This window comes from Parvularcula maris (assembly GCF_024505085.1).
GTDB lineage: Bacteria > Pseudomonadota > Alphaproteobacteria > Caulobacterales > Parvularculaceae > Parvularcula > Parvularcula maris.
The window spans coordinates 57,252-114,016 of sequence record NZ_JANIBC010000006.1; the positions used below are offsets into that span (position 1 = coordinate 57,252).

General features: G+C 66.3%; 47 protein-coding genes (2 of these 47 cut by a window edge). 29 read left to right on the forward strand and 18 right to left on the reverse strand.

The genetic code is table 11. The annotated features are described in order from the left end of the window. Positions 1-446 carry the 3' portion of an excinuclease ABC subunit UvrC gene (gene uvrC, locus NOG11_RS09280; RefSeq protein WP_256619478.1) on the forward strand. It extends 1,474 nt beyond the left edge of the window, so 446 of the gene's 1,920 nt are visible here — the last part of the coding sequence; its start codon lies beyond the left edge, outside the window; its stop codon occupies positions 444-446. Positions 447-580: 134 nt separating this feature from the next. On the opposite strand, the gene NOG11_RS09285 is transcribed toward uvrC, so the two are convergent. Next, entirely contained in the window at positions 581-910 is a 330-nt protein-coding gene (locus NOG11_RS09285) for a hypothetical protein (RefSeq protein ID WP_256619479.1), read from the reverse strand. 113 nt (positions 911-1,023) lie between these two features. Here NOG11_RS09285 and NOG11_RS09290 point away from each other — a divergent pair, with 113 nt between their 5' ends. Then, a complete protein-coding gene (locus tag NOG11_RS09290; RefSeq protein ID WP_256619480.1) occupies positions 1,024-1,494 on the forward strand; it encodes a GlcG/HbpS family heme-binding protein in 471 nt (156 codons plus the stop codon). A gap of 5 nt (positions 1,495-1,499) precedes the next feature. On the opposite strand, the gene NOG11_RS09295 is transcribed toward NOG11_RS09290, so the two are convergent. Beyond that, positions 1,500-2,951, reverse strand: a complete 1,452-nt coding sequence (locus NOG11_RS09295; protein WP_256619481.1) for a leucyl aminopeptidase — start codon at positions 2,949-2,951, stop codon at positions 1,500-1,502. Positions 2,952-3,058: 107 nt separating this feature from the next. Between NOG11_RS09295 and NOG11_RS09300 the strand changes: the two genes are divergently transcribed. The 6 genes from NOG11_RS09300 (at position 3,059) to NOG11_RS09325 (ending at position 10,471) form a co-directional block, all read left to right on the forward strand. After that, the gene (locus NOG11_RS09300; protein ID WP_256619482.1) at positions 3,059-4,207 is read left to right on the forward strand and encodes an LptF/LptG family permease; all 1,149 of its coding nucleotides are present in this window, start codon (positions 3,059-3,061) and stop codon (positions 4,205-4,207) included. After that, positions 4,204-5,307: an LptF/LptG family permease gene (locus NOG11_RS09305; protein WP_256619483.1), complete on the forward strand. Its 1,104-nt coding sequence runs from the start codon at positions 4,204-4,206 to the stop codon at positions 5,305-5,307. The genes NOG11_RS09300 and NOG11_RS09305 overlap by 4 nt, the downstream gene beginning before the upstream one ends. A 90-nt stretch (positions 5,308-5,397) precedes the next feature. Further along, positions 5,398-7,611 carry an LPS-assembly protein LptD gene (locus tag NOG11_RS09310; RefSeq protein ID WP_256619484.1) on the forward strand — a complete coding sequence of 738 codons (2,214 nt, stop codon included), beginning with the start codon at positions 5,398-5,400 and terminating at the stop codon, positions 7,609-7,611. Between the two features lie 35 nt (positions 7,612-7,646). Beyond that, the gene (locus tag NOG11_RS09315; RefSeq protein ID WP_256619485.1) at positions 7,647-8,195 is read left to right on the forward strand and encodes a 2'-5' RNA ligase family protein; all 549 of its coding nucleotides are present in this window, start codon (positions 7,647-7,649) and stop codon (positions 8,193-8,195) included. Continuing rightward, a complete protein-coding gene (locus tag NOG11_RS09320; RefSeq protein WP_256619486.1) occupies positions 8,188-10,026 on the forward strand; it encodes an ABCB family ABC transporter ATP-binding protein/permease in 1,839 nt (612 codons plus the stop codon). Before NOG11_RS09315 ends, NOG11_RS09320 begins: the two co-directional genes overlap by 8 nt. A gap of 127 nt (positions 10,027-10,153) precedes the next feature. Continuing rightward, positions 10,154-10,471, forward strand: a complete 318-nt coding sequence (locus NOG11_RS09325) for a hypothetical protein (protein WP_256619487.1) — start codon at positions 10,154-10,156, stop codon at positions 10,469-10,471. An 865-nt stretch (positions 10,472-11,336) separates the two neighbouring features. On the opposite strand, the gene NOG11_RS09330 is transcribed toward NOG11_RS09325, so the two are convergent. The 4 genes from NOG11_RS09330 to NOG11_RS09345 all read right to left on the reverse strand — a co-directional run bounded on the left by NOG11_RS09330 (position 11,337) and on the right by NOG11_RS09345 (position 17,182). Further along, the gene (locus NOG11_RS09330; protein ID WP_256619488.1) at positions 11,337-12,959 is read right to left on the reverse strand and encodes a long-chain-fatty-acid--CoA ligase; all 1,623 of its coding nucleotides are present in this window, start codon (positions 12,957-12,959) and stop codon (positions 11,337-11,339) included. A gap of 234 nt (positions 12,960-13,193) precedes the next feature. Next, positions 13,194-15,617 (reverse strand): M56 family metallopeptidase, encoded by a 2,424-nt coding sequence (locus tag NOG11_RS09335; protein ID WP_256619489.1) that lies wholly within the window; start codon positions 15,615-15,617, stop codon positions 13,194-13,196. Continuing rightward, entirely contained in the window at positions 15,607-15,972 is a 366-nt protein-coding gene (locus NOG11_RS09340) for a BlaI/MecI/CopY family transcriptional regulator (RefSeq protein WP_256619490.1), read from the reverse strand. Before NOG11_RS09340 ends, NOG11_RS09335 begins: the two co-directional genes overlap by 11 nt. Positions 15,973-16,069: 97 nt before the next feature. Beyond that, the gene (locus tag NOG11_RS09345) at positions 16,070-17,182 is read right to left on the reverse strand and encodes an AI-2E family transporter (RefSeq protein WP_256619491.1); all 1,113 of its coding nucleotides are present in this window, start codon (positions 17,180-17,182) and stop codon (positions 16,070-16,072) included. 149 nt (positions 17,183-17,331) lie between these two features. On the opposite strand from NOG11_RS09345, the gene NOG11_RS09350 reads away from it, so the two are divergent. From NOG11_RS09350 to NOG11_RS09360, 3 genes are all read left to right on the forward strand, one after another. Next, positions 17,332-19,215, forward strand: coding sequence for an ABC-F family ATP-binding cassette domain-containing protein (locus tag NOG11_RS09350; protein WP_256619492.1), 1,884 nt, complete (start codon positions 17,332-17,334; stop codon positions 19,213-19,215). Positions 19,216-19,301: 86 nt separating this feature from the next. Then, positions 19,302-19,583: a hypothetical protein gene (locus NOG11_RS09355; RefSeq protein WP_256619493.1), complete on the forward strand. Its 282-nt coding sequence runs from the start codon at positions 19,302-19,304 to the stop codon at positions 19,581-19,583. A gap of 106 nt (positions 19,584-19,689) precedes the next feature. Then, positions 19,690-19,956, forward strand: a complete 267-nt coding sequence (locus NOG11_RS09360; protein ID WP_256619494.1) for a hypothetical protein — start codon at positions 19,690-19,692, stop codon at positions 19,954-19,956. Between the two features lie 231 nt (positions 19,957-20,187). Here NOG11_RS09360 and NOG11_RS09365 read toward each other — a convergent pair whose 3' ends face one another. From NOG11_RS09365 to NOG11_RS09375, 3 genes are all read right to left on the reverse strand, one after another. After that, the gene (locus NOG11_RS09365) at positions 20,188-20,820 is read right to left on the reverse strand and encodes a DUF2799 domain-containing protein (protein ID WP_256619495.1); all 633 of its coding nucleotides are present in this window, start codon (positions 20,818-20,820) and stop codon (positions 20,188-20,190) included. A 212-nt stretch (positions 20,821-21,032) separates the two neighbouring features. Next, complete coding sequence (locus NOG11_RS09370) at positions 21,033-21,695, reverse strand: ABC transporter ATP-binding protein (RefSeq protein ID WP_256619496.1); 663 nt, start codon at positions 21,693-21,695, stop codon at positions 21,033-21,035. Beyond that, complete coding sequence (locus NOG11_RS09375) at positions 21,688-23,004, reverse strand: lipoprotein-releasing ABC transporter permease subunit (RefSeq protein ID WP_256619497.1); 1,317 nt, start codon at positions 23,002-23,004, stop codon at positions 21,688-21,690. Before NOG11_RS09375 ends, NOG11_RS09370 begins: the two co-directional genes overlap by 8 nt. 38 nt (positions 23,005-23,042) lie before the next feature. Here NOG11_RS09375 and NOG11_RS09380 point away from each other — a divergent pair, with 38 nt between their 5' ends. Continuing rightward, positions 23,043-23,720, forward strand: a complete 678-nt coding sequence (locus NOG11_RS09380) for a GNAT family N-acetyltransferase (protein WP_256619498.1) — start codon at positions 23,043-23,045, stop codon at positions 23,718-23,720. Between the two features lie 227 nt (positions 23,721-23,947). On the opposite strand, the gene NOG11_RS09385 is transcribed toward NOG11_RS09380, so the two are convergent. Continuing rightward, positions 23,948-25,726 carry an acyl-CoA dehydrogenase family protein gene (locus NOG11_RS09385; protein WP_256619499.1) on the reverse strand — a complete coding sequence of 593 codons (1,779 nt, stop codon included), beginning with the start codon at positions 25,724-25,726 and terminating at the stop codon, positions 23,948-23,950. 126 nt (positions 25,727-25,852) lie between these two features. Here NOG11_RS09385 and vapB point away from each other — a divergent pair, with 126 nt between their 5' ends. The 7 genes from vapB to NOG11_RS09420 all read left to right on the forward strand — a co-directional run bounded on the left by vapB (position 25,853) and on the right by NOG11_RS09420 (position 32,244). Next, complete coding sequence (gene vapB / locus NOG11_RS09390; protein WP_256619500.1) at positions 25,853-26,113, forward strand: type II toxin-antitoxin system VapB family antitoxin; 261 nt, start codon at positions 25,853-25,855, stop codon at positions 26,111-26,113. A gap of 17 nt (positions 26,114-26,130) precedes the next feature. After that, positions 26,131-26,514, forward strand: a complete 384-nt coding sequence (locus NOG11_RS09395; RefSeq protein ID WP_256619501.1) for a type II toxin-antitoxin system VapC family toxin — start codon at positions 26,131-26,133, stop codon at positions 26,512-26,514. Continuing rightward, the gene (locus NOG11_RS09400) at positions 26,511-27,434 is read left to right on the forward strand and encodes an L-threonylcarbamoyladenylate synthase (protein WP_256619502.1); all 924 of its coding nucleotides are present in this window, start codon (positions 26,511-26,513) and stop codon (positions 27,432-27,434) included. The genes NOG11_RS09395 and NOG11_RS09400 overlap by 4 nt, the downstream gene beginning before the upstream one ends. A 206-nt stretch (positions 27,435-27,640) precedes the next feature. Beyond that, a complete protein-coding gene (locus NOG11_RS09405; RefSeq protein ID WP_256619503.1) occupies positions 27,641-29,074 on the forward strand; it encodes an MATE family efflux transporter in 1,434 nt (477 codons plus the stop codon). Between the two features lie 67 nt (positions 29,075-29,141). After that, on the forward strand, positions 29,142-30,227 hold the full coding sequence (locus tag NOG11_RS09410; protein WP_256619504.1) for a PA0069 family radical SAM protein: 1,086 nt from the start codon (positions 29,142-29,144) through the stop codon (positions 30,225-30,227). A gap of 227 nt (positions 30,228-30,454) precedes the next feature. Further along, positions 30,455-31,069: a ribonuclease HII gene (gene rnhB, locus NOG11_RS09415; protein ID WP_256619505.1), complete on the forward strand. Its 615-nt coding sequence runs from the start codon at positions 30,455-30,457 to the stop codon at positions 31,067-31,069. Between the two features lie 146 nt (positions 31,070-31,215). Then, the gene (locus tag NOG11_RS09420; protein ID WP_256619538.1) at positions 31,216-32,244 is read left to right on the forward strand and encodes a site-specific DNA-methyltransferase; all 1,029 of its coding nucleotides are present in this window, start codon (positions 31,216-31,218) and stop codon (positions 32,242-32,244) included. Between the two features lie 193 nt (positions 32,245-32,437). Here the strand turns inward: NOG11_RS09420 and NOG11_RS09425 are convergent, their stop codons facing one another. Continuing rightward, entirely contained in the window at positions 32,438-33,475 is a 1,038-nt protein-coding gene (locus NOG11_RS09425; protein WP_256619506.1) for an A/G-specific adenine glycosylase, read from the reverse strand. Positions 33,476-33,484: 9 nt separating this feature from the next. Here NOG11_RS09425 and NOG11_RS09430 point away from each other — a divergent pair, with 9 nt between their 5' ends. The 3 genes from NOG11_RS09430 to NOG11_RS09440 all read left to right on the forward strand — a co-directional run bounded on the left by NOG11_RS09430 (position 33,485) and on the right by NOG11_RS09440 (position 38,523). Then, entirely contained in the window at positions 33,485-33,973 is a 489-nt protein-coding gene (locus tag NOG11_RS09430; RefSeq protein ID WP_256619507.1) for a DciA family protein, read from the forward strand. Positions 33,974-34,072: 99 nt separating this feature from the next. Next, positions 34,073-34,795, forward strand: coding sequence for a DsbA family protein (locus NOG11_RS09435; RefSeq protein WP_256619508.1), 723 nt, complete (start codon positions 34,073-34,075; stop codon positions 34,793-34,795). A 296-nt stretch (positions 34,796-35,091) separates the two neighbouring features. Next, positions 35,092-38,523: a chromosome segregation SMC family protein gene (locus NOG11_RS09440; RefSeq protein ID WP_256619509.1), complete on the forward strand. Its 3,432-nt coding sequence runs from the start codon at positions 35,092-35,094 to the stop codon at positions 38,521-38,523. 75 nt (positions 38,524-38,598) lie between these two features. Here the strand turns inward: NOG11_RS09440 and NOG11_RS09445 are convergent, their stop codons facing one another. From NOG11_RS09445 to sppA, 4 genes are all read right to left on the reverse strand, one after another. Further along, positions 38,599-39,792, reverse strand: coding sequence for a CCA tRNA nucleotidyltransferase (locus NOG11_RS09445; protein ID WP_256619510.1), 1,194 nt, complete (start codon positions 39,790-39,792; stop codon positions 38,599-38,601). After that, entirely contained in the window at positions 39,779-40,420 is a 642-nt protein-coding gene (locus NOG11_RS09450) for an NUDIX hydrolase (RefSeq protein ID WP_256619511.1), read from the reverse strand. The genes NOG11_RS09445 and NOG11_RS09450 overlap by 14 nt, the downstream gene beginning before the upstream one ends. Then, a complete protein-coding gene (locus NOG11_RS09455; protein ID WP_256619512.1) occupies positions 40,417-40,953 on the reverse strand; it encodes a DUF1285 domain-containing protein in 537 nt (178 codons plus the stop codon). Before NOG11_RS09455 ends, NOG11_RS09450 begins: the two co-directional genes overlap by 4 nt. A 347-nt stretch (positions 40,954-41,300) precedes the next feature. Continuing rightward, the gene (sppA, locus tag NOG11_RS09460) at positions 41,301-43,238 is read right to left on the reverse strand and encodes a signal peptide peptidase SppA (protein ID WP_256619513.1); all 1,938 of its coding nucleotides are present in this window, start codon (positions 43,236-43,238) and stop codon (positions 41,301-41,303) included. Positions 43,239-43,429: 191 nt separating this feature from the next. On the opposite strand from sppA, the gene NOG11_RS09465 reads away from it, so the two are divergent. From NOG11_RS09465 to NOG11_RS09485, 5 genes are all read left to right on the forward strand, one after another. Then, entirely contained in the window at positions 43,430-44,404 is a 975-nt protein-coding gene (locus tag NOG11_RS09465; RefSeq protein ID WP_256619514.1) for an AAA family ATPase, read from the forward strand. A 127-nt stretch (positions 44,405-44,531) separates the two neighbouring features. After that, on the forward strand, positions 44,532-45,413 hold the full coding sequence (locus NOG11_RS09470) for a DUF58 domain-containing protein (protein WP_256619515.1): 882 nt from the start codon (positions 44,532-44,534) through the stop codon (positions 45,411-45,413). Next, positions 45,410-48,031: a DUF4159 domain-containing protein gene (locus NOG11_RS15175; protein ID WP_256619516.1), complete on the forward strand. Its 2,622-nt coding sequence runs from the start codon at positions 45,410-45,412 to the stop codon at positions 48,029-48,031. Before NOG11_RS09470 ends, NOG11_RS15175 begins: the two co-directional genes overlap by 4 nt. Next, complete coding sequence (locus NOG11_RS09480) at positions 48,028-50,118, forward strand: hypothetical protein (RefSeq protein ID WP_256619517.1); 2,091 nt, start codon at positions 48,028-48,030, stop codon at positions 50,116-50,118. Before NOG11_RS15175 ends, NOG11_RS09480 begins: the two co-directional genes overlap by 4 nt. Before the next feature lie 71 nt (positions 50,119-50,189). After that, positions 50,190-50,396 (forward strand): hypothetical protein, encoded by a 207-nt coding sequence (locus NOG11_RS09485; protein ID WP_256619518.1) that lies wholly within the window; start codon positions 50,190-50,192, stop codon positions 50,394-50,396. A gap of 129 nt (positions 50,397-50,525) precedes the next feature. Here the strand turns inward: NOG11_RS09485 and NOG11_RS09490 are convergent, their stop codons facing one another. Together NOG11_RS09490 and NOG11_RS09495 are read right to left on the reverse strand one after the other, a co-directional pair. Next, positions 50,526-51,800: a M1 family aminopeptidase gene (locus NOG11_RS09490; RefSeq protein WP_256619519.1), complete on the reverse strand. Its 1,275-nt coding sequence runs from the start codon at positions 51,798-51,800 to the stop codon at positions 50,526-50,528. Positions 51,801-51,912: 112 nt separating this feature from the next. Further along, a complete protein-coding gene (locus NOG11_RS09495; RefSeq protein ID WP_256619520.1) occupies positions 51,913-52,194 on the reverse strand; it encodes a hypothetical protein in 282 nt (93 codons plus the stop codon). A 148-nt stretch (positions 52,195-52,342) separates the two neighbouring features. Here NOG11_RS09495 and topA point away from each other — a divergent pair, with 148 nt between their 5' ends. Beyond that, positions 52,343-54,925, forward strand: coding sequence for a type I DNA topoisomerase (gene topA / locus NOG11_RS09500; protein WP_256619521.1), 2,583 nt, complete (start codon positions 52,343-52,345; stop codon positions 54,923-54,925). Between the two features lie 374 nt (positions 54,926-55,299). Here topA and NOG11_RS09505 read toward each other — a convergent pair whose 3' ends face one another. After that, entirely contained in the window at positions 55,300-56,304 is a 1,005-nt protein-coding gene (locus NOG11_RS09505; protein ID WP_256619522.1) for a fumarylacetoacetate hydrolase family protein, read from the reverse strand. Between the two features lie 80 nt (positions 56,305-56,384). Between NOG11_RS09505 and maiA the strand changes: the two genes are divergently transcribed. After that, positions 56,385-56,765, forward strand: the 5' portion of a protein-coding gene (gene maiA, locus NOG11_RS09510) for a maleylacetoacetate isomerase (RefSeq protein WP_256619524.1). 264 nt of this gene lie beyond the right edge of the window; 381 of the gene's 645 nt are visible here — the first part of the coding sequence; the start codon lies at positions 56,385-56,387; the stop codon falls past the right edge of the window.

Sequence of the window (56,765 nt, forward strand, 5' to 3'; positions counted from 1 at the left end):
TGGAGGACCAGGGCATTCGCGTCGGCCCGGACATTGAGGGCGGCGAGATCATGCTGCTCTCTATCGCGAAGGCCCGGCGAGAGAACACGCGCGGCGAGCGCCTGGCCGACCGCTCCGCCTCGGCCATCGACCAGTTCTTCGCGCCGGGCCGCCAGCCCTTCATGCTGCCGCCCCGCTCGCCGGTGCTCTACTATTTGCAGCGTTTGCGCGATGAAGCCCACCGCTTCGTCATTGGTGCTCAGCGTGCGAAGCGAACCAAGCAGATGGTGCAGAACCCGCTGGATGCCATCGAAGGCGTCGGGGCCAGCCGCAAAAAGGCCCTCCTCCACCATTTCGGCTCGGCCAAGGGGGTCAGCCGCGCGAAGGCTGCGGACCTGATGGCGGTGGAGGGTATTTCGGAAAGCCTGGCGGAGAGGATCTATGATCACTTTCATCCGGGCGGGTGAAGCCTCTCAAACCGCTTTCCCACGGCGTAGGCGAAGCCGTAGACCGTGGGACCCATCTCTTGAGGTCAATCCTCATCGAACCGGCGGGAGATGGGTGCCACGGTCAAGCCGTGGCAAAGCGTCGAAGGGGCAACCTAACCCCCAACTACCTGCCGCGGGTTCGGGAACACCTCATAATGAGCGCAGCGCTCGTCCCAGTGCTCCAGCACCGGCTTCACCACGTCGGGGATATGCGCCGCCTCGTAGTCCTCGCCCATGAAGGCTTTCACCGCGTCCCAGCTCTCGAACCAGATGATGGTCGCGAACTCCGTCTCGGTGCCGAGCTCTCGGCGCATGGTGTCGATGCCGAGAAAGCCCGCATCGGTCCGTGCCTCGATCATCGGGATCACCTCTTCGGCGAGAAGCCGCTGATAGGTGTCGGCGTTCTCCTTGCTCGTCCAACCGCGCCAGTGCCTGCAGATCATCCGCTTCTCCTCTTTTCCGGCTCAGCCCTACGCCGGAACAGTGGCGGCAGGCCAGCCGGCTTGACCGCCGAGCTGCGATCCGGCGTCATCAGGGGCGAAGGGGAGAGACAACCATGATCCTACCGGCAATGACCGCCGCTCTGCTGCTCACCCAGCAGCCCGCCATGCGCCTCAGCGAGGAGTCCGCGCAGGAGATCCTGACGGGCTGCCGCGCTTTTGCGGAGGAGAACGAGCTGACCATCGCTATCGCCGTACTCGACGACCGGCTCTCCATGCTCGCCTACCGCCGCATGGACAGCCTGCGCGAGGGACCGGCGAAACTGGCCGTGCGCAAGGCGGAGTACGCCGCCGAGTGGGGTTCGGAGACCAGGAGACTAGCCGACGCTGTCGGGGAAGGACGCCTCGGCTGGGCCTTCACCTCGGGCGGCCCGCCGATCGAGGGCGGGGTGCCGGTCTATACTTCCGAGGGTGTGCTGCTCGGCGGGGTGGGCGTCTCCGGCGCCTCCGCCGCCGACGATGCGCTCTGCGCCAAGGCAGGCATCGAGCGGGCAGGGCTCAAACCCGCCCGTCCGCCTGCTGACTAAAGGCCTCAGCCCTCGTTCTGGCGCACCCAGGCGTCGAGGAGCTGGACGCCGAAGCCGGTGGCACCCTTTGGGCTCATATCGGTGTCCTTCTTGAGCCAGGCCGTGCCTGCGATGTCGAGATGCGCCCAGGGCATGTCCTTCTCCACGAAGCGCGACAGGAACGCCGCCGCCGAGGACGAGCCGCCGTCCCTTCCGCCGATATTCTTCATGTCGGCCACGTCGGACTTGATCATCTCGCGGTGCGCGTCGGCCAGCGGCATGCGCCACAGGCTGTCGCCGGTGTCCTTGGCGGCGGCCATGAGGTCCTCCGCCAGGCCGTCATGCTCGGTGAAGAGGCCCGCATGCTCGTTGGCGAGCGCGATCAGGATGGCGCCCGTCAGCGTGGCGAGGTCCACCATCGCCTTGGGCTTCACCCGCTCCTGCGCGTAGGTCAGCACGTCGCCGAGGACGAGGCGCCCCTCGGCGTCCGTGTTGAGGATCTCTACCGTCTGGCCGGACATGGAGGTGACGATATCGCCGGGGCGCTGCGCCTTGCCGTCGGGCATGTTCTCGACGAGACCGACGAGGCCCACCACGTTGCACTTGGCCTTGCGCCCGGCCACCGCCTTCATGGCGCCGACGACGGCCGCCGAGCCGCCCATGTCCATCTTCATCTCGTCCATGTTCGCGCCGGGCTTCAGCGAGATGCCGCCGGTGTCGAAGGTCACGCCCTTGCCGATCAGCGCCAGGGGCTTGTCGCCGTCCTTGCCGCCGTTCCAGCGCATGACCACCATCTGGCTCTCGCGCACCGAGCCCAGACCGACGCCGAGCAGCATGTGCATGCCGAGCTGCTCCATGGCCTTCTCGCCGAGCACCTCGACCTCGACGCCGAGGCCTTCGAGTTCGTCGCGGCAGATGGCGGCGTAGCTCTCCGGGTAGAGAACGTTCGGCGGCTCGGAGACGAGGTCACGGGCGAGGGCCACCCCCTCGTTGAGGGCCTTGAGGTCACCGTAGCCCGCTTCCGCGCCCGCCTCGTCCGTTAGGATGGTGATCTTGCGGAGCTTGGCGAGGTCCCCCTCTTCAGCGCGTCGCCGGTACTTGTCGAAAGTGTAGGAGCGCATGGCCGCGCCATAGGCGACCTCCTTGGCCGCACCATCCGGCGCCGCGATGGCGATCTCCTCGAAGCGCTTGCCCGCGAGCGCCGCCGCCTTGCCGCCGAGCTTGCGCATCGCGGTGGTGTCGGAAGCCGCGCTCTCGCCCTGGCCGATCAGCATGATCGTCACCGCTTCCATCGCCGCCGGTCCGGCGAGGCTCACCGTCTGGCCCGCCTTGCCGGTGAAGTCCGAAGCCTTCGCCGCGCGCTTGATATCGTCCGCGGCCCCCTCCAAACCTGCCGGGAGCTTGGGCTCGGCGTCCTTGGCGACGGGAACGACGATCAGGCCCGTCTGCGGAACCTTGTTGGTGAAGTTTAATTGCATTTCGTTACTCTCCCGTCCGTGAAGGCTCGTCTCTTCTTGTGTGGCCGTGCTAGGCCGCTCGGGCCTCCGTGGGAACACCCTGCGGCACTAACGAGTAGGGGAGCCCGTTGAGCCGTCTCGACCGCTATCTGTTCAAAGCGTCCCTGATGCCGTTCCTGCTCATCCTGGTCTGCACCACCGCCGTGGCCTGGCTGACCCAAGTGCTGCAGCGCATGGACGTGATCGTGGACGATGGCGGAACGATCCTCGCCTTCGCCAAGATCACCCTGCTTCTGGTGCCGAGCCTGGTGGGCATCGTGATCCCGGTCGCGCTCCTCGCCGCCTGTCTCTACGTTCTCAACGTGCTGATGGTGGACAGCGAGATCCCCGTCATGCGCGCGGCGGGGGCGAGCCGCTTTCGAATCACCCGCGCGCTTCTCCTCTTGGGCGTGCTCGCGGCGGGAGCCGTCGCGCTGATCAATCTCGATCTAGGACCGAAGAGCCACCGCTCCTTGCGGACCACGCTTTGGGACGTGCGCTCCAACATCGCGTCGAGCCTCGTGCGCGACCAGGTCTTCGCACCGGTCGCGGGAGGGATCACCTTCTACGCCGAAGACGTACGCCCCGGCGATCAGTATGTGGGCATCCACATCCACGACGCCCGCGACGACAAGGTGCTGACCACCTACACGGCGGAGAACGGGCTGTTCACCGTGATCGGCCTCGATCCGCAGCTCTTCCTCCTGCGCGGCACGATCCAGCGCGAGAACCTCGAGACGGGCAAGATCGACATCGTCCGCTTCACCGAGACCTCGGTCGATCTCGCCGATTTCGGCGGCAGGGACCCTGGTGACCGGCCCTGGCAGAGCGAGGAGCGGTTCCTTTCCGAGCTCATGAACCCCGATCTCAACCGCCCCTACAATCAGCGCTACCAGGGCCTGTTCCTGGCCGAGGCCCATGCCCGCCTCGCCACGCCGCTCTACTGTGTCGCCTTCGTGCTGATCGCGGGCTCGTTCATGCTGTCGGCCACCACCAGCAGGCGGGGCTACGGCAAGCGGATCGCCATGGCGGCGGGGGCCGCCGGCCTCATCCGTATCTTAGGGTTCCTGGTGCAGAGCGCAGCGGCCGACGCCGCCGTCCTGAACCCGCTTCAGTACGCCATTCCGGCCCTCGCCATCGTCGTGGCCAGCGTCTCCTTGTCGAACAGGGTGGGGATCGGCCCTTCCCGGCCCAGTGCCGCCCGCCGCGAGTTCGGTCCGGTGGAGAGCCCGGCATGATCGGCCTCACCATGCCCGAGCGCTATCTCATGCGCCGCACCTTTCGCGGGATCATGGTGCTGGGCCTCGCTTCCTACGCCCTCACCGTCTCCATCGACTTCCTGGAGGCCCTGCGCCAGGTGAGCGATGCGGAGGGGGCGGGCACAGGCGACGCTCTGGCTCTCACCTTCCTGCGCACGCCTCAGCTTCTGATGGTGCTGTCCCCCTTCGTCATCCTCTTCGGCACGCTCCTGGCCTTCGCGCAGCTCGCTCGCTCCCTCGAAGTGGCCGTCTTCAGGGCGGCGGGCTTTTCCGTCTGGCGGATCGTCGGTGCGCCCGTGCTGCTCGCCTTGGCCATCGGCCTCTTCCTCATCACGATCGTCGACCCGGTCACCACGGAGATGGCGAAGGAGGCCGACCAGCGTCTCACCGAGTATAAGGGCCGCGCCAGCCTCGAAGAGCGCGCCTTCGGCGAGGGCCTGTGGCTGCGCCAGGACATCGTGGGGGGCGACATCCTCTTGATCAGAGCCGGTGGGGTTGATTTACCGAACGAACGGTTCACCGATGTGACGCTCTGGCGGAAATCCCCTGATGGCCGCTTGATCGACCGGTTCGACGGCCCCGTGGCCGAGCTGACCGAGCGGGAGCTGTTTTTGACCGAAGCGTCGAGAATGGCGCCCGGCGAGGACCGCTCGGAGCTTGCCGGCGGGGTGCGCTTTCCCACCACCTTCAGCCTCGCCGACATCCGCCGGACCAGCCAGCGGCCGGAGGTCCTGAACCTCTGGAACCTGCCCGGCCTCATGCAGAGGATCGACGGTGCCGGCATCCCCACCGAGCCCTATGCCCAGCGCCTTCACGAGATCTATGCCGTCCCGCTCAAGCTCGCGGCGATGGCGGTGATCGCCTGCGTCTTCGCCCTTCCCATCCACGCACGAAGCGGCGGGATCGGCAGGCTCGTGGTCTCGGGCATCGCAGCCGGGTTCCTGTCCTTCATCCTCATCCAGTTCAGCCAGGCGCTCGGCGAGGCGGGGCTGATCCCCGTCATCATCGCCGCCTGGACGCCGCCCCTCATTACCCTCCTCGCCGGGCTCAGCCTGCTTCTCTTCCGCGAAGACGGGTAGCGCCGGGCCTTTGGGACTTCCCTGTGTGGTGAAGGACGGTTAACGCTTGAACCGTTAACCACCTAACATCTGTATCGGAGCGCGTTGGTCATGGTCCTCAGTCTGTTGTTCGCCGTGGGCGCAGCGCTGAGCGTGCAGGACACGCCGCCTCCCGCGGCGGTGTCCGAGGACGATCTTCTCTTCACGGCCGCGAACGTGGACCGCACCGAGGACGGCCTGATCGTTGCCGAGGGCGACGTCCGCGCCTCGGCGGAAGGCCGCTTCATCAGGGCCGACCGCGTCATATACGACCCGGAGCTGGGCCTGGTGACGGCCGAAGGGAACGTCGTCGTCACCGACGAGACGGGGCAGATGTACTTCGCCGACAAGGCCGAGCTCACCTCGGACCTCGCCAACGGCATCGCCGAGATGTTCGAGGCCGAGCTGGCGCCGAACGGCACCCTCGCCGCCGCCACCGTCGTGCGCCGCGACGACGGCACCAACACCCTGCGCAAGGCGACTTTCACCCTGTGCCAGGTCTGCGAGACGGGGCTCCGTAAGGACCGTCCCGTCTGGCAGCTCAAGGCGCGCCGGGTCATCCAGGACGAGGACGCGAAGGTCCTGCGCTTCCGCAACGCCTTCATCGAGGTGCTCGGCATACCAACGGTCTGGGTTCCCTACGCCCAGCTTCCCGACCCCTCGGTAGATAGGGCCACCGGCTTCCTGCCGCCCGACTACCGAAACTCCACCCGGCGCGGCAACGAGTTCGAGGTGCCCTTCTACGTGGCGATCTCGGACTATCAGGACTTCACCTTCTCGCCCCGCTACTACGACATCCTCGGCCTGATGTTCAAAGGCGAGTACCGGCGCAACACCTACAACTCCGCCGCCGTGGTCCAGGCGGGGATCATCAACCCGACCAACGACCTCTCCGAAGAGGCTGGCAGCCCCGACCCCATCCGCTGGCACTGGTTCAGCCGCTACACCCGCGATCTGCCGGCGGACTGGACCTTCGAGGCGGACATCGACGGGGTCTCCGACAGGGGCTACCTCCTCACCTACGACATCGAGCCGAGGGGCGAGCTGCGCGACCGGATCTCGATCCTCCGGCCCGACCGTCTGGACAGCAATGTCAGCTTCCGGCGCAAGACCGACCGTTCGTTCACGGACGTCTCCAACTACGTCTTCCAGACCCTGCGCTTCAACGAGGACCAGGAGTTCGTCGGCCAGGCCCTTCCCCGCCTCCGCCACGAGCAGTACTTCCAGGTGCCCGGCGGCGAGGTCACCTTGGGCGGCAGCTTCCTCAGCCTCTTCCGCGAGGACGGCGTGGACAGCATGAGGGGCTCCGCCCACGCCCGCTACCGCAGCAGCTACACGACGAAGTCCGGGCACCGTTTCGAAGGCTTCGCCGAGCTTCGCGGCGACACCTACCACTACCAGAACGCCGATCAGGGCATTCAGGTCTGCAACGTGCAGGACGGTTTCTTCGAGACTTGCCGGTTGGGTTTGCCCAGGGACGGGCTGGAGGAGGATTTCAGCTTCCAGCGCTTCCTGCCCACCGTCGGCGCCGAATGGTCCTTCCCCCTCGCCCGCCTCGGCGAGAACACGAGCCTCATCATCACCCCGCGGGTCCAAGCGGTGGCGGCCCCCGACCGCAGCTTCCGCGACGACGTCTTCAACGAGGACAGCCAGTTCTTCCAGTTCGATACGGTGACGCTGTTCGACTACAACAAGAGCGCGGGCCTCGACCTCTGGGAGGACGGCAGGCGCGTCAATGTGGGGGTCGAGACCGCCGCCACCGTCGGCAACTGGCTCACCGTGGATACCCTCGTCGGCACCCAGTTCCGAAGCGAGGCCACCGACGCCTTCGAGCCCAACACCGGCATCGGCGAGGTGCAGTCGGACTTCGTCGGCGCCGTGGACGTGCGGCTCTTCAACAACCTCGCCTTCGACAACCGCTTCCGCATCGACGACGACACGGGCTCCTTCCGCAGGCTGGAGAGCAGCGTCGGCGGCAGGCTCGGACGTCTCTCGGGCGGGCTCAACTATCTGCGCATCGAGGACGACAATTTCGAGACCAACGGCATTCTCGACGAGTTCCTGATCGTCAACGCAGCGCTCAAAGTGACGAGGCATATCTCCATCGCCGCCGTCCAGGCCCAGAACCTCGACAGCGGCGACAGCACCAACACCGAGGTGGCCCTAAGGCTCGCCAACCGGTGCAGCGCGCTCTCCATCCGCTACCGCTTCGACGACAGCAACGTGGAGGGCTTCGAGCAGGACAGGGAGATCTTCATCCGGTTCGACATTCTCGGCTTCAACTAAAGCCGGAACGCCCTTGCGGGCTAACTGGCCTTCCTATGACCAGACCGATCATCGCCGCCCTTCTGTTCCGCGAAGAAGACCAGAAGCTCTTCCAAGAAGCGCGGGACCGGTGGTTTCCGCCGCGTCTGAACCAGGTGCCCGCTCATCTCACCCTTTTCCATCACCTGCCGGGAAGGGAGCCGGACGCCGTTGAGCAGGCTGTCCGAGGCGTCTGTAGCAGCACAGAACCCTTCGACCTGATGGCGGAGAAGCTCGTCCCGCTGGGCGGCGGTTTCGCCTACCTTCTTCCCTCCCAGAAGCTGTCCAGGCTGCGCGCGGACCTTGCCGAGTGTTTCGAGGGCCAGCTCACGAAGCAGGACGCCTCGGGCTTCCGCGCCCATGTCACCGTGCAGAACAAGGTCACACCGGACACGGCCAAGCTCTGCCTCGAAGAGCACACCAAGACCTTCGAGGCCTTCACCGTGCGCGCCGAGGGCGTGAAGCTCTGGTTCTACGACGGCGGCCCGTGGGAAGCTTTCGCCAGCATCCCCTTCGGCAGCGATAGCGCGGGGGAGGAGGCTCCGCTAGGCGGACCCGATGCGTAGCGCGACACCAGCCGACCTCGAGAAGTCCCGCGAGACCAAGCTCTCCGAACAGCTCGCCAATCTCAGGCGCCTCTGGCCCTATATGTGGCGGAAGGAGCGGCCGTGGGACAAGGTGCGCATCGGCCTCTCCCTCGCCGTCATCCTCATCGGCACCGGCATCACCGTGCAGGCCCCCCTCCTCCTCGCCGACGGCATCAACCGCATCGCCGAGGATGATCCTGCCGCCGGTCTGGCCGCGGGGATCGCAGGCTTCATCCTGGGCTACGGGGTCTTGCGCTTCCTTTCCGTCGCCATCCCCAACCTGCGCGAGTTTCTCTTCTCTCCCGTAGGCCAGCGGGCACAGCGCGAGGTCGGCGTCGATGTCTTCCGCCACCTGCAGCGTCTCTCCCTACGCTTCCACCTCGAGCGCAAGACAGGCTCGCTGTCGCGGATCATGGAGCGCGGCAACCGCTCCATCGATTTCCTCTTCCGCTTCCTCCTCTTCAACATCGGCCCGACGCTCCTCCTCCTCGCCTATATCTGCGTGGTCTTCGCCCTTCGCTACGAGGTCGCTCTTTCCCTCATCGCGCTGGTCACCGTGGTCAGCTATTTCTGGTTCACCGCCGCCTCGACCGAGTGGAGGCTGAAGTTCCGTAGGCGCATGAACGAGAAGGACCAGCTCGCCTCCTCCCGGTCCGTGGACGCCCTCCTCAACTACGAGACGGTCAAGCTCTTCGGCGCCGAGGCCCGCGAGACGAAGCGCTTCTCCCGCGCCATGGAGGACTACCAGGAGGCCTCCGTCCGCTCGGCCCGCTCCCTGGCCTGGGTCAATATCGGCCAGGCGGCGATCGTCAATCTCGGCCTCGTCCTCGCCCTGGGTCTGACGGCGCAAGGGGTGGCGGCGGGGCGCTACGGCATTGGCGAGCTGACCGCGGTGAGCCTCGTGATGATGCAGCTCTACCAGCCCCTCAACATTCTCGGCTTCGCCTACCGCGAGATCAAACAGTCCCTCATCGACATGGAGAAGATGTTCGACCTCCTCGCCATCCGGCCTGAAATCGCCGACCGGGAGGGTGCATCCGTGCTCGACGCGAAGGGGGCGGCCGTCAACTTCGACGACGTTCGCTTCGGCTACGGCCCTGACCGCGAGGTGCTGAAGGGTCTGAGCTTCACCGCCGAGGCTGGACAGAAGACCGCCATCGTGGGCCCTTCCGGCGCGGGCAAGTCTACCATCGCGCGGCTTATCCTGCGCTTCTACGACCCGACCGGCGGCGCGGTCAGGATAGGCGCCGCTGACATTCGCAGCGTCACCCAGGAGAGCCTCCGCGCCAGCCTTGGCGTGGTCCCCCAGGACACGGTGCTGTTCAACGACACGATCGGCTACAATATCGGCTACCCCAAGCCCGACGCCACCCAGGACGAGATCGAGCGCGCGGGCCAGCTCGCCCAGATCCACGCCTTCATTGAAGGCCTGCCCAAGGGCTACGAGACGCTGGTGGGCGAGCGCGGCCTCAAGCTCTCCGGCGGTGAGAAGCAGCGCGTCGCCATCGCTCGGACGGTCATCAAGAACCCGCCCATCCTGCTCCTCGACGAAGCGACCTCGGCCCTGGACAGCGAGACAGAGGCGGGCATCCTCGCCTCTCTCAACGAGGTGGCGTCGGGGCGGACATGTATCGTCATCGCGCACCGCCTCTCCACCGTGGTGGACGCCGACAAGATCATCGTGATCGAGGACGGGCGCCTCGTGGAGTCGGGCAACCACCGCGACCTCTTGCGCGAGAACGGTCTCTACGCCAGACTCTGGCTCCAGCAGTCCATGGCCCGCGAGAAGGGCACCTTGGAGACTGCCTGAGCGCTCTTTTGTTACGAATCTCACAAGCCTTCGCACCTGCAAAGAGTCGCGTCCTAGAGGATGGATGGAACGAACCGTCTCTAGACTTCGGTGTTAGCAACCCCAGACAACACGAAAGGGTATTGTCATGGGTAAGATTGTTGCAGCCGTCGTCGTCGTGGTCTTGGCTTTCCTTGGCTACACTTGGCTTTTCGATACGGATGTCGAAGGCGGCGAAGTTCCTAACGTCGAAGTCGAAGGTGATCTTCGCGCACCGGACGTCGAAGTCCGCGGCCCGGAAGTCAGCACCGGCGAGAAAGAAGTCGACTTCACCGTCCCGACCGTAGACGTCGAGCCGGCTGACGACGACGCCGACGGCGAAGAAGACGAGTTCATGGACGAAGAAGGCATCGACGATCAGGAAGATCCCGACGGTGTCGACGAAGACGAAGAGCCCTACCGCTAAGCGTCGCTCAGTCCTGAACTAGACTAACCGAAACCGGCCCTCGAAAGAGGGCCGGTTTTCGTTTGCGCGGAAGGTTGTTTATCGGATCCGCCCTTGCGCGGGCGTCCATTCACAGATCATGTGAAGACCCAACGTATCCGACAGTAGCGCCCCGGCCCTGGCCGCCCCCTCAGCCTGCCGGCAGCTCCCCCACGGGGTGGGGGAGCGACATAGCGAGCAACGCTGAGTTCTACTTCCCTCCCCCACCCCGTGGGGGAGGTGCCCGAAGGGCGGAGGGGGCAGCAGCGCCAGCAACTTATCCCCGCCCTCTCAGCTTCGCGTACAACCCTTCTCATCCGGCCTTGCGGGGAAGAGACGTCACTTCTCTTGGGTCCGGGCGGGTCTTCGCGCCTAGTGTAGTGACAGGCGGATGGCGAGAGCTGCGGATCGGCCGCCAGAAGAAGAAGACCTAGCGAGCGGGCGGTGGTTTGGTCACTTCAGGCCACGGCCGACCCCAGTTTTGTTCTCACCCAGCCGTGGCCACGCCCACGCGCTCCCCGCTTCCGGTGAACTGCCTACGGGCAGCTACGGGTGCTGGTCGCTACCCAACCCCTCCGCCCCTCAAGCCCGCTTCCCACGGCGCAGCGCAGCGAAGACCGTGGCACCCATCACCTGAACGATGAACGAGAACGCACCCATAGGAGTTGGGCACCACGGTCTTCGCCGTGGTGGGCGCCAGTAAACAGACATTCGGAAGAAAGACCCAACCCGTAGGGCGGTCAGCCAAAGGCTGGCCGCGTTCGGTGCGATAACGCTGTAAACGGGGCCAACGGCTTTGCCGCTGATGGCCCTACGGTGAAGCGCTACCTTCAGCTTCCCCAATAAACTACGCAGCCGTGGGCAGCTTGTAGTCCTTGAAGTGCTCGCGCAGCTTGGTCTTCAGCACCTTGCCGGTGGCGCCCAGGGGGATCTCTTCTACGGCCTGCACGTCGTCCACCGCGGAGATCTTCGGCAGCTTCTCGTTGACGAAGCTCTGGATCGCTGAAAGGTCCGTGCTCGAACCAGGCTTGAGCTGCACCACGAGAAGCGGCCGCTCGTCCCACTTCGGATGGTGCATGCCGAGGGCCGCCGCCTGGACCACGTCGGGGTGGTTAAGGGCGGCGTTCTCGATGTCGATGGAGCTTATCCACTCGCCGCCGGACTTGATGACGTCCTTGGCCCGGTCGGTGATCTGCATCTGGCCGTCGGGGTGGATCACCGCCACGTCGCCGGTGTCGAACCAGCCGTCCTCGGTCAGCGCGTTCTCCTCGAAGCCGTAATAAGTGTCGATGATCCAGGGGCCGCGGACCTGAAGGTGACCCTCGCTCTCGCCGTCATGGGGCTGACGATCGCCGTTGGGCGTCACGACCCTCATATCGACGAAGGGCACGGCCTTGCCCTGCTTCACCTGCTCGGGGATGCGCTCGTCGATCGGACGGTCGTAGAAGCCCGGCTCCTCGACGTTGACCGTGCCCAGAGGAGACATCTCCGTCATGCCCCAGCCCTGGCGGCAGCGTACGCCGTAGGCGTCGTAGCCGCGTATGATCTTCTCGGGCAGGGCCGAGCCGCCGATCAGCGAGTATTTCAGCTTGCCGAAATCGAGGTTGTTCTCCGCCACATAGGCGAGAAGCCCCAGCCACACCGTCGGCACACCGAGGGCGTAGGTGACATCCTCCTCGACGATCATCTCGTGCAGGTTCTTGCCGTCGAGACCGGGGCCAGGCAGCACGAGCTTCATGCCGAGAAGAAGCGCCGTATAGGGAACGCCCCAGGCGTTGACGTGGAACATCGGCACCACGGGCAGGCAGACATCGTCCGGACCGCAGCCGAGCGACGAGGGAAGCGAGGCGACCAGGGTCTGCAGCACCAGCGCCCGGTGGGAGTAGAGGACGCCCTTCGGCTTGCCCGTGGTCCCGGAGGTGTAGCACATGGCGCAGGCGGTGTTCTCATCGAGGCCCGGCCATTCGTACTCGGACGGCTTGCCTGCGATCAGCGCCTCGTAGCTCTTCGCGTCAAGGCCGTTCTGGGTCTGCGCGCCTTCGGGGCAGAGCTCCACGTAGTTTTCCACCTGGGGAAGATGCGGCGCCAGACCGGCGGCCAGCGGCGCGAAGGTCGCGTCGTAGAAGACCGCCTTGTTGCCTGCATGGTTCATCACATAGCCCGCGTTCTCAGGCCCGAGGCGCGGGTTGATCGTGTGGCAGACCGCGCCAATCCCAGCGAGGGCGTAGTAGAGCTCGAGCTGGCGGTGGGTGTTCCAGCCGATCACGGCGACCCGGTCGCCCTCGCCGATCCCCATCTCGACCAGCGCATGGGCGAGCTGGGCGATGCGCTCCCCAGCCTCGCGGTAGGTGTAGCGGTGGATGCCTCCCTCGACGAGGCGGGTGACGATCTCCTGGTTGGCCGAGTTCCTCAGCGCGTGGCGCAGAATATCGGTGAGCAGCAGCGGGGCCTGTTGCATCTGTCCGAGCATATGTTCCTCCCTGGCGGTGTTCTCTTGCACTCTTCCGCCATGGTAGGGGGCGCCCGCCCGCCCTTGCAAGCGCGATGGGCGGGGACCGTTTGTCTCCTATCCCGCGCCGTGCCTGTTCCTATCGCCTCCCCCAAAAGCGAAGGTGACCGCGGCGCAAGCGGGCCGGATCACCTTCTGAGGACGCTCCAGTCGCACCTAGGGGCAGGCGGTACGACCTTTTCAGGCAGGGGAGCGTCAGTCCTTGATCGTCTCGCGGTAGGCGCGGCGCTCCTCGCTCGAGAGGTTCGAGCGCTGGACGAAGCGCTGGAGCTCCTCGGAGCGCAGACGCTCCTTGCCGCCGCTGGCGCAGACCGCCCTCACATAGTCGCGGCTGCCGGGGATGCGGGCTCTCAGGATGGTCGGCTCGTCGCTGTCGTCGATATGGTCCTCGCAGTCGTCCGCGAGGTCCTCGACGAGCTCGCCGCGCTCCTCCATCTCCTCGCCCCACTCTTCCATCTTCTCACCCCAGGCTTCCATCTCCTCGCCCCAGGCCTCCATGGTCTCCTCGAAGGAGGACATGTCGGGCGCCTCGGGGATGAGGATCCACGTCCCCTCCTCCGTCTTGCGCTCCTTCAGCTTGGGAGCCTTCGGCGCTTTCGGCGCCGGGGGCGTCGGCGGGGCCATGTCGGGAGCCTTCACCGAAGCGAAGGGGTTGGAGAGAAGGATCATCGAGGGCTCGTCTCCGTGGGAGCTGACCCAGCCGAAGGGTTTGCCCTTGCCCTCCTCACTGGAGCTCCCGAAGAAGCCCTCCGACGAACCGCGGGGCGCGAAGCGGATCACCTTGTCCTCGTCGAGGGCCAGCTTGGTGTCGCCGTCGATGATCAGTCCGCGAACCTCGCCAGGCTCGCCCAGAAAGCCGAGGCGGACGGGGCCGTCGCCGAGCAGTTCGAGCTTCTCCAACTCTTTGAGACCTTCCAGACCCTGCAGGCCGCGCAGCTCCAGACGGCGAAGCTTGCCGTCTTCGTCGTCCTCGTGCTCGAACTCGAAGTGGAAGCGATGAAGCTTCTCCTGCTTGCCTTCGAGTTCGGCACGGCGCTCTTCGACTTCCTTGCGGAGCATCCTGACGCGGGCCTTACGCTCGTCGGCGTCGGCGTCTTCGTCCATCAGACTACGGATGAAGACGTCGCGCAGCTCACGCTGTTCGGCTTGGCGGTGCAGAACGTTCTTCTCAGCTTCGAGGGCGGCGCGTTTCGAGGCGCTCAGACGCTCGATCTGAATGCTCTTGCCTCGGGTCTCGAACTGGAAGCGCGGCTCGCCGTCTTTGGCACCGGTGACATTGAACTCGATTCCCGTCTCATCGGTGAAGGCATCGAGCTGGTCCTCGTTGAGGAGCTTGCCGTTCTCGTCGAACTCGAGGATCAGTACCTTGGTATCGCCGCGTCCGGTATCGACCATCAGAACGCGGTCGTTCTCGCCGCGGCTCTTCGTCTCGGACCTGTCCTCGCCTTCCTCGAGCCCGGCGGCAAAGCGCTCCCAGGGAGGCTGATCTTCCTCTTCCTGCACGAAGGTGATGCTGGTGGTGGAGCTGGCGGTGAAGCCCGCCACACCGAGGGCGGCTGCACAGGAAGCGGTGATGAAGAGGGCGCGCTTGAGCGGTCCTTGGGTGGGGTTTTGCATACGGACGATCCTTTCCTTGAGGTGGCTGTCCAGCGTCAGGGCGGGCACGGGTCTTGCGCCGCGTGCGGATTTCAAAAGGAGCTCGGCATAGCTCTTGGTGCTGACGCCCAGGGAGCGGACCGCCTCGTCGCAGGCGGCTTCCTGATCGGCCCGAAGCGCCTTCCGGGCACGCGGGGTCAGCGGGTTGAACCACTGCAGCGAGAAGGCGAACTCGGAGGCGGCCAGCACCACGAGGTCGAACCGCTTCAGATGGGTCAGCTCGTGCAAGAGTGCCATCTCCTGCTCCGCCGGGGTGTAGCGGTCCTCGAAATCGGTGGGCAGGGCGAGGATGGGCTCGCGGAGCCCCAGAAGCTGAGGGGTCGTGACCGCCCCGGAGCTGACCAGGGTGAAGGACTTGGTGGTCCGTGCCCGGACGGCCGCGTCCTCGGCCATCGTCGTGACGGCAGCCGGTGTCTCCCGCGTCTCGGCCAGGACCGTGCGCCGCCACTCCCTCGACCGCATGAAGCAGAGCGACACCGCCAGCGCCGCACCGGCGAACCACAGGCAGAGAACGAGGCCGGCCACCATCTCGGTGCTGACGGCTGCGAGCACGCTGTCGAGAAGAGGCGCGCTCTCCTCCACCGGAGCCGGCTCCTCCGTCAGAAGAACGGCAGGCACGACCATATCGTGGGCGGACGGCGTGTTCGCTGTGGCCGCCGGTACCATCTCGGCGAACCGGATCGGCAGCTCGGCTGCGGGCACGGGATCGGCAGCCGGAAGGGCTACGGGTTCCGGCGGCACCGCGTTCTTCACCCAGTGCTCTTCAGGGGGCAGCACGACCGTCTCGGTCTTTCGCAGGGTCGGCGCGACGAGCCGCAGGCCGGGCAGCGCCCAGAGCAGCATGGCCGCGCGGGGGCCGAACCTCTTAGCGACCTCGCTGCGAAGAAGCAGCACCAGGAGGACGAGCAGGCTGAACCAGAAAGTGGCTTCGAGCCCGTGGGTCAGGACTTCGCTAGCGGTCATCTTTCAGCCTCCGCACCAGGGCCTCGAGCTCGTCGATATCATCGTCGGAGAGGTCGCGGGCATCGGCGAGATGGGCCACGAGGGTCGAGGCTTTGCCGCCGAAAAGGTTGTCGACGAAGCTGCCGACTGCGGACTGGCGGTGCTCGGCGCGCTTGACCAGCGGGTGGTAGAGATAGCGCCTGCCGTCGCGCTCGACGCTCAGTGCGCCCTTGTCGACCAGCCTGGCGAGCAGGGTCTTGACGGTCTTGTCGGACCAGTCCTTGCCCTCGATCTTGGCGGCGATGTCGGCGGCGGCAAGGCCCGGTGCGGACCAGACCACATCCATGACGGACAGTTCGGCTTCGGAGATGCGCATGGCCCCTCCTCCATGACTACATCTGTAGGTCTAACACGACTACAAGCGTGGTCAATACCAAAATGTCGCGCATGACCGCGGAGTCATGAACCGGTCGCTACTCCGCCGGTACCATATCGCCCGTGGCGGGTGCCGAGTCCTGCTCTTTCTCCTCAGCCTTGTCGTCCCGCTCGGCGTGGCGGGCGGAGAGAAAGTCGCCGAGCCCCCTTAGGGGAGGGACGTGCTCGGAGAAGACGCGAAGGGCGATCAGAAGCGGCATCGCCACGATCATGCCGATCACCGACCAGAGCCAGCCCCAGAAGGCGACGGCGAGGAACACGACAACGGTGTTGAGCTTCAGCCGCTTGCCCACGGCGTAGGGGGTGACGAACTGGCCTTCGAAGGAGGTCAGGAAGAAGTAGATGAACCCGGCCAGCGCCGCCTGGGTAACGGTGTCGAAGGTTAGAAGGCCTACCGCAAAGCTGATGAAGACCCCGGAGATGGCACCGACATAGGGCACGAAGTTGAAGATGAAGGCGATCACCCCGAAGAGAAGCGGGTTGGGCATCCCCAGAAGCCACATGGCGGTGCCGATGGCGACGCCGAGCCCCGCATTGATGACGGTGATGATGAAGAAGTAGCGGCTGAGCTTCGCCTCGATGTCGCGGAAGATCTGCACCGCCCGGCGCTTGTCCTTGAACGTGCCGATGGAGTGGACGATCTTCTCGTAGAACATGTCCCCCGACGCCAGGATGAAGAAGAGAAGCACCAGCACCAGCACCACCTGAGCCATCACCCTCGGCGCCGTAGTGGCGAGCTTGGTGATCGGGTTCGGCTCCTTGATGACGACGGTCTGGGTCTCCTCGGCGGCGCCGTTGGTGACCTCCTCGATCTCCTCCCCGGCCTCGGCCACGCTCTCCATGGTCGAGCTGACGGCGGAGAGCTTGTCCTGGGCTTCCTGAAGAAGCTGCGGCGCCTCGGTCATGTAGCTGCGCACCGGTTGGGACAGGGTGACGATCAGCGCCACCACCAGCGCGAAGAGGCCGGTCACGATGAGGGCCGCCGTGATGCCGGAGGGGATGCCCACCTTCTCCGCCGCACGCCGCACCGGCGAGAAGGTCAGCGCCAGCATGAAAGAGAGCACGACCGGCATGAGGATGGCTTGGGCGTAGATCAGGGCAGCGGTGGCTGCGATCAGGAATAGCCCGATCACCGCCCACCATGCGGACATCTGCATCACGCCAGGGGATGCCTCGCCGCTAAAACCTTCAGTCTTCTCAGTCGGAACGGTGGTACTCATTGCGAGTTGGGAACACCGCCGGTGCGGCTTCGTCTCGCACTCTTGGCGGGACGGTGGCGGGGCGCTATCCGCCCCCTTCCATGCTGCACATCAACGACCTCACCTACCGCATCGAAGGCCGGACCCTGTTCGAGCAGGCGACCGCCATGGTCTCGGACGGCTGGAAGGTCGGCTTCACCGGGCCGAACGGGACAGGCAAATCCACGCTCTTCCGCCTCATCCGCGACGAGATCAGCGCCGATGGCGGCAGCGTCTCGGTTCGCCCCGGCGCGCGGGTCGGCGGGGTGGCGCAGGAGGCTCCTGCCACTGAGGAGAGCCTTCTCGCCACGGTGCTCGCCTTCGACAAGGAAAGGGAGAGCCTGCTCGCCCGAGCGGAGGTCGAGACCGACCCGATGAAGATCGCCGAGGTGCAGACGAGGCTCGCCGATATCGAGGCCCACTCTGCCGAGGCGCGCGCCGCCTCGGTGCTGTCGGGGCTAGGCTTCTCGACCGAAGAGCAGCTTCGTCCCTGCGCGGAGTTCTCCGGCGGGTGGCGGATGCGGGTGGCGCTGGCGGGCGTGCTCTTCTCTCGCCCCGACCTTCTCCTCCTCGACGAGCCGACCAACTATCTCGACCTCGAAGGCGCGGCATGGCTGGAGAGCTACCTCGCTAAGTACCCCTACACGGCGATCATCATCAGCCACGACCGGGGGCTCCTCAACCGCTCGGTCACGCATATCCTGGCGCTGGACCACCTGAAGCTGTCCGTGCACGCAGGCGGCTACGATACCTATGCCAGGCGCCGTGCGGAGCAGGCGCGCCTAGCCTCCATGCAGGCGGAGAAGATCGAGGCCCAGCGCGCCCATATGCAGGCCTTCGTGGACCGGTTCAAAGCGAAGGCCTCCAAGGCCAAGCAGGCGCAGAGCCGGGTGAAGGCCATCGAGAAGCTGGCCAGCGTCGACCTGCCCGTGGCGGCTCGCACGACGCCTTTCACCTTCCCCTCCCCCAAACCGCCCATGGCCCCGCCCATCGTGCGGCTGGAGCAGGCGGACCTTGGCTATGAGGAGGGCTCGCCGGTCCTCAGAAAGATCACCCTGCGGATCGATAATGACGACCGGGTGGCGATCCTCGGCGCCAACGGCCAGGGCAAATCCACCCTGGTGAAGTCCGTGGCCGGACGGCTACCGGTGCTGGACGGCAACCTCTACAAACACAAGAAGCTGAAAGTCGCCTATTTCGCCCAGCACCAGCTCGACGAGCTGCGACCCAAGGAGAGCCCCTACGAACACGTCCGTAAGCTGATGCCCGACGGCACGGAGGCGGAGGTGCGCTCCAAGACCGCGCAGCTCGGCTTCGGCCCGCAAAAGGCGGACACCAAGGTGGAGAAGCTCTCCGGCGGCGAGAAGGCGCGGCTTCTCTTCGGGCTGATCACCTTCGACCACCCGCACATGATGATCCTCGACGAGCCGACCAACCACCTCGACATCGACAGCCGCGACGCGCTGATCGAGGCGCTGAACGATTACGAGGGCGCGGTCCTCCTCATCACCCACGACGCGCACCTCGCCGAGGCGGTGGCCGACCGTCTGTGGGAAGTGAAGGACGGGCAGGTTGCCCGTCTCGACGACAGCTTGGACGACTACCGCGCGCGGGTTCTAGCCGCCGAACGCACGCAAGGCAGGAAAGAGAAGCCCCAGACCGAAACCTCCGCCGACCGCAGGCGCGAGGCGGCCGAGAAGCGTAAGGCGCTGCAGCCCCTGCGCAACGAGATCAAGAAGTGCGAGAAGGAGATGGACCGCCTCTCCGCCCTCATCGCCAAGCTCGACGGGGAACTGGCGGACCCCGCCCTCTACGACGCCGATCCGGCCAAGGCGGCGGGCCTCAACAAGAAGCGCTCCGACGCGGCCAGAGACCTCGCCGCCGCGGAGGAAAGCTGGCTCGAAGCCAGCGACGCCTTCGAGGCCGCCGGCGAAGAGGCGATTTGACTTCTCCGCGAGGACGCTACTTCGGACTCGCCGACGGAACCAACTCTGCTTACCTCACGTACAGAAAACCGTCACGGGAGACGATGATGAGAAAACTAACCATTCTTGCAAGCGCAGTGAGCCTTCTGGCCGTGGCCGCCTGCAGCGACAGCGAGAGCGACCTCGAGGACGATCTCGACGACGCCGCTCAGGAAATGGAGGACGCCGGCGACGATCTGGGTGACGACCTGGAGGATGCCGGCGACGACATGCGCGACGGGGCCGAAGACCTCGGCGACGACATGGAAGACATGGGCGAGGACATGTCCGACGACCTCGAAGACACCATGGACCCCGAGGCCGACGACGACGAGCCGCCGATGCGCTAAGCGCCTCGTGGTGAGGGCTGCGCCGAGCGCCGCCCTCGAAGGCTAGTGGAAGGACCCGCCTGCCCCTGGCATGGTGGGTCTTTCTGCGTCTGGGAGGGGAGAAACCATGCGAGCGATCCTGGGACTGCTACTGATACTCGGCAGTGATTTTCTGCTTCTGCAGGGAGTGCTGGGTCCTCTCACCCCTAGCGACGGCGGGCTTCCCTCGGCCAGCGACGCTGCGCTCTACGGCGCCTTGCCCTTGATCGGCCTAGGGCTTGCGGCGAGCATCGGCAGGCAGTTCGTCCGGCTCCTGGCCGTGCTCGATCTGATCGGTGCCGTGGCCATCCTCGGCTATATCGCCCTGACGGCTACGAACGTGCTGGCTGGCTAGAGCATTAGTAGTGCGTCGGTTCGCCATTCCAGCAGAAAGCCAGCGCCGCACTCACCTCTCCCTCCGGAAGAGGTCGAGCTACTGCTCACCCTCACTCGACATCGAAGATGTCGATCTCTCCCGAAGGGAGAGATGAGCGAATACGCACCTTTGGTGAGAAGTACTGCCGCCTTCTTATGTAACTGGTCCAGTAGTAGAGCGTCGGACTGATCCCGTGAAGCAGTCGGCGCTCTAAAGGCCGAAGTCCAGCTCCACCTCGCGCAGCTCCCGCCTGGCCCAGTCGAACTCCTGCTGGCGCTGAAGCAGGTTGAAGCGGGCGCGGCGGAGGTCCTGGCGGACATCGTCGCGGCGGCGGCGGCGCTTCTTTAGCTCGGCGCGCAGCTCGTTGCGCTCCTCGGCGGTCAGGTCGTCATCGTTGATGAGCCTGTCCTCGATCCGCTCCATGTCGCGCTCCCGCCGGAAGGTGCTGTCGATCAGCCGGTCGATGGTCAGCTCCGCCGAGCGCAGCAGGCTCTCAGCGCCCGCAAAGTTCGACGCCGCCCGGTGGATGCGGAAGAGATCGGGGTCGCCGCCGCAGGCCGAGGGCGAGCCGCGCCTGCGCAGCCCCGCCTGGTAGACCCCTTGCGGGGTGCAGAAGCTCTCTAGGCCGCGGTCGTAGCCGCGCTGCCACGAGACGCGGTCAGGGGCGATGCCGTGGCGTCCGCAGTCTTCCACGTAGCGGTTGTAGCGGGCGACGGTCTGCCCGTTCTGGCCGTCCTCGACGCCCAGCATCTCCCAGTCGGCCACATTGCACTGGTTCTCGCTCAGCGTCGCGCAGGACGCCGCGATCAAGCCGAACACCACAACCAGAAGAAACCGCCACATCGCCCCGATGCCCCCTCTTTTCGTTTCACACTAGCGTGACAGTGTTAACGATCGGAGACAAGGGGAGGGAAGGAGCACCTCTCCCTCCGGGAGAGGTCGAAGGCTGCGTAGCAGGCTTCGGGTGAGGGCCTTCGAGGAACCAGACTCATCCCATCACTCGCCCTCACTCGACATCGAAGATGTCGATCTCTCCCGAAGGGAGAGATGAGTAGCTACCCGATCAGATGCTTGTCCTCGATCCGCAAGGTCCGTGGAAGCCGCGCCGCCAGTTCCTGGTCGTGGGTGGCCATCATCAGCGCCACCCCCTCTTCGCGGGTCAGGCCGAGGAAGAGCTCGAACACCCTCGCCGAGGTCTCCTGGTCGAGATTGCCGGTGGGCTCGTCGGCCAGAAGCAGGGCAGGCTTGTTGATCAGTGCCCTTGCGATGGCGACGCGCTGCTTCTCGCCGCCCGAAAGCTGGGCGGGCTGGTGCCCCAGCCGCTCGCCGAGGCCTAGCCGAACGAGCAGCTCCTTCGCCCGCTCCTCGGCGGCACCCTTGCCCGACCCGGCGATCAGTGCGGGGATCATCACGTTGCGCAGCGCCGAGAACTCGGGCAGCAGATGGTGGAACTGGTAGACGAAGCCGATCTTGACGCGCCTGAGCGCCGTACGTCCGCCGTCACCCAGCGCCGCCGTGTCCTGCCCCTCGATGAGCACGCGCCCGCCCGAGGGCTTCTCGAGCAGCCCGGCGATGTGCAGCAGCGACGACTTGCCCGATCCCGACGAGCCGAGAAGCGCCGTCGCCCCTCCCCGCTCCAACGTCAGGTCGAGCCCCTCGAAGATCGTCAGCTCGCCGTAGCGGCGATCGACGCCGATCAGCTCCAGCACCTTACTCATAGCGGAGCGCCTCCACCGGATCGAGGCGCGAGGCGCGCCAGGCGGGGATGAGGGAGCAGATGAGCGTCACCGCCAGGGTGAAGAGAAGAACGCCCGCGATCTCCTCGGGGTCGATCCGTACCGGGATCTGCGCCAGATAGTAGATGTCGGCGGCGAAGAGGTCGATGCCGAGCGCGCCCGACAGGAAGGTCTCGATGGCCGGGATGTTGCTGGCGATCAGGGAACCGAGCACCACGCCCGATACCGCGCCGCTCACCCCGATCATGGCGCCGGTCATCAGGAAGATACGCAGGACGCTCCCCCCCGGTGCGCCGATGGTGCGCAGGATCGCAATGTCCGCCTTCTTGTCCTTCACCAGCATGACGAGGCCCATCAGGATGAGGAGCGTCGCCATGGCGATGATCATGAAGAGGATGATCCTGACCGCGAAGCGCTCGACTTCGAGCGCGTTGAAGAAGCTCGAGAAGCGGCTGCGCCAGTCGATGACGAAGACCGAGTTCCCCGCCGCCTCCTCAATGCCTGCGAGGTAGCTGTCGATCTGCAGCGGCTCCTCGACCCGGACCTCGACCTCGGTCACCTGCCCCTTCTTGCCGGAGAAGAGCTGCGCCTGCTCCAGCGGCATATAGGCGAGGATGCCGTCATATTCGGAGTTGCCCACCTGGAAGACGGCATCGACGCGGTAGGTCTTCTCCGTGGTCGGCAACGTGCCGAAGGGGGTCTGGCGCTGCCGCCCGGTGACGAGGGTGACGTAGTCCCCCGCCCCCGCCCGCAGCTTGGCGGCCACGCCGGAGGCGATGATGATGCCGTCCTCCTCGGTCTCTCCGTAGCCCTCGAAACTGCCGCTGCGTAGGGAGCGTGGGCCGGTCACCTCTTCCAGGGTGAACAGGTCCTCTCTCGACACCCCTTGAATGAAGACCGGCGCCTGGCCGAGCTGTCCGTTCACGGCGTAGGCCTCGACCTTGAGGACCGGCACGGCGCGCGTCACGCCGGGGGCGGCGGTGAGCCTCGAGATATAGTCCTCATCGTCAGGGAGAAGACCGTCCGACGGCTGAACATAGACATGGCCGTTCACGCCGAGGAGCTGGTCAAGCAGCGTGACGCGGAAGCCCTGCATCACCGACATGACGACGATCAGCGTGGCAACGGACAGCATGATGCCGAGGAACGCCACCACGGTGATGAAGCTGACGCCCGCCCCCTTGCGCGTGGCCCTGAGGTAGCGAAGCGCGAGCATCCGCTCGAAGAGCCCGAAGGGCTTTTGCGCCGAAGCGTCGTTCATGGAGGTTCCGCCCTCTGCTAGCAGCACCATGTGGCAAGGATCGCCGAAGACCTCAAGGAGGGGAACCGATGGACTGGAAGCCGAAAGGGTCCGAACGCCCAGGCGAAACGGTGCTCGAGGGGCGACTCGTGCGCGTCGAGCCGGTGGCTTGGCCGGAACCCGGCGAGGAGTTGGCCCGCGCGCTGGCTGAGGAGGACGATCAGCTCTGGCACTACATGAAGATCGGACCTTTCGCGGGCGCCGACGAGGCTGCGAACTGCGTGCGGGTGATGAGGTCAGGGGACCAGGCGCCCATGGCGATCCGCTCGCTCGCGACCGGCGAGGTCATAGGCATGGCGAGCTTTCTTCGTATCAGGCCGGACGACGGCAGCGCCGAGCTGGGCTCCATCGCCTATGGCCGGGCCATGCAGCGCAGCCCCATGGGCACCGAAGCTATGCTGCTGATGATGAGCCATCTCTTCGATGACCTCGGCTGGCGCCGATGCGAGTGGCGTTGCAACGCGCAGAACGAGCGCTCCTACCGCGCGGCGGAGCGGCTGGGCTTCGTCTTCGAAGGGGTCTTCCGCCAGGACCACTGGATCAAGGGCCGCAACCGGGATACGGCCTGGTTCTCGGTGATCGACGGCGAGTGGCCTGCGGTGCGGGGCGCGCTGGAGAAATGGCTGGCGCCGGAGAACTTCGACACGGATGGGCGGCAGATAAGGACGTTGGAGGAGGTTCGAAGCCAATTCCCTGAGGCAACGTAGTCGTCATCCCGGAAAGCCGAAGGCTTATCCGGGACCCATGGACCGTCCCGTTGTTATAAATGGATTCAGTCCGTCCATGGATCCCGGCTCTTCGCTACGCTTCGGCCGGGATGACGTGTCTAACTGTGGGCGGTGCGAGCAGCGTAGGGCGGCTCGCGCAGCGTGCCGCCACTTCAGAACCATACGTCGCAAGGCGGCACGCTACGTGAGCCGCCCTACGGATACGCTCAAGCCGACAGCAGCTCCACATCTAGCTCTTCCACGCTGTCCTCGCCCGCCATCACCGCCGGGGCGAAGCCGCCTGCGCGAGGCAGGAGGTTCTCGCAGTAGAAGGTTGCGATGTGCTTCCGGCCGCCGAGATACTTGTCCTCGCTGCCTGCCGCGAGGGCGCCTTTGAGGAGGTAGTGCCCGCCCGCGACATAGCCGAACTGGTCGAGATAGGGGGTGGCGCCGGCGAGGCCCGCCTCGTGGTTGGTGCTCATGGCACTGACCATATAGGCGGTGGTCTCCTTCAGGCGCTCAGCCTCGCGCTTGAGATGCCCACCAGCGGTCTTGAGGTCGTCGTCGCCCGACGCGATGGCGGCCTCGGCGTTTGCCAGTGCCTCCTCGATGAAGTCGTAGGCGAGCTTGCCCTTGCCCATGCCGAGCTTGCGGCCCGCAAGGTCGATGCCCTGGATGCCGTTGGTGCCTTCATAGATGGTGCAGATCCTCACGTCACGGAAGAACTGCGCCGCGCCGGTCTCCTCGACGAAGCCCATGCCGCCGTGGATCTGGATGCCGATATTGGTGGTCTCGAGCGCCCGGTCCGAGGAGAAGGCTTTGGAGAGCGGCGTCAAGAGCTCCTCGCGCTCCTTGGCAGCAGCCGCGACCTCCGGGTCCGGAGCGTTACGAGCGAGGTCGTAGGCGACCATGTTGGCGAAGCAGATCGCCTTGGACGCATCGGTCAGCGCCTTCATGGTGTAGAGGTTGCGGCGCACATCGGGGTGCTCGAAGATGTTGACTGCGGGGCCTGACTTGACGCCGAACTTGCGGCCCTGGGGGCGGTCATTGGCGTATTCGAGCGCCTTCTGGAAGGCCGCTTCGCCGACAGATGCCGCCTGCATGCCGACATCGATCCGGGCCGCGTTCATCATGACGAACATGTTGCGCAGGCCCTCGTTCTCCTTGCCGACCAGGGTGCCCAGGCACTCATCATTGTCGCCGTAAGCCATGACGCAGGTGGGCGAGCCGTGCTGGCCCAGCTTCTCCTCGATGGAGACGATCTTGACATCGTTGGCCTGGCCGATGGAGCCGTCCTCACCCACACGGAACTTCGGCACCAGGAACATCGAGATGCCGCGCGTGCCCTCTGGCGCATCGGGCAGGCGGGCGAGGACGAGGTGGGCGATGTTCGGCGCCATGTCGTGGTCACCGTAGGAGATCCAGATCTTCTGGCCCTTGATGTTGTATGTGCCGTCGCCGTTCGGGGTGGCCTTGGTCTTGATGTTGGCGAGGTCGGAGCCTGCCTGGGGCTCGGAGAGGTTCATGGTGCCGGACCACTCCGCCGAGACCAGCTTTTCGAGATAGAGGCGCTTCTGCTCTTCGCTGCCGAACGCCAGCAGCGCCTTGACGGCGGCGGTGGTCAGCATGGTGCCCATAGCGAAGCTGATGCATGCCCCCTGCATGGCATCGACCACGGCAAGGGCGACCGTGTTGGGCAGGCCTTGGCCACCATACTCCTCAGGGAAGGCGACCGAGTTCCACCCAGCCTCGACATACTGGCTGTAGGCTTCCTTGAAGCCCGGCGTGGTGAAGACCTTTCCGTTCTCCAGCCGCGCGCCGTTCTGGTCGCTCTCCCAATTGAGCGGCGCCAGCACGTTGTCGGCGAACTTGCCCGCCTCGCCGAGCACCGCTTCGAGGAACTCATCGGAGAGATCCTCCCAGACGCCAGTATCGCGCAGCCGGTCGAGACCGGCGGCATGGTTCAGAAGGTACTGCACATCGCGGACAGGGAAGTTATAGGCCATGGGGTGTCTCCTTAGGAGAAGGTTTCATCTCGTTGGCGCCCTTTTGGGCCGCCCGGCCCAGGAAAGCAAAGCGGCGATGCGTTGCACTGGGATAGACGGCGGGATATACTCACAGCGGAGGTCACCATGACCAAGGAAGACATCGGCATCCGCCGCACCAAACTCTACCGCAACGGCGCCAGCCAAGCCGTACGCATACCCAAGGACCTCGCCTTCGAGGAGGATATCGAAGTCGAGATCCTGCGCCGAGGCGACGAGGTGATCGTGCGGCCCGTCAGGCGCAAGCTGACCGGGCTTGGCGATGCCCTGAAGGCCATGGGCAAAGCGCTGGAAGGGTTCGAGCGCGACCAAGGTGAGGACCAGGAACGCGACTGGGACCCTCGGTGACGGCAAGCCCTAGCTACATGCTCGATACCAACATTCTCATCTACGCGGCCGCTGGCTTTGATGAGGATTTGATCGATCGACTGGAAAGCTTCGCGCATGGCGAACTGGTGCTTTCGGCCGTCAGCATGGCCGAGCTCGAACGGGGCTGGGCGGGAGGTCATTCGGACCGAGCCGAAGCGACGAGATTTCTTAAATTCATCCCCATCCTTCCGTTCGGAGAAGAAGCCGCAGCGGGCTACGCGGCCATCATGTCCGACAAGGCACGCGCGCCTAAGGGCGCTTTCGACCGCCTGATCGCCGGGCACGCGCTGAGCCTCGGCATCCCGCTCGTGACCAGCAACCAGAAGGACTTCCGGCGCCTGGAGAAGGTGCAGGTCGAGGACTGGAGTTCTTCGGCGTGACCGTGGCTACCCATCCGAAGACCGCCGAAGAAGCGGCTGCGATTCTTGCTAGAGGTCAGGTCTGCGCTCTGCCTACCGAAACCGTCTATGGGCTAGCCGCAGACGCGACCAACTGGGCAGCCGTTGGTCAGATCTTCAGTACAAAGAAGCGGCCACGCTTCAACCCACTTATCGTCCACGTCCTCGATGCAGCGAAGGCGGTCGATGTCGTTCAACTCGATAACTGCGCCGCCCGTCTGATGGAAGCCTTTTGGCCGGGTCCGCTGACAATCGTTCTTCCTTCTGCGGCCCATAGCCGTGTCGCGAAAAACGCCAGCGGGGGTCTTTCCACCCTAGCGGTTCGTAGCCCAGCCCATCCGTTGTTCAGGGCGGTTCTGGAGGACTGGAACAGTCCCATCGTCGCCCCCTCCGCCAACCGCTCGGGCAGGCTCAGCCCTACAACGGCTGCCCACGTGATCGAGGAGTTCGGCGGCGGAGTCCCCGTTCTCGACGGAGGTCCCTGCGAGGCAGGGGTCGAGAGCACCATCGTCAGCCTGACGAACAGCCGCCCCACCCTCTTGCGTCCGGGCGCCATCCCAGCAGAGAAGATCGAGGCGGCGCTGGGCCACCCTCTCCTAGCGCCGGGCGGCGGCATCGAAGCGCCCGGAATGATGACGAGCCACTATGCGCCCACGGCCAGGGTCAGGCTGAACGCCAAGGAAGCGCAAGAGAACGAAGTGCTGCTTGGCTTCGGCGGAACGCCGGAAGCCACGCTCGACCTCTCCCCAGATGGAGACCTTAGCGAGGCGGCGGCCAACCTCTTCGCCTACCTACGTCGGCTCGATGCGCTGGGCCGACCCATCGCCGTCGCGCCCATCCCCGACAAAGGACTAGGACGGGCGATCAACGACAGGCTGCGGCGGGCGGCAGCGGAGCGTTAGGTCCGGACCTAGCTCGACATCGCCGCTCTTCTACAGCGTAGGGCCAGCACGTCGTCACGTGAAAAGGTAGCTGCGGAACCGAGCGAGGGCCTGCTGCCAACACGGCCTCCTTCGGCATGTCGTCACAGGCGGGAAACGAGCTTGCAACTCGCCATGCCGCGCTGGCCTTGCTTGCCAATCGTCCCGGCCCGGTCCACACCCGGCCCATGGCCCGCGGTTCCTTCGATCTTGGTGAGCGCCGCGAGCGGCTTCTGACGGCTCCTGTGGCGAGGGTGCTCTACGACCTTTCCTGGCCGATGACCCTCGGCCTCTTCGCCGTCATCGCCATCAATGTCACCGACACCTTCTATATCGGCAGGCTGGGCTCGACGGAGCTGTCGGCCATCGGCTTCTGCTTCCCGGTCATCTTCGGCATGAGCGCCATCGCCATCGGCATGGGCAATGGCGGCGCCGCCGTCGTCTCCCGAGCCATCGGCGCGGGAAGAGAAGAGCAGGCGCGGGCGCTGATCAGCTCCACACTGATCTTCGTGACGCTGTTCGCAGCCGCCCTCGCCGTCATCATGCTGCGCATCTCGGACAATGTGTTCCTGGCGCTCGGCGCGCCGGAGGACCTGCTGCCCTACATCAATCAATTCATGACGATCTGGTACTGGGGGTTACCCTTGCTGGTGGCGCCGATCGTGCTGAACGGCCTGATCAGGGCGGGCGGGGAGGCCAAATACCCCAGCATGCTGATGGTCATCGCCGCACTGATCAACGCGGTGGTGTCGCCCTTCATCATCTTCGGCCTGTTCGGCTTTCCGGCCCTGGGGATGGCGGGGGCGGCCACCGCCACCATCATTGCGAGGCTGGTCATCACGGCCATGGCCATCGCCTGGCTGCTGCGCAACGAGCTTCTGACCTTCAGCGCCGAGACCATGCGGCGCTTCCTGCCTTGCATCGGCCAAGTGCTGCGCTACGGCGCGCCCGCCTTCTTCGCGCAGCTCGTGGCGCCGATCAGCTCGGCGATCGTTACCAGGCTCCTCGCCAGCGCGGGGCCGGAGACCGTGGCGGGCTTCGCCGTTGGCGCGCGGATCGAGAGCCTCGCCCTCATCCCCTTCTTCGCGCTTCAGACCGGTATCACGCCTTTCGTCGGCCAGAATGTCGGCGCGGGGAACGACGCAAGGCTGAGGGGCGCCGAGCGCAATGTGTGGATCTTCGCAGGCCTCTGGGGCGGTATCGGCGCACTGATCCTGTTCTGCTTCGGCGGAGCCTTGGGCGGCCTCTTCACCGAGCAGGCCGAGATCGCGGCGATCTCCGACGCCTATCTCGAGACCATCGCCTTCGGCCTCTGGGGCGCGGGGCTTCTGGCCGTGGGAATCGGCATCTTCAACCCGCTCGGCTATCCCAACCTCGCCATGGCCACCAATGTGCTTCGGTATCTCGGCCTCTACGCAGGGCTTGCGCTTTTGGGCGTACTGGTCCTGGGTCGCGAGCCGCAAGAGAGCGTCTTCGCCGCCGCCTCGGCCAGCTACGTGATTGCAGGGCTGGCGTCCGCCGCGCTCTTCCACTTCCTGCTGACGAGACCCAACCGTAAGGATCTCGCGCCTGCCCCGAGGCCCCACTCGAACACGGCCGTCACCGGGCGTAGCGCGAGCTAGGCACTCGTTTTCCACAAGGCTGCGCCCTCTATTTGCCCTGGCAACATGTTCGCTTTATGTTCCGGCCATGGCCAGACCCGCCCCTCGCTCCTTCCAGCCTACCGAAAAAGCCCGAGGGCGCGGCGCGGGGCTCAACATGGCCGGGCGCTACGAGAAGGAGAGCCGTCAGGCAGAAAACGACGGCTGGGCGGAGGAGCCGCCCCCACCCCTCAAGACCCACATTACTGAGGAAGCCGCGAAGAGCATCGTCACCTTCAACGACAGCCCGTTCGTCGGCTTCGACCGCTCCATCAACCCCTACAGAGGCTGTGAGCATGGCTGCGTCTACTGCTTCGCCCGCCCCACCCACGCCTATATGGGCCTCTCGCCAGGCCTCGATTTCGAGAGCCGCCTGTTCGTCAAACCGGAAGCGGCAGCGCTACTGCGCCGCGAGCTATCGGCGCCGAGCTATAGGGTGCGCACCATCGCCATCGGCACCAACACCGACCCCTATCAGCCCGCCGAGCGACGATACGGGCTGATGCGGCGGATCCTGGAGGTGCTGCTGGAGTTCAGGCACCCGGTCAGCCTGCTGACCAAATCAGACCTGATCCTACGCGACCTCGACCTGCTCGAGGAGATGAACAAGCTCGACCTCGTCCGCGCCATGGTCTCGATCACCACCCAAGACCGCGCCCTAGCCCGCACCATGGAGCCCCGCGCGCCGACGCCGTCCAAGCGCTTCGCGGCGGTGAAGGCGCTGAGCGAGGCGGGCATTCCCACCGGCACCGTGCACGGCCCCATGATCCCCGGCCTCACAGACCACGAGCTCGAAAGCCTGATGGAGGAGGCGAAGGAAGCGGGCGCCGGCTTCGCCGCCTACACCCTCCTCCGCTTGCCCCAGGAGGTCGGCCCCCTCTTCGAAGAGTGGCTTGACAGCGCCGCCCCGAACCACAAGCAGAAGGTGCTGCGCCATATCCGCGACATCAACGGCGGCAGGCTCTACGACGTGGGAAGGTCCAGGGGCGGCGGGCCGAGGGGCGTCTATGCGGACCTGATAGGTGCGAGGTTCAAGAAGGCCGAGCGGCGGCTCGGCCTCACCGGCAAGCCTGTACCGAGCACGGAGCATTTTCGCGTGCCGCCCAAAGCAGGTGACCAGCGGGAGCTGTTTTGATGTAGCTGCCCTGTCATCCCGGAAAGCCGAAGGCTTATCCGGGACCCATGGACTACACGGTTCGTGCAAATGGATAGGTTCGTCCATGGGTCCGTCGATCCGCTCCGCGGCTCAACCTCCGCTGACGCTACGGCGGGGATCACGTTTTGAACGGTTCAGTACTCATCCCAGGCATTTCTTGAAAGGTAGCTCTTGGCGGAAGTAGCGGCACCCTGCACCCTCCCGCCATGCACACCGCCCCCTGCCCCGCCTACGAAGCCGAGATCGCCCGGAACCGCCCTGTCCTAGGCATCGATGAAGTCGGGCGAGGCCCCTTGGCCGGGCCGGTGGTCGCCGCCGCCGCTTTCTTCCCCAGCGGCTTCCCCGAAGGCCTCAACGACAGCAAGAAGCTCACCGAGAAGCGCCGCGAGACGCTCCTCCCCGAAGTCCTGGCCACAGCCGTCATCGGCGTCGGCGGCGTCTCGGCGAGGCTGATCGACGAGATCGGCATCGGCCCCGCCACCCTTCTCGCCATGCACCGCGCGGCGGAGGCGGCCCTCGCGCAGGCCGCCTTGCCGAAAGACACCCTCGCACTCATCGACGGCAACCGACCTCCAAAGGACTTCCCCCTCCCCGTTCAGACCGAGGTGAAGGCCGACGGCTCCTGTCCCTCCGTGGCGGGGGCGTCCATCGTCGCCAAGGTCCTGCGAGATAGGGCCATGGCTCGTCTTGCCGTTCGCCACGACGCCTATGGTTGGCACACGAATAAAGGTTACGGATCGAAAGCGCACCAGGAAGCGATCCTGACGGCCGGGGTAACGGCCCACCACCGGCGCAGCTTCTTGACGAAGCTGCTCGGTTAAGGCTTCGTTCATCAAACTTAACAGCCTACGGATTAAGCGGTCCTTTACCTTGAAGACTCACACCTGAAACGAGAGCGTTTCAGGAGCGGTTCAGCGTGGCGAAGTTACCTTCCGACATCATCCTCAACGGTTGCTGCATCGAGGAGATGAAGAAGCTCCCCGATGAGTGCGTCGATGTGGTCTTCGCCGATCCGCCCTACAACCTTCAGCTCAAGGATGACCTGACCCGCCCCGACCAGTCCCGCGTCGACGGCGTCACCAATGACTGGGACCAGTTCGAGAGCTTCCGCGCCTATGACGAGTTCACTCGCGCTTGGCTGAGCGAGGCCCAGCGCGTTCTCAAGAAGAACGGCTCGCTCTGGGTGATCGGCTCCTACCACAATATCTTCCGTCTCGGGACGGCCGTTCAGGATCTGGGCTTTTGGATCCAGAACGATGTCGTCTGGGTTAAGAGTAATCCCATGCCGAACTTCCGCGGCACCCGCTTCACCAACGCCCATGAGACGCTGATCTGGGCGGCGAAGAGCCCCAAGGGCCGGCCCACCTTCAACTACCACTCCCTCAAGGCCGCCAATGAGGACGTGCAGATGCGCTCCGACTGGACGCTGCCGCTCTGCACGGGTGCGGAGCGCCTGAAGAAGTTGGGTGCCAAGGTACACCCGACGCAGAAGCCAGAGGCGCTTCTTCACCGCATCCTCACCGCTACCAGCGAGCCGGGTGACGTCGTCCTCGACCCCTTCTTCGGTACGGGAACCACCGGCGCCGTGGCCAAGCGCCTGGGTCGCCGCTATATCGGCATTGAGCGCGACGGCACCTATATTCAGGCCGCCGCTGAGCGCATCGCGGCAGTCAACAGACCGAAGAACGAGAAGGACCTCGCCCCCATCCCTGCCCCGCGCAAGGCGCCCCGCGTCGGGTTCGGCCAGGTGGTCGAGGCAGGCATGCTCCGTCCGGGAACCACCCTGCGCTGCGCCAAGGGCAAGCACCGTGCAAGGGTGAAGGCCGACGGCTCGCTAGCGGCCGAGCTGATCGAGGGCTCGATCCACAAGGTAGGCGCCACCTTGCAGAACGCGCCGAGCTGCAACGGCTGGACCTTCTGGCACTACGAGCGCGCCAAGGGCAGCTACGCCCCCATCGACGAGCTGCGCCAGGCGATCAGAGCACGGCCCAGTTGAGCGCCGTTTCCCGTCCTCAACGTGACGTTCCGCACCGTCATCCTGGCCGTAGCGAAGCGGAGAGCCGGGACCCATGGACTGAACCGATCAAGCTGTTGCAACGGTTCGGTCGATGGATCCCGGATAAGCCTTTGGGCTTTCCGGTGTGACGGCGGTAGCGTTCTCCGTACACGACAGTCTTGATGGTTGAAGATCAAATCCCTGAACCCAACGCTTTTACAAAAAGCGTCGGCATGGAGTTGCGAGCGCCTTCTACCGAAACAGCGCGGTAGCCAGCAGGCAGTTCACTGACCTTGCCCGTTATCACCGTAATATTCAGCTCACGGTGGGTGAGCACATGCCTCACCGCACCTGCCTCCTCGAACCCTTCGAGCCAGGAAGGCACTTCGCGTCCGTCCCAACCACCGCCGGGCAGGCCTAGCATCCCAGCGAAGAGGCCCTTGCCGGGACGGTCTTCGGCAACGATCTCCCCGCTAGGCAAGGTCACCACACCCATCACCCCCTCGACCTGCTTCCGCGTCTTCTTCGGCGGTTTGATCGGTAGCCGGACGGCATCCTCCGTCCCCGCCGAAGCGCAGAAGGGCCGTACAGGACATAAGAGACAGTCAGGCGCCTTCGGCCGACAGATGGTCGCGCCATGGTCCATGAGCGCCTGGGCATAGTCGCCGTAGCGGTCCTCCGGCATCAGCTTCTCGGCCTCGCCCGCAATCAGCTTCCGTGCTTTCGGCAGAGGTTCCGTGATCCGCCTCACCCTCGCGACGATGCGCTCGACATTGGTGTCCACCACCACGGCGCGCTGACCGAACGCGATCGAGGTGATGGCCGCTGCCGTATACGCACCGATGCCAGGTAGCTTGCGCAGGCTGCCTTCGTCCGCCGGAAAGACGCCCCCGTGCACTTCCGCTACAGCCTTCGCACAGGCATGCAGCGACCTCGCCCGGCGGTAGTAGCCGAGCCCCGCCCAAGCCGCGAGCACTTCTTCCTCCTTAGCCGAGGCTAGCGCTTCGACGCTCGGAAAAGTCTCGATAAACGCACCAAACCGCCCCTTCACGGTGGCCACGGTGGTCTGCTGCAGCATGGTCTCGGAGATCAGCACGAGGTAGGGGTCCTGCCGCACCCCCTCACCCGGCGGAACGCGCCAGGGAAGCCGTCTCGCCGACCGGTCGTACCAGGATAAAAGGGTCTCGGCGAAGCGCTCTTCGTCCTTGCCCAGCTCACTCGCCTTCGCCATGCTGCCCTCATGCGAGAACCCGGCCCCAAGACGCAAGGCTTCAGGACGCGGCCCGCGCGAAGGGCAGCGCCCAAACTGGCGCAGTCGCTAGCCCCGCACCTTTCGCGGCTGGCGAAGGCCTCAGGCGCCATGGACCCGCGCCTCGCCGCCGAATGGGCCGAGATCGCAGGACCGGAACTCGCCAGCCTCGCCCGCCCCATCCGCATCGTGCAGCAGGGCCGCGTGCAGGCGCTGGAGCTCTCGGTGAAGAGCGGCGCAGCCGCGACCCGCTTGCGCTACGCCCAGGACGCCCTTCTCGGCCGCATCCGCCAGAAGCTGGGCCTGCCGCGGCTGAGCAAGATCACCTTCCGCGAGGGCGCCGACGCTAGCCGCTGGAACAGCCGACGCATGGCCGCTCCGAAGCCGGACACCCAGGCGCCGCGCGGAAAAGAAGAGCCGAAGAGCGAGAGCCTGCGCTCGGCCCTCGACGCGATGCAGAAGGCGCTGGTCGACAAGTAGGGCGGAACGCGAAGCTCCCCGCGGCACGCACACGCGCATCGCGGCTCAATCCGCCCTACCCTCTAGCGCCGGGCGCTACGGCGTTTTAGGAGGGGTTCCATGACGAACAACGACACGCTCCGCCTCGCCCTTCTGGCCGCCGCCTCCAGCCTTCTCGTTGCCTGCGGCGGCGGTGACGCGGCGGAGGAAGAAGCCGAAACCCCTGAAGTCGCCGAAGAGACGGCGGCGGCGGAGACCGAACCCGCCGAGCCGGACAGCATCCCCGCCCCCGAAGGTTCGCTGGCCGCCGGGCCGATGATCATCGGCGCCGAGGACGCGCCGTTGACGATCATCGAGTACGCCTCGGTCACCTGCCCCGGCTGCCGTCTGTTTCACCAGCGGGTCTACCCCACGGTGAAGGAGCAGTTCATCGACACCGGCAAGGTCCGCTTCGAGTACCGCGAGCTGCCCACTTCGCCGCAGCGCCTCGCCGTGGCCGGCTTCATCGTCGCCCGCTGCGCCGCTACGGAAGGCGGCCCGGAGGCCTATATGGGCGTTGTCGACGCGCTCTATCAGCGCCAGAACGACTGGGTCCGCGGCCCCAACCCCGCGCAGGAGTTCAACAACATCGCCGCTCAGGTCGGCCTGTCCGGCAAGGCCTTCGAGGACTGCTTCAAGCGCGAGGACATCCGCGAAGCCATCGCCGAGTCCGTGGAGGAAGCAGGCGAGGACGGCGCCACCGGCACCCCCTCCTTCTTCATCGACGGTCGCACCTTCTCCATGCCAAGCGACCCCGAAGCCGCCGCCGAAGCCCTTCAGGCCGAAGTCGACAAGCGTAGCTAAGATTCCTCCCCCTCAGCCTACCGGCAGCTCCCCCTCGGGGAGGGGGAGCGACATAGAAGGCAGCGTTGGTTCTGCTTCCCTCCCCTACGAAGTGGGGGAGGTGCCCGAAGGGCGAAGGGGGCTCTTTCCTCACCCTTAACCTCAGCGAATCGGTCGAAGCTCAGTCTCCATCTGTAGGGGATGGGCTTCGGGTCCGCCGCCCAGCTTGCCAAGTGGTAAGCTGCCGGCTCACTTCTCCCGTCGGCAGCCATGGTGTAGATTCTCGCAAGGGCATCTCACCGAAACTGGGGTAGGTCATGCGTTTCGAACGACTGCGTCTTTGCGGATTCAAATCCTTCGTCGAGCCGGTCGAGATCGACATCCGCCCCGGCCTGACCGGCGTGGTCGGCCCCAATGGCTGCGGCAAATCGAACCTGGTCGAGGGCCTGCGCTGGCTGATGGGCGCGAACTCGGCGAAGGCGATGCGCGCCTCCGGCATGGACGAGGTGATCTTCGCCGGCACCGCGCAGGGCCGACCGGCACGGTCCTGGGCCGAGGTGACGCTGGAGATCGACAACTCCTCCCGTAGAGCCCCCGCCCAGTTCAACGATGCCGACCAGCTCACCGTCACCCGCCGGGTGGTGCGCCGGGCTGACGGCTCGGTCTCGCAGTACTCGATCAACGGCAAGGAAGTCCGCGCGAGGGACGTGCAGATGCTGTTCGCGGACGCCTCCACCGGCTCGACCTCCCCCGCGCTCGTCCGTCAGGGCCAGATCGCCGAGCTGATCGCCGCCAAGCCCACCGAGCGCCGCCGCTTCCTCGAGGAGGCGGCCGGCGTCACAGGCCTCGCCGCCCGCCGCCACGAGGCGCAGCTTCGCCTCAACGCCGCCGCCGACAATCTCGAGCGCCTCGACGATGTGATCGGCGAGCTCGACGTGCAGTCCGAGCAGCTCGCCCGCCAGGCCCGCAAGGCGCAGAAATACCGTGCCCTGACCGATGAGATCAAGACCGCCTCCCGCGGCCTCGCCATCGCCAAAGTGCGCGACAGCTACAAGGCGCATGAGGCGCTCGACGCACAGGTGTCCGAACGCCGCGGCGCCGTGGCCGACGCGGTGGAGGACGCCGCCCGCAAGGACCGTCTGGCCACGGAGGGGCACGATGCCCTCGAAGGGCTGCGCACGGCGGAGCGCGACAGCTCCCTCGCCATGACCAAGGCGGAAGCGGCGCTCAGGGCCTACGAAACCAACGCCGCCATGCACAAGCGCGCCGCCGAGGAGCGCGAGCGCTCGCTCGATCGTCTGTCAGCGGATGAGAAGCGCGAGGCCGAGCTGATTGCCGAGGCCGACGGCACCATCACCGCCGCCGAAGGCAAGGTGCAGCACCTCAAAAGCCTCATCAGCGAGGAGGGCAACACCCGCCAGACCCTCGAAGATGCCGCCCGCGCTGCCGATGAAGCGGCGCAGAAGGCGGAGACGGCCTTCGAAGATGCCCAGCGTCAGAGCGCCGAGCAGGCTGCGGAGGCCAAGGCGGCGAGGCAGACCCGCGCCGCCGCCGAGCAGCGGGTTGAGACCCTCAAGCAGGAGCGCAGCCGCCTCTCCGAGAAACGCGCGGGACTGCCCCAGATCGACCAGGGCGCCATGGACCTTGCCCAGGAGCAGGCCGACACCGCCCGCCAGCTTCATTCGGAGGCGGAGGAGCTGGTCTCCGTTAGGACCAAGGAGGTCGAGGCCGCACGCCTGGCGGCCGATGCGGCGGGTGATGCCTTCCGCGAGGCCAAGGAGGCGGCGAGCCTCCTCGCGAACGAGCGCAAGGTCCTCACCCCCCTCATCCCCAAGACCGTCCTGGCCGAGGATGGTCAGCGCACGGCCCTCACGGCTCTCGAAACCCCCGAAGACCTGCGCGGCGCCGTCGCCGCCGCCCTGGGCGACGCGCTCCACGCCGCTCTGGGTACGGAGGGCAGCCACGCTTGGACAGGCCAGCACGCGGGTGATCTTCCTGCTCTCCCCGAGGGTACCGAAGCGCTTGGCGATAAGGTTGGCGCTCCTGCCGAGCTTTCCGCCCGCTTCTCTCAGATCGGCCTCGTGAACGATCAGCCCACCGCGCTACAGCTAGCGGCGCTGCGTCCCGGCCAGACCCTTCTCAACCGCCGCGGCCAGCTCTGGCGCTGGGACGGCTATCGCCGCCTGGGCGCTGAGGCGCAGCATCTCGAAGAGCTGCTCGCCGCAACGTCCCGCCTTCGAGACCTGACCCGCGAAGAGGAAGCCGTTCAGGGCCGCCTCGCCCAGGCGCAGCTCGACGCCGAGACGGCGCGTCGCCAGCACGAAGAGGCCAAGAGCCAGCTCGATCAGGCCCGCTCCGCCGTCTCCGAGTCGGTGCGTGCGGAGCGTCTAGCCGAGCAGCATCTCACCCGCCTCACCCGCGATAGCGACGCCTCCCGTCTGCGCCGCGAGAGCCTCGACGAACAGCTCGAAGCCAACGCCGCCAACCTCAAGGCCGCCGAGGCGCAGCTTGCCCGCACCGCCGAGATCGCCCTCGCTCCTCCCGCGGACGAGACCATCCTTGCCAAAGCCCGCGAGACCCGCGATGAGGCTCGGCGCAAAGCTGGCAGAGCCAGGGGCCAGGCGGCCGAGCACCGCCGCCTCTCCACCGAGCGCCGCGACCACCTCCGCCGCGAAGAGGCCACCGCCAAGGCCTGGCGCGACCGCCGCAGCGCCGCCGCCGCACGGATCGATCAGCTCAAGGAGCAGCGCCTCGTCCTGGAGGATGAGATCGCCAACCAGCCCGCCCCCCAGGAGGACCGCGCCAAGGAGGAGAGCCTAGAGCTCGCCGTCTTCGAGGCGACCTCGAAATGGGAGAAGATCCGCGACGAGCTGACCGAGCGGCAGAAAGGCCAGACCGAAGCCGACCGCCTGCGCCGCGAGGCCGAGGCCCGTGCCTCCGCCGCGCGCGAAGCCCTGGCAGAGCTGAGCGCCGAACTCAAAGCCGCCAAGGCCAAGCTCGACGAGGTACTCGAAGAGGCCGAAGTCAGCGCTGAGAACATCGGTGCCCTGATGGTGGCCACCGGCGAGAAGCTGTCCGTACAGGAAGCCACCCGCCGCCTCGATAAGCTGGAGCGCGAGCGCGAGCGCCTCGGCGCGGTCAACCTCCTTGCCGCCGATGAGGCCGTGCAGGTGGGCGAGCGTCTGGAGACCCTGCGCTCGGAGCGTGAGGACTGCGAGGCCGCCTCCACCCAGCTTCGCACCGCCGTCAACGCCATCAACCGCGAGGGGCGCCAGCGGCTTCTTGCCGCCTTCGAGACGGTCAACGGCCATTTCCGCGAGCTCTTCACCACGCTCTTCCGCGGGGGCCAGGCCGAGCTCAAATTCGTGGACAGTGACGATCCGCTCACGGCGGGTCTTGAGATCTTCGCCTGCCCGCCCGGCAAGAAACTGCAGTCCCTCTCGCTGATGTCCGGCGGGGAGCAGGCGCTGACGGCCACCGCCCTCATCTTCGCCGCTTTCCGCACCAACCCGGCGCCCATCTGCGTGCTGGACGAGGTCGACGCGCCCTTGGACGACGCCAATGTAGAGCGCTTCTGCGACCTTCTCGAGATCATGGCGCAGAGTTCGACCACCCGCTTCATGGTGGTCACCCACCACCCCCTCACCATGTCCCGCATGGACCGGCTCTTCGGCGTCACCATGATGGAGCAGGGCGTCAGCCGCCTGTTCTCCATCGACCTGGAAGCGGCACGAAGGCTTGCCGCTTAGGGTGGTGCCGGGTTAGTTCGTAGGCGAAAAGTCAGCGTGCACCGGCTAACTGGCGTGCTTCATCGACAAACGCGACTACGCCGTCACCTGCCGGAGCAGACTTTCGCAGGCCGCTTCTTCGGTAGGGAGCCCGGCTTCGATCCACGCCGCCTCGAACATCTTCAGGGTGCGGCCCAGTTCAGCCCCCGGCTTCAGACCGAGGGCGAGGAGGTCCTTTCCGCCGTAGGGAAGGACCGGCACCTCATCGCTGCGGACCTGATCGAGTATCGCCTGGGTCGCCTTACCGTCCGCCATGGTCAGCCTCACCCCGCCCTCCGAAGCGTCACGTCCGAAGCGGTAGAGAAGCTCTCTCACCCCCTGCCCTTCCTGCAGGGCATCCCTTGCCGCACCGATCCCGTCATAGGTATCGAGAAAGGCCGTGGACGGTTTGAAGGCCTCCTTCAGAAGCACTCTCTCCCTACCCGGCCACAGCGCTGCCGCGCCTAGAGGAGGTGTCATCGCTCCGTCCTGTCCGTGTACGGCATCGAATAGGGGTAGGTTGGCAGCGCCGGGCAGCAGCTTCTCCAACACTCCCGCCGCCTCCGCTGCCCTAAAGGCCTCGGGAGCACGCCCGGCGGCGAAAGTCCGGGACAGCTCCGACCAGATCCGCTCATTGGAAAGGATCGAGAGCAGCCCTGCGCGCTCGGCGATCGCCTTCAGCCCCTCCTGGTCGAAGGCATGGGCGAAGCGGGCGGAGAAGCGGAAGAAACGCAAGATGCGCAGCGCGTCCTCTTCGATCCGCGTGCCAGCATCGCCGATGAAGCGCACCCTTCCCCGCTCGAGATCGGGCAGTCCCCCGGCTGGATCATGCAGGGTTCCATCAGGGGACAGATAGAGGGCGTTGATGGTGAAGTCCCGCCTGCGCCAGTCCTCGTCCCAGTCGCGGGTGAAGCGCACCTCGGCGTGGCGGCCGTCGGTCTCTTCGTCCGCGCGCAGGGTCGTGCACTCGGCCACCATGCCGCCTTCTACAGCCGTCAGTGTACCGTGGTCCTCTCCAGTGGCGATCCAGCGGATACCGGCCTTATCGAACAGCGCCTTCATCTCGACCGGCGTGCGGTCGCAGGCGATGTCGATGTCAATGGCGTCCGAGGTCAGCGGGTCCTGGCCGAGCAGGCTGTCCCGCACGCAGCCGCCGACGAAGCGCGCTTCGCCGCCCGCTTGAAGCGCCGCCGTGATGCGCTGCAGGCGCGGCTCGCTGGTCCAGCGAAAGGCTTCTTCAGGCGACCTCATCCATGCACTCCGCCATGGTCCGCAGAATACCGGCCGTCAGCCCCCAGATGTTCCAATGCCGCCCCGCCGTATCGAGGCTCGGCACGGCGTACATCTGGTAGGTGACCTCCTTGAACTGACGGTTCTCGGTGACATGCCCGGAGAGGTCGAGGAGCGAGGCTAGCGGCACTTCGAAAACGTCGGCCACCTCCCGCGGGTCGGCCACGACATCCGCATCGCCCCTCACCGCCGCGAGGACCGGGGTGACGACATAGCCGAGCCCGCCGTGATGGGGGCCGTAGCTCCCCAGGACGCGCACGGCGGAGGGGGAGAGGCCCACCTCCTCCTCCGCCTCGCGGATGGCGGTGCCCACGAAGCCGTCATCGCCTTCGGACGGCATCCCGCCGGGAAGCGCGATCTGCCCTGCATGGGAGGGCATGGTCGGCGCGCGCAGGGTGAGGATCACGGTAGGCTCGTCGCTCATCCGCACGCCGATCAGAACGGCTGCTGGCCTCGGCTTCGAGGGCGGCTTGTTCAGGATAGGCGTATGCGGAAGGCCTGGGTTCAGCTCACGGAACAGGAACCGCTCGCGGCTCGCATCCTTCGTTCGCAGGCTGGCTTCGAGCTGCGCCAGCAGGGCGCTGCTCATCGTGCCTCCTCGATGGGAAGCGTGAAGGTGGCGCCGCCGCTGCGCACCACCAGTGCCCCGTCCTCCTCGGGCAGCATGTCGAGGAAGCGGTAGTAGACGGCGCGGTCGAGGCGCGCGTCCAGTTTTCCGCGCACGCGAATATAGGGCGCCCTGGACGGCGATTCGGGCACGTCGCGAAGCTCGATGGGGTGGTCCGGTCCGATCACAACCATGTCACCCACATTGGTGCGAAAGCGGTAGCCCTCCTCCGTCTCATCCATATCCACCGCCAGGAACGGCACGTCCTCCACGGTGATGGCGATCTTCTCCACCGGGGTGACCAGCACGTAGCCGTCGTCATCGCGGCGCAGGACACGGGAGAACAGCCGGACCAGTGCCGGACGGCTGATCCTCGTCCCCTCGTGCCACCAGCTTCCGTCCGACCTAATGACCAAATCCATCTCGCCGCAGTGCTGCGGGCGCCAGTTCTCCACCGGCAGGGGGGCGTCGTCCGGTTGGTCGCTGAGGGAGGCGGCAAGGCGGGAAAGATCCATGCCCCCAGACATGAAAGAGCCCCGCGGACCGGTCAAGGACAGGCGGGGTTCGGAAATGCAGGAGTGGAAACATGGCTCGTGAGCTAAGCCTGTCGCACCCACCTCTCCCTCCGGGAGAGGTCGAAGGCTGCTTCAGCAGGCTTCGGGTGAGGGACTTTGTAGCTCGAACCTGTATGCAGCTCGCCCTCACTCGACATCGAAGATGTCGATCTCTCCCGAAGGGAGAGATGAGGCAGCATCAGCCCCGTAACCTTGTGGTCGCCCTTCGAGGTGGCTTCGCTTGCGGGGCTCCTGATTGGTACAATTTCAGCGGCGGAGCACTTGAAGATGCTCCGCCGCTGCGTTGTTTACGGCGCGCCGCAGTCCAGGCAGCGAACATAGAGGCCGTTCGGATCGTCGAAGCTGGCGTTCAGCTTCAGCTCCCGGTCGATGATCGCGGCGGCCTTGCCTAGGGTCGTCCGGTCGAAACCGGCGGTGCGGGCAGCGAAGAGCTTGTCCTCTTCGATCAGACCCCGAGCCTGCGCCTCGCCGGTCAGGCTCTCGAGGAACTGCTCGAACTTGGTCTTCTCCTTGGTGACGCCGCCGACATCGTAGTCCTCGAGCTCGGCCAGGGCCGCAGCTTCCGCGATGGCATCCTGAAGACCGCCCAGCTTGTCGACCAGGCCGATCGTGGCGGCGGTCTCGCCGATCCAGACGCGGCCCTCGGCGATCTCGCTGACCTGTTCGGTGGTCAGGCCACGGCCTTCCGAGACCACGCCGAGAAACTCGTCATAGCCGTTCTCGATGCTCGCCTGGAGCAGCATCTTGAACTCCTCGGGCAGCTCGTTGAGCGGCATCCCGGAGAGGGCCGAGAGGTTGGTGGTGCCGACACCGTCCACGAAGACGCCGTACTTGTTGGCGAGCTTCTCGAAGGTCGGCAGGTAGGCGAAGATGCCGATCGAGCCGGTGATCGTCGTCGGTTGGGCGTAGATCACATCGGCCGGGGCCGCGATCCAGTAGCCGCCGGAGGCCGCGAGCGAGCTCATGGAGACGACCACGGGCTTGCCCGCTTCCTTCAGCGCCAGGATCTCATCGCGCATGATCTCCGAGGCGAAGGCCGAGCCGCCGGGGCTGTCGACGCGGAAGACCACGGCCTTCACGTCCTCGTCCTCGCGGGCCTCCTTCAGGCGCTGGGCGATGTAGCTGCCCGAGGCGACGCCAGGCTCCTGGGCGCCGTCGATGATGGTGCCCTCGACGGTGATGACGGCGATGTTGCCGATCTCGGGACGGTCCTCGACCGCGGGCACCGCCACCTTGTACTTGCGCAGAGCCACCGTGTTCGGCTCGCCCTCGTCATCGAAGCCGACGATGTCGCCGATGAAGTCTTTCTGACCCTGGCGGGTCATCAACTGGTCGACATAGCCCGCCGCGACGACCGCCTCGGCGGTGCTGCCGCCGGCGGCCAGGGTGCGTGCGGCCTGCTGGTTGGCGAAGGCCGCGGTGCTGCCGCTCTGAAGGCCGCGGTTCTCGTCGACGCGGCTCGTGAAGTGGTCCCACATCACGGCCAGCCGCTCGACATTGGCGAGCTCGGCTTCGGGGGACATGTCGTCGCGCAGCACCGGCTCGAGCGCCGATTTGAAGGTGCCGACGCGGAACACGTTCACCGTCACGTCGAGCTTCTCGAGCAGCGAGGCGTAGTAGGTGCGGAACGCGCCGAAGCCGGAAAAGATCATCGAGCCCTGGTCGTGCATCAGCACCGTGCTGGCCTCGGAGTTGATGAGGTACTGGTTCTGGCCGTAGAAATCGCCGACCGCCACGACCTCCTTGCCGCTCTCGCGGAAGTCCTCGACCGCATCGGCCAGGATCATCGCCTTGGAGAGGTAGGCGTCGGGGACGATCAGGCCGCCGAGATCGAGCACCATGGCGCTGATCCGCTCATCGCCCTTGGCGTGCTCGATGACGCGAATCAGCTCGTGCACGCTGACCTGGCCGGGTCCGCCGCCGCCGAAGGCCTCGTTGAGGGCCTGCTGGAACTGGTCCACCTCGGGCGCGGTCTCTGCCAGGACGCCCTTGGGGTTGAAGAGAAGCGCGGAGCCCTCCTCGATCTTGAGGGACGGCCCCTCCTCGTTCTTGCCCGCCATCTGCTGGTTGATGCTGCCCAGCACCGTCACCAGCAGCGCGAACACCACGATGAAGAGGAACGCCTGCAGCAGGAGGGCGCCGCCGACGACCACTTTGCCCAGGCTCTTGAAGAACTGCCACACGGTAAGTCGCGGACGATCCTGCCCGCCGATGAACTCTGTCAAAGAAGCCTCCCAAGCCTCGAATGGACGTACCCTAGAGCGAAAACCCTAACGCCTTTATCGATAAATAATCAATCGCTACCGAAGAAAAAGGCCTGACGTCGGGTTACGATGGTTTGCCGAATGGCCATTTGCCTTCAGGTAACGCAGCGCCCTACGCGGGGTAGGGCAAGGGCTGGAAAGGGTTTTCGACCATGGACGTAGCGCAGCACGACCTCCTGGCGCGTTTCGACGCGCTCTCCGTTCGGTTGGAGAAGACCCGCGAGGCCCTCGGCCAGGTCGTCTTCGGACAGGAGCGGGTGATCGAGGAGGTGCTGATCACGCTTCTCTGCGGCGGCCATGGCCTTCTGGTCGGCACGCCCGGCCTCGCCAAGACGCGCCTGGTCAGCGCGGTCGGTACGGTGCTCGGCCTAGAGAACAAGCGCGTGCAGTTCACCCCCGACCTCATGCCCTCGGACATTCTGGGCTCCGAGGTCCTGGACGAATCGGACGGGCGCCGCAGCTTCCGCTTTATCGAGGGACCGGTCTTCTGCCAGCTCCTCATGGCCGACGAGATCAACCGCGCCAGCCCCCGGACCCAGTCGGCCCTTCTGGAGGCCATGCAGGAGCGCCAGGTCACCATCGCCGGTGAGGTCCGCAAGCTGCCTGCCCCCTTCCACGTCCTCGCCACCCAGAACCCCATCGAGCAGGAGGGCACCTACCCCCTGCCCGAGGCGCAGCTCGACAGGTTTCTCCTGCAGATCAACGTCGATCAGCCCTCCGTAGAGGCGGAGCGGCAGATGCTGCGCGCCACCACCTTCACCTCGAACCGGCAGGCCGATCTCATCTTGGGTTCCGACGAACTGGTCGAGGCACAGGAGCTCGTCCGCGCCATGCCGGTTGGCGACACGCTGATCGATTCGGTGCTGAAGCTCGTGCGCACGGCCCGGCAGGGCGGCGCCCTCGCCCAGCACCTGCGTTGGGGTCCGGGGCCGCGCGCCAGCCAGGCCTTCTCGTTGGCGCTGAGGGCCAGGGCGCTCCTGCGCGGTGCCCCCTCGCCCGAGACCGAGGACCTGGTCGAGCTGGCCAAGCCGGTCCTGCGCCACCGTATGGCTCTCAATTACACTGCCCGCGCCGAGGGCCACGGCATCGACACGCTGATCGAGCGGATGCTGGAAGAGGCGCTTTAGTGGCGCTGCGCGCCGCCCCCTCAGCCTGCCGGCAGCTCCCCCACCTATGGGGGAGCGACACATGGGCTGCTTCCCTCCCCCATCCCATGGGGGAGGTGCCCGAAGGGCGGAGGGGGCTGCAGCCTCGATGAACCAACCCACCGCCTCCCTCCAGCAGCGCGCCGCCGAAGCCGCAGCCGCGCTCCCCGATCTTCTGACCCGAGCGGAGGCCGCCGCCGCCGTGGTGCTGGCCGGGCGTCATCCTCGCCAGCGAGAGGGCCGGTCGGACACGTTCTGGCAGTTCAGGGACTACGCCCCCGGCGACCCCATCAGCTCCATCGACTGGAGCTCCATCGACTGGCGCCAGTCCGCCCGCCTCGACCGGCGGCTTCTGGTCCGTCAGACCGAGTGGGAGCAGCCCCAGACCCTCCTCGTCTGGGCCGGGGGCGGGGACGGCTTCGACTACCACGGCAGCGGCCCCGAGCCCAAGCGCCTGCGCGGCCAGACCATCGCCCTCGCCGCCGCCATCATGGCGCTGCGCTCAGGCGAGAGGGTCGGCATTCTGGGCCGTGACGAGCCCGCCAAGGCCGGCGCCGTGGCGGGCGAGTGGGCTGCGGAGGGTCTTCTCACTGCAGCGCCCACCCTTCCCGAGCATCCCCGCCTCCCCGGCGCGATCACCCTTCTCGTCAGCGACTTCCACGACGACCCCGAGAAGCTGCACCAGGCCTTCGAGGCCGTGCGCAGCAGCCGCGGCCAGGCCATCGCCGTGGTGGTCGAGGACCCTGACGAAGCCGCCTTCCCCTTCGAGGGCTCGCGCCGCTTCGAAAGCCCGGAAGGGCGCAGCCGCCGCTCCTTCGGCGAGGCCTCTTCGGTACGTCAGGACTATCTGCAGGCGAGGGACCTGCACCATGCCAGCTTGAAGGACGCCGCCAGGGGACCGGGGGAGGCCGTCCTCCTCCACCGCACCGACCAGCCCGTGGTCCCGCTCCTCCTTCAGCTCTACCACCTCATCGCCGAGGCCGCCGCGTGAGTTTTGAAAGCCCCGCCCTCCTCGCCGCGCTGCTGATCCTGCCGGTCCTCGCCTGGATCCTGCGCGCCGTGCCCCCCCGCCCGGTGCGGCAAATCTTCGGCGGCATGTTCTTCCTCGAGCGGCTGAGCAGCGCCAAGCAGAAGCCCGTTCGCACCCCGCCGCTGATTCTGCTTCTCCGGCTGCTCGCCGCGGCTCTCCTGATCTTAGGCTTCGCAGGCCCCCGGCTCGGCGCCCCGCCCGTCACTTTCGACGGGCCGATCACGATCGTCTTCGACGACGGATGGGACGCGGCCCAGCGCTGGGAGGAGCGCCGCGAGACCGCTGAAGCCGCGATCAGGCAGGCGGGCGGCCCCGTACGCTTCATCACCACCACCGGGGGCGAGCTTTCCGCCCCCCTTTCCAAGGAAGCAGCTCTCGACCTCCTCGCTGCAACCGAGCCCCAGGCCGAGCTTGCGGACTGGCAGGGTGTCGCTTCGGCCCTCGAAGCCGCGGAAGGCCGAAAGATCATCCTTCCTGGCGGGCTCTCGGGCACCGAGCCCCTTCCCCTCTCCGGGGACATCGCCGCCTATCTTCCCGTCGGCACCACCTACGCGTTGGCCGAGCCCAGGGTCAGCAGCGACAGCCTGACCATCCCGGTCCTGCGGGCGGGCGAGCTGCGGGCCGAAGAGCGCAGGCTCACGGCGATCAGCGCCGACGGCCGCGCAGTGGCGTCCCAGACCGTCTCCTTCGCCGCCGGAGACGAAGCGGTGGAGGCCGAGTTCCGCCTGCCCCTAGCCCTGCGCAATCAGGTCCGGCGCATCCAGCTCGACGGCGTTCGCAGCGCAGGCACCACGGCCCTGATCGGCGCCAGCAGCAGAAGGTCCCTGGTCGGCATCGTCTCCAGCGGCAGCGACACACTGCGCGAGGGCGGCTACTATATCGAGCGGGCCCTCTCCGCGACCTCCGAGCTGATGGAGGGAACGGTGGCCGAGCTGATCCCCCTGGGACCCGGCCTCCTCGTGCTGGACGATGTGGGCAGTTTCCGCGGCGAGGACCGCGCCCTCTTGGAAACCTTCGTCGAGGAAGGCGGCATTGTCGTCCGCTTCGCAGGCCCTTCCCTTCTTTCGGCCGAGCCCGTGGCGAACGATCCCCTCCTCCCCGCCCCGCTGATCGGCGGCGAGCGCGCGCTTGGCGGCGCCCTCACCTGGGCCGAGCCGCAGCTCGTGGACACCATCGAGGAGGGCTCGCCCCTCACCGGGCTTAGCCTCGACGAAGGCATCACCGTCAGGCGCCAGGTCCTCGTCAGGCCAGGCACCGGCGCGGAGGTCTGGGTCAGCCTGTCCGACGCCACCCCCCTCGTCACCGCCGCCGAGCGCGGCGATGGCCTCGTCGTGCTGATCCATGTCAGCGCCCTGCCCACCTGGTCGGATCTGCCGGTCTCGGGCTTCTTCGCCACCATGATGCAGCGCCTCGCCGCCCTCAGCCAGACCGACCTCAGGACCGACGGCACCGAAAGCGACGCTCCCCTTCCGCCCGTCAGCCTCCTCTCAGGCAGCGGCCTTCTGACGGCACCTGAAGCAGGCGCCGCCTCGCTCACGCCCGGCGAGGCCCCGCCCCCGCCAGGCTTCTACGGCGAGGGCGCCTCCGAAGTGGCCGTGCAGACCTATCGGGGCGACGGCTCGCTGACCGCCTTCACCGCCGAGAGCCTCCCCAGGGGCAGCAGAGTCCTGACCATGGAGGCTGGACGCCAGACCGATCTCGGCGCCTGGCTTCTCGCCGCCGCGCTTCTTCTTCTTGCCATCGACGCCGTGCTCACCGCCGGTCCGCTGCCGGGCTTCGGCAGGCAGGCCGCGGCCGCGAGCCTCGCTCTCCTGCTGGCTCTACCTCTCCTCCCCGAGGCATCCGCGCAGATCAGGCCGCCTTTGCCGAACAAGGCCAAGGACGCAGCGCTGGAGCTCCGCTTCGGCTACATCCTCACCGGCGACCGCAGCACCGACCGGCTGTCGGAGGCGGGCCTCTTCGGCCTCACCCGCCAGGCTGCCGAGCGCAGCTCGCTAGAGGCCGCGCCGCCGCAAGGCGTCGATCCCGACCGCGACGAGCTCGCCGTCTACAGCCTCCTCTACTGGCCCGTCCTCAGCGGCCAGGCCGCACCCACCGACGCAGCGCTCCAGCGCCTCGAAGCCTTCATGGAGGGCGGCGGACTTCTCATCATCGACACCGGCGCGGGCGGCAGTGACCTTCGCTCAGGCGAGCTGAGGGACATCCTTGGCCGCCTTGACGCTCCGCCCCTGGAGCCGCTGCCGGACGATCACGTCCTTCTCTTCTCCTTCTACCGCCTGGACGATCTCTGGGGCAGGAACCCTAGCGGTCAGGTCTGGGTGGAGAGCCGCGGCGCCCTCGACCAGCGGCGCGACGGCGTCCCCTCCCTCATCATCGCGGGCCGGGACTGGGCCAGCGCCTGGGCCCTCGACCAGAGCGGCACCCCCCTCCGCCCGGCAGGTCCCGGCGGCGAGGGACGGCGCGAGATGGCCTTCCGCAGCGGCATCAACATGGCGATGGTGGCCGTGACGGGTAACTACAAAGCCGACCAGGCCGATGTGGAAGCCCTCCTCGACGATCTAGGCGAGGAGCTGCCGTGACCACCGACCTCACCCCCCTCCTGCCCCTGCCGGTCATCGCTGTCATCGGCGGACTGTTCCTTATCGCGAGCCTCCTCAGGCTGAGGGTCGGGCCAGCGGGGATGCTGCTGCGCCTGCTCACCGGCGTCTTCCTCATCGCCTTCCTCCTCGGCCCGCAGCAGGTCCAGCGCGAGACCGAGCGCCTGGCCGACCAGGTGCTGCTCCTGGTCGACCGCAGTGGCAGCATGGGCCTCGGCGAGCGCACCAGCGGTGCCGAGGCGGAAGCAGAGCGCCTGACTGCTCTTCTTGAGGCGCAGGGAAGCGAGGTCATCCGCAACGATCTCGGCAGTTCTGACCGCTCTGACCTCGAAGAGGGCTTTGCCGCAGGGCTCGGCTCCGTGGAGCGCGACCGTTTAGGCGCTGTCGTCCTCCTCTCCGATGGCCAGCTCAGCGGGGCGGAGGCGGTCAGCCGCTTCGAGCTCCCGGCCCCGGTTCACACCGTCCTCGTCCCCGCCGGCGACCCCGAGACCGACCGCCGCATCGCCTGGACCCAAGTTCCCAGTTTCGCCCTCGTCGGCAAGGAGATCAGCCTTCGCTTCCGAGTGGAGAGCAGCGAGGCCGTCGCCGATCTGCCCGTGACCCTGCGCGTCGACGGCTCGGACGTCCTCACGAGGCGCGTGCCTACCGGTGAGGAGACCACCCTCACCATTCCCGCCGACCGGCCAGGCCAGCGCATCGTGCAGCTTCTCGTTCCCGAGGCTCGCGGCGAGCTGACGGGGCGCAACAACATCGTCTCCGCCCCGGTCAACGTCATCCGCGACCGGCTGCGCGTGCTCCTCATCTCCGGCCAGCCCCATGCGGGCGAGCGGGTCTGGCGCAACGTCCTCAAATCCGATCCGGCGGTGGACCTCGTCCACTTCACCATCCTCAAGCCAGGCAACAAGATCGCCTATGCGGGGCCGGACGAGCTCAACCTCATCCCCTTCCCCAGCCGCGAGCTGTTCCTGGAGAAGCTGAGCGAGTTCAACGTGGTGGTCTTCGACCGCTACACCTACCGCAGCGTCATCACCTCCTTCGAGCTGGCCGAGGTCGCCCGCTACGTCGAGGAGGGCGGCGCCGTCCTGATCGCGGCCGGGCCGGAGCTCGCCCTCCCCGGCAGCCTCTCGCGCCAGCCGAACCTCAGCTACATCCTGCCCGCCACCCCCAACGGTCCGCCCAGCACCGAGAGCTTCGTGCCGAAGCGCACCGATGTCGGCGCCCGCCACCCCATCACCGCGCCCCTTCTCGGCGAGGAGGAGTGGGGCCGCTGGCTGCGCCTCATGCCTGCCCAGGTGCGCGCTGGCGATGTGCTGCTGGAGGGCGGCGGCAGGCCCCTTCTCGTCACCAGCCGCTTCGGCGAGGGCCGGGTCGCCATGATGCTGTCCGACCACCTCTGGCTCTGGGCCAGGGGTTTCGACGGCGGCGGCCCCCACCGCGAGTTCCTACGCCGCCTGGTCCACTGGCTGATGGCCGAGCCGGAGCTCGAGGAGGAAGCGCTTCTCGCCACCCTCAGCGCCGAGGGCGTTCTCAGCGTCGAGCGCCGCACCCTCTCCGGCGAGGCGGGCACGGCGACCCTGCAGCTTCCTGGCGAAGAGGCGAGCGCTCTACCCCTCGAACCCGCAGGGCCGGGCCGTTTCACCGCCGCGGTCGAGAATGTGGAGGCGGACAGCGCGACCGTCGAGGCCGTCACCGAGACCGGCCAGCTCCTAACCGCCGCGGCCATCCGGCTGGGAGGCGCCTCGCCTGAGTTCGACTCGGTCCTGATGACCAGCGAGGCCGGCCAGGTCCTGGCGGAGGCCACCGGCGGGGGTGTCTTCACCGCTGGCGAGGCCTCCGTCCGCTCGCTCCCCTCCTCCCGCGACCGTTTTGCCGGTCAGCGCTGGCTGGGGGTGAAGGAGCGGCGGGCCGAGCTGGTCCTGTCCGAGCGCCGCGCTCCGCTGCTGCCCAGGCCGTTCTGGCTGCTTCTGGCGGGCGGCACGCTGCTTCTGGCTTGGCTCGTCGAGAGCGGTAGAGCCCTGCAACTTCTACGTTTCCTCAGCCCTGGTGCATCAACTTTCGAAAGAGCGTGACACGAACACGTTAACGGTGCATGCTCTTTGCAGGGCTCGCCGGATGAACCGGCAATATAGGGGAAGAAACGATGAGAGCTGCGAAAGCCATCATCCCGCTTACCGCCACTGTCCTTCTCACCGGCTGCGCCGTCACCAAACCGATCAAGGCCGTCGGCAACGCCGCCCTTCGCGCGGGCGGCATGACGCCCGCCTCCGATCAGAAAGCCGGTGCCACGGCCGAGGTCGACAAGCCGCACTGGTCCGAGAGCTGGGTCTGGGAAGGCGACGGGCACTAAGCCCTAAGCTCTTCTGCTGCGAGACAGATAGCTCTTGAAATGATGGGGTCCGCTGAGGTCCCCCACTGGTGGGGGAGGTGCCCGAAGGGCGGAGGGGGCCACCTGCGTGTCTCAAAGAATACAACCGCCTCAACGCCCCCAAACCCACTCGTCGAACAGCGTGTCCATAGGCTCGTCCGTCTGGTCCTGCATGGCGCTCTGAAAATTCTGCGAGCCCACTGACCGCCCGATGTGACCGGCCGTGAACTGCGCTAGCCCTTGCCAAAAAGCCTCTTCCCCCACGGCGTCCCGTAGCCGGTCCAGAAACACCGCCCCCTTATAGTACTGGATGCTGCGGCGGTCCCCGAGCGAGGCGTAGCTGCCGTCGTGAGCGAGACCCACATCGCCGCTCGTCTCGATCCGCCGCCGCCAGCGCGCCTCGGCCAGGACGATCTCCTTATCATAGGCCTCGTGCCCCCAGCGCTGCTCCTTCCAGGCTGCCACCAAGAAAGTCACGATCCCCTCATTCAGCCAGAAATGGCTGAGGTCCTGGGCCGTGACCCGGTTGCCCCACCACTGATGGGCCAGCTCGTGGGCGATCACCCAGTCCTCTTGCGGCTGCTCCAGGATCGGGTCGAGAAACACACCGCCGATCAGGCTGTGCGACGCGGCCTCCTGGGCCGCCCGGCTGCCGGGCAGGTAGACCTGCGCGTAGCTCGCCGCCGGGTAAGCCGCACCCGCCTTCTCTTCGAAGAAGCGCAGCATGTTGCAGCTCGGCTCGAACATCTTCTCCAGGTCACTCGCGCCGGGAGGTGCGAAGACAACGAGCTCTGTCTCGCAGGGCGTCTCCAGCGTCAAGCGCTCCAACCGCCCTACCGCGAAACCGTAGACATAGGCAGGAAAGGCCTCGCCGCTCGCCCAAGTCGTGCGGGTTCGGCCCTCCCGGTCCTGGCGAGAGGCTATCCCTCCCGGACCAATGCTCCTCATCCCTTTCGGTAGATCAAGGCTCAGGGTGAGATGGAACCGGTCCGAAAAGTCCTCCTGGTTGCAGACCATCCAGTCACAGGCGAAGTAGCTTGAGGCCAGAAGCTCGTCCTGCCGAACGAAACCGCGGCCCTTGGCCTCGAACTCGTAGCTCAGCTTGAGGACGTGGCGACCACCCGCCTCCGCTTCGGGAAGCCGGAGGGTAAGGCTCCGCGACCCATCCTCGACAAGGCGGACAGCCTTGCCGTCCAGGGAAGCCTGCAGAACGGTCAGCTTCTCAGTCTCGAAGGTGACGCGCCGTCCCGCCCCCAGCTTGTCGAAGGTAAGTGACTGCTGGCCGCGCACGCCCGCTGAGCCTGGATCAATGACCAGCGCCACATCGCTCTCGAGCAGGTCGACCGCCGCAATATCGTCGGCACTCGCCTGAACATTCGAGGCCAACATGCCGATCAACAAACAAAGCACCAAAAGACGTTCCTACGCGGCTCGGTACCGACTGTGGCCAAGAGGGCGCCATCGCGTCCAGCGCAAGATGCGAAATTGAAGCTAGGCTCTACCCATAGGCCTTCTTGGAAGGTGAGGTAACGAAGGCCGGAGTCTCCTCTTCGAGGGTCTCCACCTCGGCTCTCCTCGTCTCGGCAGGGTCCCCGGCAGCATCACGACGCATCAGGCGCTCGGCTTCTGCAAGGACCGCCTCGGTCTTTTCCGCCAACTCCGCTAGTCCGTTGAGACGAAAATAGGCCTCGAGCCGAACCAGATGCTCGAGCGCTGGTTCCACGAGTTTACGCGACCGCTCCGAAGGACCCATGCCGCACGCGCCTTCTGGCTCCGACATACTCAACCTCCTCAACCCTGATATACAATCTATAGTCGAAAGAATACCATCTTACAACCGTTCGTCGTAAAGCTTCGTTGACAGCGGGCAGCGCCATCACCACTTTGCCGCCGCGAGCTTCCCCCTCACCGAAAGGCCCCCTCCCCCTATGCAGGTCGTCATCGTCGAGTCCCCCTCCAAGGCCAAAACCATCGGCAAGTATCTGGGCAAGGACTACGAGGTTTTGGCCTCCTACGGGCATATCAGGGACCTTCCGTCCAAGGACGGCTCGGTCGATCCCGAGCAGGACTTCAAGATGATCTGGGACATGGACGCCAAGTCCAAGGCCCGCATCAAGGAGATCACCGACGCCCTCAAAGGCGCCGACGGCGTCATCCTCGCCACCGACCCCGACAGGGAGGGTGAGGCCATCTCCTGGCACCTCTACGACGTGCTCCAGCAGAAGAAGGCGCTCAAGGACAAGTCCGTGTCCCGCGTCGCCTTCAACGCGGTGACGAAATCCGCCGTCCACGAAGCGATCAGCAACCCGCGCCAGATCGACCAGGACCTCGTCAACGCCTACCTGGCTCGCCGGGCGCTGGACTACCTCGTCGGTTTCTCCCTCTCCCCCGTTCTCTGGCGCAAGCTGCCAGGTAGCCGTTCGGCGGGCCGGGTGCAGTCCGTCGCCCTGCGGCTCATCTGCGAGCGCGAACTGGAGATCGAGAAGTTCGTCGCCGAGGAGTTCTGGACCGTCGAAGCGCAGGTCGCGGCCGACAGCGATCCGTTCACGGCGCGCCTCACCCATCTCGACGGCGAGAAGCTCGGCAAGTTCTCCCTCACCACTGAGGCCGACGGTCAGCGTGCGAAGGACCTGATCGAGGCGGCGAGCTTCACCATCGCCTCGGTCGAGGCAAAGCCCACCAAGCGCAACCCCTCCGCGCCCTTCACCACCTCCACCATGCAGCAGGAGGCCAGCCGCAAGATGGGCTTCGGCGCCAAGCGGACCATGCAGGCGGCGCAGAAGCTCTACGAGCAGGGCCTCATCACCTATATGCGGACCGACGGCATCGACATGGCGCCTGAGGCCGTCATGGCGTGTAGGGACGAGATCAAGTCCCGCTACGGCGACCGCTTCGTCCCCTCCTCCCCCCGCATGTACAAGTCCAAGCAGAAGAACGCTCAGGAGGCGCACGAATGTATCCGCCCCACGGACTTCGGTAAGCACCCTGACGATCAGCGCCTGACCGAGGACGAGGCCAAGCTCTACCGCCTGATCTGGCGCAGGGCTGTGGCCTGCCAGATGGCCAGCGCGGAGCTGGAACAGACCACGATCGACATTCGCAGCGCGGACGAGAAGATCACCTTCCGCGCCACCGGCTCGGTCATCACCTTCGAGGGCTTCATCGCGGTCTACACGGAGGGCCGTGACGACGAGGAGGAGGAGAAGCAGGGCGTCCTGCCCAAGGTGACCGCTGGCACCGCCGCCGACGTTGACAAGGTCAAGCCGGAGCAGCACTTCACCCAGCCCCCGCCCCGCTTCACCGAGGCCAGCCTCGTGAAAGCGCTGGAGGAGAACGGCATCGGCCGTCCCTCCACCTACGCCTCGATCATCAGCACGCTGCAGGACCGCTCTTACGTCCGCATGGACAAGAACCGCTTCATCCCGGAGGACCGTGGGCGGATCGTCACGGCGTTCCTGGAGAACTTCTTCGGCAAATATGTCGAGTACGACTTCACCGCGCAACTTGAGGACACGCTCGACGAGATCTCCGGCGGTCGCGAGGAGTGGCGCGCCTTCCTGCACCGCTTTTGGGACGAGTTCCACGCCAAGATCGAGGGGATGACCGGGCTCCGCATTACGGAAGTCCTCGACGCCCTCAACGAGGCCCTAGGCCCGCACATCTTCCCCGACCGAGGCGACGGCACCGACCCCCGCCTCTGCCCCACCTGCGGGGAGGGGCAGCTGTCGCTCAAAGTGGGACGCTACGGCGCCTTCATAGGCTGCTCCCGCTACCCCGAATGCAAGCACACGCGGCAGCTCGGCAAGGATGAAGGCGACGCACCGGCTGAGGACAAGGTCCTCGGCATCGACCCCGATACGTCCACGGAGGTTTCCCTCAAATCAGGCCGCTTCGGCCCCTATGTCGAACGCGCCGCGGTCTCCGAAGACGAGAAGCCCAAGCGCGCCTCGATCCCCAAGGGCTGGAACGCGGCGGAGACGGACTTCGAGAAGGCGATGATGCTCCTCTCCCTCCCCCGCGACGTCGGTCCGCACCCGGAGGACGGCGAGACGATCGAGGCGGGCATCGGCCGCTACGGCCCCTTCGTCAAGCACGGCAAGACCTACGCCAACCTAGAAAGCGTCGACGACGTCTGGGAGATCGGCATCAACCGCGCCGTCTCGATCATCCAGGACAAGAAGGACAATCCGCGCGGTCGCGGCAGAGCCGCCGCGAAGCCAAAGCGTGAGCTCGGTAAACATCCCGATACGGATGAAGTAGTCGGCGTCTTCGAAGGCCGCTACGGCCCCTATGTCAAGCACCAGAAGACCAACGCCACGATCCCCAAGGGCGAAAACCCGGACGAGATCACCCTCGAGCGTGCACTCGAGCTGATCGCCGAGCGCGAAGCGAAAGCACCGACGAAGAAAAAGGCTGCGAAGAAAAAAGCGACGAAGAAGGCCGCGAAGAAAGCCACTAAGAAGGCGACGAAAAAGGCGGTCAAGAAAACCAAAAAGGCCGCCGACGCCTAGCAGCCCCTTAGGGGTGACGCCGGTAGGCGGCTACCTGCTACACCCGTCGTCCCAGAAGAGGTGGCCGCCTGCCAGCGTCCACCCTACGCCCAAGTCCCTGAAACCAGGATCACACTCGTAGGGCGGACAGCAAAACTGGCCGCGGATGCTGGCGCGCGCGCCTCCCTCCCCATACGCTCACCACGGCGAAGACCGTAGTGCCCAGCTCCTGAAGGCGGAAACAGCGAGATAGGCCGGGAAATGGACCCCACGGTCGCAGCTAGCGCTGTGCCGTCGGGAGCGTCAGGGAGGGGAGCGTTGTGAGCACCAAACGCGGCCAATGGCTGCGCTGCTGTCCGCCCTACGGGTGCTGGCAGGGCCCCGTCCCTGGGGGCTCAGTCTTTCTGGACCACCTGGTCAATCGCTCCGAAGATCGAGTGGCCTTCGCCGTCCTCCATCCAGATTTTCACCCGGTCGCCATCGCGCAGGAAGCTGGTGCTGGGCTTGCCGCCTTTGATAGTCTCGATCATGCGCTGCTCGGCGATGCAGCTATAGCCCGCCCCGCCCTCGGAGACCGGCTTGCCAGGGCCGCCGTCGAGCTTGTTCGAGACCGTGCCCGAACCGATGATCGTCCCGGCACGGAGCGCCCTCGTCTTGGCGGCATGGGCGACTAGTTTGTCGAAGCCGAAGGTCATCTCCTGACCGGCATCGGCCCGGCCGAAAGGCTCGCCGTTGAGGTCGATCTTCAGGGCGCCGCTCAGTTTCGCGCCATCCCAGGCGTCTCCCAGCTCGTCCGGCGTCACCGCTACCGGCGAGAACGCCGAGGGCGGCTTGGACTGGAAGAAGCCGAAGCCCTTGGCGAGCTCGCCGGGGATCAAGCCGCGCAGGCTGACATCGTTGACCAGCATGATAAGCCGAATCTCGCGCGCCGCTTTCTCTTCGGAGGCGCCGCGGTCCACATCGCCGGTCACCACGGCGATTTCGCCTTCAAGATCGAGGCCCCACGCATCGTCCCCCAGCGGAATGGGGTCGGTCGGGGCGAGGAAATGATCGGACCCCCCCTGATACATCAGCGGGTCGGCGTAGAAGCTCTCCGGCACCTCCGCCCCCCTCGCCTTCCGGACGAGCTCCACATGGTTGATATAGGCCGAGCCGTCAGCCCACTGAAAAGCGCGGGGCAGCGGCGACGCCATCTCGGCGGCGTCGAAGCGGCGGGTATCCGCCTCGCCGCGCTCCAGCTTGGCGGCAAGTTGCTCGAGCCGCGGCTTGACCGCCGACCAGTCGTCGAGGGCTGCCTGCATCGTCTCGGCGATGCCCTCCGCCACGGCGTAGCGCGACAGGTCGCGGCTGACGACGACGAGCTGGCCGTCACGGCCCTTCTTCAGCGATGCAAGCTTCATGTCCGACTCCCTTGTTGCCGCGCTGCTTATCCTGCACGCAGCAGCTTGCAACCCGCTAGCTGTTCAAGGGAGCGCGCGTCATGAAACTCTACGGATACTGGCGGTCAGGCACCTCCTACAGGGTGCGCTTGGCCCTCGCGCTGAAGGGGCAGGAGATCGAGACCGTACCGGTGAACCTCGCTACCGGAGAGCACCGGGAAGAGGACTTCGTGAAGCTCAACCCACAAGGCCTCGTCCCCGCCCTGGACATCGGCGACGGGCGTCTCCTCACCCAAAGCCCCGCCATTATCGAGTATCTGGACGAAGCCCTGGAAGGACCGAAGCTGTTTCCCCCGGATCCGTGGCAGCGTGCGAAAGCCAGGCAGTACGCGGCACTGATCGGCTGCGATGTCCATCCACTTCAGAACCTTCGCGTGCTGAAACGGCTGCAAGATCCGCTCGGGCACAGTAAGGAAGAGGCT

What these genes read in the sequence shown, in the direction of transcription:
- NOG11_RS09440 (WP_256619509.1), top strand. Translation starts at nt 35,092, where the DNA reads ATGCGTTTCGAACGACTGCGTCTTTGCGGATTCAAATCCTTCGTCGAG.
- vapB (WP_256619500.1), top strand. Translation starts at nt 25,853, where the DNA reads ATGACCAAGGAAGACATCGGCATCCGCCGCACCAAACTCTACCGCAAC.
- NOG11_RS09330 (WP_256619488.1), bottom strand. Translation starts at nt 12,959, where the DNA reads ATGCTCGGACAGATGCAACAGGCCCCGCTGCTGCTCACCGATATTCTG.
- NOG11_RS09355 (WP_256619493.1), top strand. Translation starts at nt 19,302, where the DNA reads ATGAGAAAACTAACCATTCTTGCAAGCGCAGTGAGCCTTCTGGCCGTG.
- NOG11_RS09485 (WP_256619518.1), top strand. Translation starts at nt 50,190, where the DNA reads ATGAGAGCTGCGAAAGCCATCATCCCGCTTACCGCCACTGTCCTTCTC.
- NOG11_RS09410 (WP_256619504.1), top strand. Translation starts at nt 29,142, where the DNA reads ATGGCCAGACCCGCCCCTCGCTCCTTCCAGCCTACCGAAAAAGCCCGA.
- NOG11_RS09350 (WP_256619492.1), top strand. Translation starts at nt 17,332, where the DNA reads ATGCTGCACATCAACGACCTCACCTACCGCATCGAAGGCCGGACCCTG.
- NOG11_RS09305 (WP_256619483.1), top strand. Translation starts at nt 4,204, where the DNA reads ATGATCGGCCTCACCATGCCCGAGCGCTATCTCATGCGCCGCACCTTT.
- NOG11_RS09405 (WP_256619503.1), top strand. Translation starts at nt 27,641, where the DNA reads ATGGCCCGCGGTTCCTTCGATCTTGGTGAGCGCCGCGAGCGGCTTCTG.
- NOG11_RS09340 (WP_256619490.1), bottom strand. Translation starts at nt 15,972, where the DNA reads ATGCGCATCTCCGAAGCCGAACTGTCCGTCATGGATGTGGTCTGGTCC.
- NOG11_RS09320 (WP_256619486.1), top strand. Translation starts at nt 8,188, where the DNA reads ATGCGTAGCGCGACACCAGCCGACCTCGAGAAGTCCCGCGAGACCAAG.
- NOG11_RS09370 (WP_256619496.1), bottom strand. Translation starts at nt 21,695, where the DNA reads ATGAGTAAGGTGCTGGAGCTGATCGGCGTCGATCGCCGCTACGGCGAG.
- NOG11_RS09310 (WP_256619484.1), top strand. Translation starts at nt 5,398, where the DNA reads ATGGTCCTCAGTCTGTTGTTCGCCGTGGGCGCAGCGCTGAGCGTGCAG.
- NOG11_RS09455 (WP_256619512.1), bottom strand. Translation starts at nt 40,953, where the DNA reads ATGGATCTTTCCCGCCTTGCCGCCTCCCTCAGCGACCAACCGGACGAC.
- NOG11_RS09385 (WP_256619499.1), bottom strand. Translation starts at nt 25,726, where the DNA reads ATGGCCTATAACTTCCCTGTCCGCGATGTGCAGTACCTTCTGAACCAT.
- NOG11_RS09375 (WP_256619497.1), bottom strand. Translation starts at nt 23,004, where the DNA reads ATGGTGCTGCTAGCAGAGGGCGGAACCTCCATGAACGACGCTTCGGCG.
- NOG11_RS09470 (WP_256619515.1), top strand. Translation starts at nt 44,532, where the DNA reads ATGAACCAACCCACCGCCTCCCTCCAGCAGCGCGCCGCCGAAGCCGCA.
- NOG11_RS09290 (WP_256619480.1), top strand. Translation starts at nt 1,024, where the DNA reads ATGATCCTACCGGCAATGACCGCCGCTCTGCTGCTCACCCAGCAGCCC.
- NOG11_RS09345 (WP_256619491.1), bottom strand. Translation starts at nt 17,182, where the DNA reads ATGTCCGCATGGTGGGCGGTGATCGGGCTATTCCTGATCGCAGCCACC.
- NOG11_RS09380 (WP_256619498.1), top strand. Translation starts at nt 23,043, where the DNA reads ATGGACTGGAAGCCGAAAGGGTCCGAACGCCCAGGCGAAACGGTGCTC.
- NOG11_RS09445 (WP_256619510.1), bottom strand. Translation starts at nt 39,792, where the DNA reads ATGAGGTCGCCTGAAGAAGCCTTTCGCTGGACCAGCGAGCCGCGCCTG.
- NOG11_RS09285 (WP_256619479.1), bottom strand. Translation starts at nt 910, where the DNA reads ATGATCTGCAGGCACTGGCGCGGTTGGACGAGCAAGGAGAACGCCGAC.
- NOG11_RS09435 (WP_256619508.1), top strand. Translation starts at nt 34,073, where the DNA reads ATGACGAACAACGACACGCTCCGCCTCGCCCTTCTGGCCGCCGCCTCC.
- NOG11_RS09465 (WP_256619514.1), top strand. Translation starts at nt 43,430, where the DNA reads ATGGACGTAGCGCAGCACGACCTCCTGGCGCGTTTCGACGCGCTCTCC.
- NOG11_RS09505 (WP_256619522.1), bottom strand. Translation starts at nt 56,304, where the DNA reads ATGAAGCTTGCATCGCTGAAGAAGGGCCGTGACGGCCAGCTCGTCGTC.
- NOG11_RS09365 (WP_256619495.1), bottom strand. Translation starts at nt 20,820, where the DNA reads ATGTGGCGGTTTCTTCTGGTTGTGGTGTTCGGCTTGATCGCGGCGTCC.
- NOG11_RS09295 (WP_256619481.1), bottom strand. Translation starts at nt 2,951, where the DNA reads ATGCAATTAAACTTCACCAACAAGGTTCCGCAGACGGGCCTGATCGTC.
- NOG11_RS09425 (WP_256619506.1), bottom strand. Translation starts at nt 33,475, where the DNA reads ATGGCGAAGGCGAGTGAGCTGGGCAAGGACGAAGAGCGCTTCGCCGAG.
- NOG11_RS09335 (WP_256619489.1), bottom strand. Translation starts at nt 15,617, where the DNA reads ATGACCGCTAGCGAAGTCCTGACCCACGGGCTCGAAGCCACTTTCTGG.
- NOG11_RS09495 (WP_256619520.1), bottom strand. Translation starts at nt 52,194, where the DNA reads ATGTCGGAGCCAGAAGGCGCGTGCGGCATGGGTCCTTCGGAGCGGTCG.
- topA (WP_256619521.1), top strand. Translation starts at nt 52,343, where the DNA reads ATGCAGGTCGTCATCGTCGAGTCCCCCTCCAAGGCCAAAACCATCGGC.
- NOG11_RS09360 (WP_256619494.1), top strand. Translation starts at nt 19,690, where the DNA reads ATGCGAGCGATCCTGGGACTGCTACTGATACTCGGCAGTGATTTTCTG.
- NOG11_RS09430 (WP_256619507.1), top strand. Translation starts at nt 33,485, where the DNA reads ATGCGAGAACCCGGCCCCAAGACGCAAGGCTTCAGGACGCGGCCCGCG.
- rnhB (WP_256619505.1), top strand. Translation starts at nt 30,455, where the DNA reads ATGCACACCGCCCCCTGCCCCGCCTACGAAGCCGAGATCGCCCGGAAC.
- NOG11_RS09325 (WP_256619487.1), top strand. Translation starts at nt 10,154, where the DNA reads ATGGGTAAGATTGTTGCAGCCGTCGTCGTCGTGGTCTTGGCTTTCCTT.
- NOG11_RS09420 (WP_256619538.1), top strand. Translation starts at nt 31,216, where the DNA reads ATGAAGAAGCTCCCCGATGAGTGCGTCGATGTGGTCTTCGCCGATCCG.
- NOG11_RS09395 (WP_256619501.1), top strand. Translation starts at nt 26,131, where the DNA reads ATGCTCGATACCAACATTCTCATCTACGCGGCCGCTGGCTTTGATGAG.
- NOG11_RS09315 (WP_256619485.1), top strand. Translation starts at nt 7,647, where the DNA reads ATGACCAGACCGATCATCGCCGCCCTTCTGTTCCGCGAAGAAGACCAG.
- NOG11_RS09450 (WP_256619511.1), bottom strand. Translation starts at nt 40,420, where the DNA reads ATGAGCAGCGCCCTGCTGGCGCAGCTCGAAGCCAGCCTGCGAACGAAG.